Raw genomic sequence first — 57,366 nt, 5'->3', positions numbered from 1 at the left:
TGATGCGGATATTGGGGTAGTGAAAGAGATTTATCTCAAGTATATCAAAAGCCGAGATTATTCTTTAATTAAGGCATTGGCCAATAAACTAGAGTCTGAATTGAGTATAGACAAAGGTCAATTGGCGTTAAATAACCAAGAATTTGTAGAATTAGTCTTGAAAGACTACAGTCATTTTACAAGTAAAGAGTAATATATTTTATTAAATGTTTAGTTTTTTTGAGATTTTAGATTTGCTCGGAACATTGGCATTCGCTATTTCCGGAGCATTGGCGGGGCGTGAGCGTAAGCTAGATTTGTTTGGTATGATTATTTTGGCCTTTGCCACAGCAGTAGGTGGAGGAACTATACGCGATATGATGATTGGCATTACGCCCGTATTCTGGTTGACAGACCTCAGTTATTTTTACGTTACCTTTTTTGGGGTTTTTCTATCGTTGGTGTTTTATAAGCGCTTTACGATTTTACGCTATTCTCTTTTCTTGTTTGATACCATCGGAATTGCCGTTTTTACGCTAATTGGTATTGCCAAAGGGATGTCTGTAGGCTTGCACCCTGTATTTTGTATTGCATTGGGTACAATTACCGCCTGTTTTGGAGGGGTAATTCGCGATATTTTAGCAAACCAAATTCCTATTATTTTCCAAAAGGAAATTTATGCCACAGCGTGTATCTTTGGAGGATGTGTATACTATTTGTTAGACCATTACCAAGTGAATAAAGAAATAATCTACCTGACCACTGCCGGAAGTATTATCATACTGCGTTTGTTGGCTGTGCGCTATAAATGGAGTTTGCCTTTTGCAAATCGATTGACAGACCGATAACTGATAACTGTTAACAGTTAACAGTTAACAGTTAACAGTTATCGGTTATCAACCGTTAACCCATAACTGATAACCCATAACCGATAACCCATAACCCATAACTGATAACCATTTATTCTTGTAAGGTGTTTTTTTCATGTGTTTCGAAGTGATCCGGACTTAAGATGACAATTCCCTTTTGTAAAAGCAGGTTGTTGGGATATGAAATTTGCTCTCCGTCTTTTGTCACTAATAAGAGATAAAAGGCTTTAATGTCTAGAATCCTTCCTTCCGTTGGAAAATCTTTATCTTGAATGCGAATAATATCGCCAATGCGGAATGGGAAAGAAAAGAAAAGTAAAATTCCTGCTGTGATATTGCTCAATAGGGACCATTGGGCAAACATAGCAACGCCAATTACCGTGAATACAGAGGTTAAAGTTAGCAATACATTGTCTTTTTCAACTCCCCAAATCGTGAAGATGATAACAAACAACAAAATGAGTATAAGTAAGTTGAATAGGCGAATAACTACGGCCTCTCGACCTTCTTTCATTTCTGATTTTTTCGAAAAAGAGTGAATAATACTCGTGATAATTTTTCTTGAAATCAGATAAATAAGAATGGCGATTACTGTGATTATAGCTTTAAATAAATATCCTTCTGACATATTTTATGCTTTAATAAACTGTATTAATTCTTCCATGAGTTCTGTTGTTGGTAACCCGACAATATTGGTATAAGAACCCTGGATACGCGCAACTCCCACGAGGCCAATCCACTCTTGAATTCCATAAGCTCCAGCTTTGTCATAAGGTTTATAGTGGTCAATGTAATAGTCAATCTGCTCTAGCGTCAATGGCTTGAAATGAACTTCTGTTACTACGTGAAAAACACGTGTTTTCGCAGTCGTTTTTAAACAGATGGACGTAATTACTTCGTGCATCTTTCCGGATAGACGTTGTAACATGGCGATAGCTTCTTGTTTGTTCTCTGGTTTACCTAAGGATAAACCTTCACTCCATACAGTAGTATCACTGGTAATCAGAATTTCTCTGTCACTTTTCAAGGTAATGGCATCTGCCTTTAATTGCGCAATATAATCGGTGATGGCGGCAGCTTGAAGTTCTGCTGGATAATCTTCCTCGATATCCGAAGCGCGAACGACAAATGTTAAGCCTAAATCTTGCAAAAATTGTTTGCGCCTTGGGGAGTTAGATCCCAGAACAATGGCGTAATCGTTTAGTATTTGATAGGGCATAAGGCAGATTAATCGTATTTAGCATCAAAGTGTTGAAACCATTTTTGTTGGGTTTTCATCACTTGTTCGATTACTTCACGTACAGCGCCTTCACCGCCATTTTTGTGTGAGATATAGCGCGAAATACGCTTAATTTCAGGAGAGGCATCTTGTGGGGCTGTAGGTAGTGCAACTTGTTGCATCACGTGGTAATCAGGTATATCGTCTCCCATATATAAAATTTCAGCTGCTTGGAGATTGTGATCAGCACAGTACTTTTTGAAGATTTCCACTTTGTTGGAAACACCTAAAAAGATGTCTTTTACGCCTAAATTGTTTAATCTTGTTTTTACACCTTCGTTACTTCCGCCAGAGATGATACATACGCGATAACCATTTTCTAGGGCAGCTTTAATCGCATACCCGTCTTTGATACTCATGATTCTCAATAAATCGCCATTGTTGGTAACGTGAACTTTTCCGTCTGTTAAAACGCCATCTACATCCAATATGAATGTAGTAATATCGTTCATGATTTCTTTAAAGTGTTTAGACATTATCTATTTTGTATTGATTTTGTAATAAGTTGATAGATTTCTTTTTTTGTAGGATCAGTCAACATCGCTAGGTGCTGATTGATGGTGTTTTCATCTCCTCTAGATGCAGGACCCGTTTGGGCCTCAATAGGAGATAAATGCATAATCTTATCTGCTGTTTCTAAGAGTAAGGGTTTTAAAATTTCAAACGGCACTTGATACTCTTTGCAGATCGCTTCTCCAATGGTAAACATGTGATTGGAAAAGTTATTGACAAATACGGCAGCTAAGTGAATCGCCTTGCGTTGCTCTGATGAGATTTTGTATACGCGCTCTGAAAAACTAACAGCTATATTTTCAAGTAATTGAAAATCATCTGTTTGGTTAGCTTCAATGCAGAAGGGAATAGAAGAGAAGTCCAAGTCCTTGTCTTTAGAGAAGGATTGGAGCATATACATTACGCCTTTGCGCTGTTGCTGTAGGGCAGACATGGGAATGGTACCCGAGGTGTGAACAACGAATTGGTTGGGAATTTCAATGGATCTAGAAACCTCTTCAATGGCGATATCGCTAACAGCAATGACAAATATATCCGCAGGTTTTAATTGCTTTATATCACTTACAATTCGATCTTCAGGTACTAAATCAGTAACTGAATTCATATTTCTTGCGTATATTTGTTGTAGCTCCAACTGATCACTTTCTAGGATATTTCCTATCAGGTGGTGTGCAACTTTTCCCGAACCTAAAATTGTTATTGTAACCATAAGGTAAAGATAGAGATTTTAGCGGTAAAGCAGGGGAGAATTAAAAGAAATAATTGTATGAGTAAAGATATAGAACACCTTAAAGATATTCAATTGTTGGTCAATACTTTTTACGGTAGGGTTCAACAAGATGATTTAATCGGGCCCCTATTTAATGAGCGCTTAGCAGGTAAATGGGAGTATCACCTCGAGAAGATGTACGCATTTTGGCAAACCGTTTTGTTAGAAGAACACACGTATTCAGGAAGACCTTTTCCACCACATGCTAAATTACCCGTCAATCAAGAGCATTTCGATCGCTGGAAACAGATTTTTAATCGCACAGTGGATGAGTTATTTGAAGGTAAAATAGCAGAAGAGGCCAAATGGCGCGCAGATCGTATGGCTGCGATGTTCTTGAGTAAGATTGAGTATTTTAATGGAGAAAAGTGAAAATTGGAAAGAGGAAAGAAGAGAGAGGAGAGAGGTGGGACTTTCTGAATAGCCAAATTGTTCTCCAATCGGAAGAATTAACAAAAAGGCGAAGAAACAAAAAAGCAACCCACAGTTCTTTGTTCTTTCGCTCTTTGTGAAGTTGTAAATTTTCTGCAAAAGACAAACCTCACAAAAATAAAAAGCCAATCCAGCAAAGGATTAGCTTTTCTTATATCTGATCATTTTTATGCCAACCATCAACCATCAATAATCAACCATCAATAATCAACCATCAATAATCAACCATCAATAATCAACAATCAACCATCAACAATCAATAATCAACCATCAACAATCAACCATCAATCATCAATAATCAACCATCAACCGTCAACAATCAACCATCAACAATCAACGATCAACCATCAATAATCAACGATCAACTGTCAACTGTCAACCGTCAACCGTCAACCATCTTACTTTTTCTTCCCGTTGTTAAACTTGATGTTTCCTAGTGGATTTTTAGGTTTATCCGTTTTAGCGAAGGGCTTTTTACCTGAAGGGCTTGCAGCTTTAGGTTTGTTTTTAAATGGCTTAGCCTCAGTAGGTTGTTCTATTTTTACTTTTTTTACAAGATTCTCTTTATTCTTCTGTAAAACCTCCATTGGGTTTTTAGGATCTTCTTTCGTTCCTCTAAGATAAATAACCAAACCGTTTAGGAAGTTTCTCAAAATTTGATCTCCGCACTCCATGTATTTTGGGTGATCAGCAGTTCTAAAGAAATTACCTAGTTCTCCTTTAGAAATTCTAAAATCTACTAATTCAAGAATTTCTACTATTTGTTCGTCTCTCAGTTGTAAAGCAACTCTCAGTTTCTTTAAAATATCGTTATTAGTCATGAGCGATAGTTATAATTTATCTTTTAATATTTGAATTTCATCTCGTAATTGGGCAGCCAGCATAAAATTGAGGTCCATCGCTGCTTTTTCCATTTCCTTGCGTTTGCTGTTGATTCGCTTTTGAAGCTCTTCTTTAGAATAGTATTTCGCTTGGTTTTCAGCCACTTTTTTTACCTGTTCGGTCATCAACTCGTCATAGGTTGGTTTAATCAGGTCGTTGCTTATTTTTTTATTCAATCCCGTAGGGGTAATATTATGCTGGGTGTTATAGGCAATTTGTTTTTCGCGTCTATAGTTTGTTTCGTCTATGGTTTTTTGCATGCTGGCTGTAATCTTGTCCGCGTACATAATTGCCTTTCCGTTGACGTTTCTAGCGGCTCTACCAACAGTTTGAGTTAGAGAACGATGGCTGCGCAAGAAACCTTCTTTGTCGGCATCTAGAATCGATACAAGGGAAACTTCGGGTAAATCCAATCCTTCGCGAAGCAAGTTTACTCCAATAAGAACATCAAATAACCCTTTTCGCAAATCCTGCATGATTTCGATGCGCTCGATGGTATCTACATCCGAATGGACATAGCGACAGCGTACGCCCATTTTGGTAAAATATTTGGCTAACTCCTCCGCCATGCGTTTGGTTAGTGTGGTAACAAGTGTTCGTTCGTCTTTATCTACGCGTTGCTGAATCTCTTCAATTAAGTCGTCGATTTGATTTTCTGTTGGACGTACTTCGATAATAGGGTCTAATAGTCCGGTAGGGCGAATCAATTGCTCTACAATAACGCCTTCGCTCTTTTGAAGTTCATAATCGGCCGGTGTTGCTGAAACGTAAATAACTTGGTTTTGCATGGCTTCAAACTCCTCAAACTTCAATGGACGGTTATCCATGGCAGCGGGTAATCGAAAACCGTATTCTACTAAATTCTCTTTTCTTGATCGGTCGCCTCCATACATAGCGTGAACTTGAGAAATCGTCACGTGACTTTCATCGACAACCATCAAGTAGTCATCAGGAAAGTAATCCAATAGACAGAAAGGACGTGTTCCTGGCTCACGACCATCTAAATAGCGGGAGTAATTCTCAATTCCCGAACAATATCCCAGCTCTTTCATCATTTCTAAGTCGAAATTCGTGCGTTCTTCTAAGCGCTTAGCTTCTAGGTGTTTGCCGATTTCTTTGAAATAGGTGGTTTGCTTTTCAAGATCTTGTTGTATTTCCCAAATGGCGTTGTTTAATACATCTGGTGAAGTAACGAACATATTGGCGGGGTAAATATTTAAACGGGTGAACTTCTCAATGACTTGAGCCGTGGTCACATCAAATACTTCGATGGCCTCAATCTCATCGCCAAAAAAGTGGATGCGATACGGATGATCTGCATAACTTGGAAAAACTTCAATTGTATCTCCTTTAATTCTGAAATAACCAGCCGTAAAATCTGCCTCCGTACGCGCGTATAAACTTTGTACTAGGCGGTGAAGTAATTGGGTGCGACTAATTTCTTGGTCTAGTTCAATGGAAATGACGTTTTTTTGAAATTCAACAGGGTTTCCAATACCATACAGACAAGAAACAGAAGCTACAACCAATACATCTCGACGTCCCGATAAGAGGGTAGAGGTGGTGCTTAAACGCAGTTTTTCTAGTTCTTCATTAATCGATAGGTCTTTCTCTATATATTGCCCTGTAACAGGGATAAAAGCTTCAGGTTGATAGTAATCATAGTAAGAGACAAAATACTCTACGGCGTTATTGGGAAAGAAACTTTTAAATTCAGAATACAATTGCGCGGCCAATGTTTTATTGTGTGCTAAAACTAAGGTTGGTTTTTGTACTTCTTTAATTACGTTGGCAATGCTAAATGTCTTACCCGATCCCGTAACCCCCACTAAAGTTTGATATTTCTGATCTTCCAAAATACTTTGCGTCAATTGGCTAATCGCGTCTGGTTGATCTCCAGTTGGACTATAATCAGATTGTAAATCAAATTTCATAACTACTTATTTAAATGCAAAGGTACGCATTAAAACAAAAAAAGCACAAGCTATACGCTTGTGCTTTTTATTATAATTTACAAGGGAAATTAGTTTACTTTGAAAACTACTTTTCTTGCGATGTTTTTAGCTTGTGATCCGTCGATACCATTTCCTTTAGCAGAAACTTTACCTGCAGGAACTCCAGCTTTAACCAATAAATCTTTAACTGCGTTAGCACGTCTTGTAGATAATTTTTGGTTGTAATCTTTGTTTCCTGTTGAATCAGCATATCCATTAACCTCTAAAGAAGCTGAAGGATTGTTTTTCATGTAAGCAACGATGAAGTTTACACCTTCAATAGTAGTAGGTTGTACTTTATCGAAATCGAAATTAACAGCTACGTACCCTTTGTTGATTAATTCTTTAACCATTGCAGCGTCGTCAGCATTCATTTCTGATGTATTTCCGTATTTTTCTTGGAAATAATCTTCGATGTTGTCAGCGATACCGTTGTTGTTTTTGTCAATGTTTCTTCCTCTAGAATCAACTAAAGCTCCAGCTGGTGTATTAGGCTCTAAGTCTAAGTAATCAGCTACTCCGTCGTTATCTGTGTCAACTAACATAGCTTCGATTTGATCTAATCTGTTCGCTAAAGAGTTGATGTCTTTTTTAGTTTGAGATTCCTCAGAATACCAGTCAGCGTGTTGACCGTGTTTACCTAAATAGATAGAGATACCCATTGAAGCGTTAAACATTGTTCCTTGGAAAACAGCGCGATCTGTAGTGTTTAGACCGTCCCAAGTTCTGTCGTGTTGTGTATTTTGAATCACAGTGAAGTCAGCATTTAAAGCTACTCTACGGTGTAATTTCACTTGTCCTGTTAAACCAGCCATGATGTGTCCCATGTTGTCTGTTCCAGAAAAGTTATCTCCGTTTAACCAAGAGTATCCCCCACCTGCGTGAAATTGTAAGCCTAATGTGTTTGTCCAGTTTTCAAAGTTTAAAACTCTACCTAAGTTTACAACTCCTTCTAAACTTGTTCTGTAGAAATTACTTTGAACATTTAAATTACTGTTTGTCCAGTTATCGATTTTGTCATAACCAAAAGAAGCTTTAACTCCAATTTTGTTGTTGATGCTATATCTAACACCACCATCTAAATGTAAGTTTTCAAATGTTTTAGCAGTGTATCCTTTGCTCAATGTTCCTACTGGCTTAGCAATACCTGCGTTTAAATCAACTGACCACTTATTGTATGGCTTGTCTTGAGCATTAGCACAGATACCTACCGTAAGTGCTAACAAAGATAATGTGATTTTTTTCATAATTTAATTTTTACTTTCACTTGTCCGCTATCGTAATAGCTACTATTGTTTCGTTTACGTTGCAAATATACTATAAAGTTTTTTAATATGCATTTTTTATAAGGAAAATACAATTTTTTAGAGAAAAACGAAATTATATAAAAGCAATAAGCCTTCTTTTTACGTTATATTATTGTTGTGTTTCGAACAATGTATTGCAAAAAGCTTAAGTTTTAGGCATTTTTTTCGTTAATTTGCTTTTTTATTTTTTTCTCCACCACAAATGTGCCAAATGGGATTATTGAGGCAATACACGCTAAAAATAAGGTTTTGTTTGACCATTTTAACTCATTCTTTATTAAAACAGCGAAAACGATGTATGCAATGAATAAGATACCGTGAGCCATCCCTACTTTTTGTACCATATACGGGCTGTCCCATATATATTTTAGAGGCATGGCGATAAATATAAGCACAAGAAGAGATACTCCTTCTAAAAAAGCTATAATCCTAAATAGATTAACCATAATTTTGAGTCTTTAATTTGAATGGGCTAAAATAGAGCTAATGCCGATTAATTCAAATATTTAGGACGGGATTAATGCTAAATAAATCATAAAAAAAGGCCTGGTAAAAACCAGGCCTTTTTTTATGCTAACAACTTAGCGTTATATTCTTTTAAATCAGCAATGTTATGCTTATTTGTTGGATCTTTGAAAAGAGACAATAAGTATTGCAAGCTTTCGATATCGTTTTCTGTTGGTACAAGTACATCGTCCGCTGATTCACCTTCTTCGATTGGCTCGTCATTTGGAATCGCAATGAAAAAACCGCTGTTATTTTCAATGTGTTCATACGTAAGTCTAATCGCTTTTACTAAAGTAGGAACCTCTTCTAGTAAAGCGTATTCTCTTAATTTCTTAAGGTTTGGAACTATTTGATCCACTACAAGACCGTTAGTAACTAAATCAGATTGGATTAACTTAATTAGTTTAATTGCGTTTGCGTTTTCCACAGTATTAAATTTTGGGTATTATTAATTTGTAGGACAAAAATAAGCTTTTTAATAGTTTAGCAAATAAAAAAGTGGATTTAATTTCAAAAGAGGATCTTCTTTTTTATTTCTTTTTTGTCTAATAGCTCCAGTTTGTTGGGGTAAGACTCTATATTGCAGCTGGTTTGTGTGCTAACGCTCGCGTGTTTTTTAGGTGGGTATTTTTTGCTTTTACTGAGTCATATCGCTTGTGAATCTATCATTTTGCCCTCTTTCCTTTTGTATTTTGAATAATTGACGCTAAAAACAAAGAGGATGCCTTGTTAAAAGCATCCTCCTGAAATCTAAAAAGCGGTCTTATTTAGGTTAATCGTCATCTATACCAAGCAAGTTACCTTCTTGGTCAAATAAAAGTTCTATTTCTTGTTTTCCCTTTTTCAATTCTACTTCATATCCAGTTCTTTTTTTCTCTATTCCTGTGTGTTTAAAAGCACTGTAATGTTGTTGGATGTAGGTCGTGATTGTTGCTGGAAATAGGGCTGTAGGAATCTCTTTTCCTTGCTTGGATTCGATAGCCATCCAATCTCCTGCTTGGTTAAACTCGAGCTGAAACCCATCGGTTGTATACACTTTATATTCTGTTTCTTTTGCATCCACTTCTTTCTTAATCAGCACAAATTCAGAAGAAGAAAAATGTTCGTTTAAAAGTGATTGAACGCTAGGAGGTAAGTCCACATAAGAAATTAATTCATCGTCATCAGCTGTATCGCTGTCAATTCCAACAAATACTTGATCTTTGTTGAAGATTAGTTCTAATTCATTGTTTAACTTCACTTCATATCCTTTGCGCTCTCGATCAATTTCAATGATGTAATTGGCTTTATAGTGTTCGGTGGTATAAGCGTAGATTAACGGCACTTCTTGAACTAGAAAATCTGTTGGAATCGCAGAGCGATCTTCTGTTTCAATTTCTGTCCAATTTCCGTCTTGATCAAAATCAATCTCCACCCGATTGTTGAGCGTAATTTTGTAATAAGAACCGTAGTAATTGGGTTTCGTTACTTTATTAGCACCCACTACCGAAGCGTTCGGAAACGTATTGGCAATAAACTGTTGCGTTGTTGTAGGCAGTTGTTCTAACGTTACTTGTTCGATTTGTACCGGATTGTTGTCATCACTACTGCAAGCTGTAAAAGTAAAACTCAGTGTAGTGAAAAGGGCTATAGCAATTATTTTCTTGTTCATCTTTTGTTGTATTAGTTGTCAATGCGTTTAAATACTCCCGATTTAGAGAATTCTAATTCAAGTCCATTGTCTAATTTTACTTCAAATAGTCGAGTTTCCTTATCTATTTTGACAATGTGAGCTTCAGGATAGTTTGTTTTTACATAGGTTACAATCGGTGCTAAGATAAATGTTGTTGGAAGAGGAGCCTTATTGCCGTCCACTTCGTCCCATTCTCCTTTTTTGTCGAATTCTATTTCGACCTGATCCGCAAAGGTTACTTTATAGGATACAGTGAGTAAATCAACATCTTTTTCTACCAGTTGAATCGTTTTACCATTAAAATGTGTATCCATAAAAGCTAGTGCCTTTTTAGGTAATTCACTTTTTGTTATAATCACATCTTTTGCTTGTATAGGTTCGCTCATTAGTAAAGCAAATACACTGAGAATTCCCAAAAATAACGTGTTTAATTTTTTCATAGCAGTTTCTGTTTTTCAATTTATAAGACAAATGTATGTTGCGAATCTGGAATGAATTGGGAATGAATTGCGATTACACTAAAAGGACAAAAAAAACATCACTGTTCAATGGAGGGCTTATCTTGTATAGGGCTGAAAAACAGCGTGGTGTATTAATTAATTAGTAAGATTTAGGGGGGAGTCTAGTTGCCTTTAATTATTTGTTGTATCTTGTTCCGTACTACATCATTTGAAATTTATAGGTGTAGAGGAAGGTATAATACTTCTAGCAAAAGAGAAAGAAATTAAAAAAAGAGCAAGATGAATAAAGGAATTGGATTAATTTTAGGCTTATTTATGTTTGTTGGGTGTAATAATACACCAAAGAAAACAACTACTAGTATTGTAGAGGAAACGACGCAAGAAACCCAACTTATAGGAGGAGATAAAGATAATCAGGGCTGTTTAAGTAGTGCTGGTGAAACATGGAGTACCTTAAGACAAACGTGTTTGAGGTTGTTTGATGAGGGAATACGACTAAATCCTGTTACAACTGAAGACAGTGCTGTGATTAGTGCTTTTGTCTTGCTGAGTGAAGATCAAGCAAAACTTGAATTATTTTTGCCTGAAGCAGATGCTAAAAGCATTATTTTGGAAAAAAAAGGAGAAAATATATATGAAGACCGTACGTATAAGTTTGATGTAAACGAAGGTGTACTCTATATCGATGGACACAAACAATACGCAAAGTAAAACCGAGTTAGCGATAACTTTTTGTAACCAATTTTATGTAATGTTAAGTATGAACACCTCAGAGAAATGTTTTTTGAGGTGTTTTTTTGTGTTTTTGTTTTTTTGTTTTTTTGTGTTTTCGTAAGATCATCGATTAAGGGAGATTTGTTTAATGAGTTAGGAAGGGTTCAGTGGTTTAACCGATTAAGCGAATTTTGGATAAAAAAAATGTCTCCTTAAATCAGATAATCAACTGTTAACCGATAACTGTTAACCGTTAACTGTTTAGGAAGGTTCGGTGGTTTAACCGATTAAGCAAATAAACCAATTAAGCGAATTTTGGATGAAAGAAAATATCTCCTTAAATCAGATAATCAACTGTTAACCGATAACTGTTAACCGATAACTGAAAAACTACCAACGAATGCTAAAACAGTGCATTCCGTTGTATTCGTAGTGCATAGATAGGGGAGGTGTAACTTTGATAATCGTTTGGACTAGTGCTAATCCCAATCCTGTAGACTCTTCATTGGTGGTACTTCTATAAAATCGGTTGTAGATTAATTTTTCGTCCAAAGGTGTTTTCCATATACTTGTATTGCTGATTGAAAAGGAATTGGTCTGGAATTCAATGACAATTTTGCCTTGAGGAATATTGTGGGTAATTGCATTTTTGAGCAAGTTTTGCACTAGGGTTATGGCCAAGCCTTTGTCCATGAGAACACTACGAGAAGGAGCTAACTCCTGTAGAACAATTTCGATATTTTTATAGGTTAGTATATCTTCCCAATCCTCTACGAGATCTTTTGCGATTTGATTAAAATACACTTCTTGGTATTGCACAAATTGTTTGTTTTCAATCTTAGCGAGCATTAAAAGTGATTTGTTCAGCTTAATTAAGCGCGTTAAACTTTGGTGAATGGATTGAATTTGATTGATTTGATGTTCGCTTAAGTCTTCTGCTTCTACTAGTAATTCGAGTTTATTATTGATGATGGCTAATGGGGTTTGCGATTCGTGCGCGGCATTAGAGACAAAGGTTTTTTGTTGTTCGACCATGTCTTCAATGCGTTCAATCATCTTGTTTATTTCGCGTTGTAAATCTGCAAATTCCTTAATAGGGGTTTGTGTTTCAGCGGTAATTATTTTTTGGCCTAGGGTATAGGTTTTTAGGTTGTGTAATAAACGATAGAAGGGGCTCCAAACGGCGCGTTTCAGCAGGAAGTGGTTAATGATATAAATACTCGCTAACAAGGCGAGATACAAGATAAATACGGCTAAGCCAAAATCGCGTAATAAGTCATCTGCTTCAATAGTAGAGGTTCGAATTTCAAGCAGATAGGGGTCTCCCTTTTGATCGATAAAGGTAGTGGTTAACATGCGAACAGGTTCGTCATTGTCGTCGGCATCCATATAGATCATTGCTGTACTGAAGACGTTTTTTTTAGCGTATTCACCTGGTTCTAAAGGGGTAATGCGGAATCCATTCGTGCCAAACGGCAAAAAGCTCTCTACCTGCGGGTTGCTATAGGCTTTTTTGATGATTTCAGTCTTGCTGTTCTTTAAGCCATCGTCAATATTATCATAGACTTCATCTGTCATAAATGCATAAAAAAGACCAACCCAAGCGGTTAAAACCACGATGATTCCAACAGACAAATAGCCCAACATATAATGGTGTAATTTCATCTTATTCCTGTACAAGTTTATATCCCATGCCATAAACGGATTGTATATTGACCTCCGCTTGGTGTGTTTTCATTTTTTTTCGAAGGTTTTTGACTTGTGAATATACAAAATCATAGCTATCGGCCTCATCCATATTATCCCCCCATATTTGTTCCACCAAAGAAGATTTGGTCACCAATCGATTGGCGTTTACAATGAAGTAGTACAACAATTCAAATTCTTTGTGGTTTAAGGTTATGGAACTGCCATTTACCAGAACGGTGCGTTCATCTGTGAATATTTCCACGTTGTTCCACTTAATACTCTGAAAACCATGTTGATTTTTTCTCCTTAAGACGGATTTAATACGCGCGAGTAATTCAGATAGATGAAAGGGCTTTGTCAGGTAGTCATCCGCACCTAGTTCTAGTCCCAGAACTTTGTCGTCAATGGAGTCTTTGGCCGAAATAATAATGACCGAGTCCTCTTTTTCCATTCGCTTGATTTCCCGTAGTAAATCTATGCCATTACCATCGGGAAGCATGATATCCAAGAGGATACAATCGTAGTCATACCCCACTAGCTTTTCTATTCCCTGTTTGTAGTTTTCTGCCATTTCAACTATATAGTGCTCTTTTGCTAAAGACTCCTTCATAATGGAACGCAGCTCTTTTTCATCTTCTATAAGGAGGATTTTCATAGTCTTTTTATAGTTAAAGGTAGTCTTTTTTATTGGTTAACTGTTATCGGTTATGGGTTATCAGTTATCGGTTATCGGTTGAAATTATCTGAAGAGCCAAATTGTTCTTTAATCGAGAATTTTCAACCTTATTTTCTTTTGCTTTTTAGTAAGGTGCTTTTTCGCAAAATTCTTTCAACTAAAGAACAAATGCTTATTTAGGGACGTTCAAAACGCCTCATCCTCTCACCATCTTAACCTACTATCCAATTTCCTACTTCTCTTTCTTATTTCAGTAATCGGTTATGGGTTATCAGTAATCGGTTGAAATTATCTGAAGAGCCAAATTGTTTTTCAAGAGAAGAGTTGACAAAAAAGCACAAATACAAAAACACAAAAAAGCTATCGGTTGTTTGCCTTCATTTTTTCGTATCTTCATTTTCTAATTTACATTTGCCTACATGTACAATCCTGACGATATTCAAAATAAAATCCTTGATCTAGCCTCTAACGACAGTAGAATACGCGCTGTATTGCTCAATGGATCAAGGGCGAATTCACATATCAAAGCAGATATTCATCAAGATTTTGATCTTTTATTGGTGGTGAATGCCCTGGATTCTTTTTTAGAAGATCGTTCCTGGTTGTTAACATTGGGAACTCCATTAGTGCAACAGTTGCCAGATGAAATGGAATTAGGGAAAGACGATTCCATTGAAAAAGTGTCTTTTACCTTCCTTACTATTTTTAGGGAGGGGTTTCGTTTAGATATCACGCTCTTTCCCAAAGAAAAAATAGAAACTCATTTTACATCGGATAGTTTGACTGTTGTTTGGCTCGATAAAGATTATTTGTTTCAGGATATTGCACCAACTTCAGATAAAGACTATCATGTTCAAAGGCCTACACAACGTCAATTTAATGAGGTTAGCAATGAATTTTGGTGGTGCATTACCAATGTGGCAAAGGGCTTGAAACGAGGTGAAGTAACCTATGCGAAAGAGATGTTGGAAACAGTCGTTCGTCCTGTTTTTATGGAGATGATTGCTTGGAGTATTGGTGCTCAGCATCACTTTTCCGTTTCCGTAGGGAAATCAGGTAAATTTATGCAGCAATATTTAACAGAGCCTCAATATCAGAGGCTGTTGCAAACGTATAGTGATTCGTCGATTATCCGCAATTGGCAAGCGTTGTTTGTCATGATGGATTACTTTCTGGAACTCCAACAAGAAGTAGCGCATGCTCTGAATCTCCACCACAATAAAGAAGAGGCAAGGGGTGTTCGTCATTTCGTGGACACCCTCTATGCTTTGGAGGAGTGATGAACCGTTATCGGTTATCGGTTGAAATCATCTGAAGAGTCAAATTGTTCTTTAATCGAGAATTTTAACAGTTAACTGCTAACTGTAAACCGCTAACTATCCCCCCCTCCCTTACCTTTCTTTTTTGTTGTATTTTTGTTGTGGATTTACCTCGTTAATTCCTTGTGATGTAAGGCAACGAGTCATAATAATTTTAAAAATCAAAGAATATGGAGCATATAATAGAAACTCCGCGATTGTTTATTCGAGAACTACTACCTACGGATGTAGCGGGAATGTTCGATTTGGACTCCAATCCAGAAGTACATCAATATTTGGGCAAACACCCCGTGCAGAGTAGAGAAGAGGTAGTTGGTGTCCTTGATTTTATTCGCCAACAATATAAGGATAATGGCATTGGACGTTGGGCGATGGTAGATAAAAAAACAGGTGATTTTATTGGATGGACGGGATTTAAATTTGTTACAGATCTGACGAATAACCACGTCAATTATCACGATTTAGGCTATCGTTTGCGCCAGAAGTATTGGGGCATGGGCATTGCTACCGAAGCAGCGATGGCTTGTTTGGATTACGGATTCAATCAGTTGGGCTTTGAGGAGGTATTTGCCATGGCAGATTGCGACAATGACGGTTCAAATAAGATTTTGACCAAACTGGGATTTACGCGTATAGAAACCTTTGATTTAGACGGTGAACCTCATCATTGGTATCGATTGGATCAAGCATCCTTTGAAAGGATAAAATAAATAGAAAAGAGCGATAATCCCATTACCGCTCTTTTTTTGTCATTATCCCTGAAATTAGTTGTAAATTTAGTAGTATTTATATTCAATACTGCTTTACTATGATCGATCCAAGTATTTTACTTCGTTATCAAGGTTTTATCAAAGAATTTGACAAGAATGAAACCATTTTTTCTCAAGGAGAAGAGCCGCGATACTACTACCAAATTGTACAGGGAAAGGTCAAAATGAACAATTACAATGAAGATGGTAAGGAATTCATCCAAGGGCTGTTTGCTGATGGAGAAAGTTTTGGTGAACCACCGTTATTTTGTTCGGTGAATTATCCTGCCAATGCAGTTACGCTCCAACCTACACGTATGTTGTTGATTAGCAAAACTGACTTCTATTGGTTGTTAGAAAATGAAAAGACGAGCTGTTTTGACATGCTTAAAGCCCTTTCTTCTCGTTTGTACTATAAGTCGATTATGGCACCTGAGATCTCTTCTAATGATTCAGAAAAGCGCATTTTAACGCTACTCAATTACATAAAAGACCAAAGCAACGGCAATCAAAAGGAATATCAGGTTGACTTGACTAGACAACAAATTGCAGATATGACTGGTCTGCGCGTGGAAACCGTCATTCGAACCATCAAAGAGATTGAAGTGAAACAACAAATTCGAATCAAAAAAGGGAAATTGTTTTTTTAGGTTATGTATGGGGTACGGGGTACGGTTTACAGTTTACAGTTTACAGTTTACGGTTTACAGTTTACGGTTTACAGTTTACGGTTTACGGTTTACGGTTTACGGTTTACAGTTTACGGTTTACAGTTTACGGTTTACAGTTTACGGTTTACGGTTTACAGCCTCACCACCTCACTACCTCACCACCTCATCCTCTTATTTTCTCATCCTCTCACCACCTCATCATCTCACCACCTCATCATCTCACCATCTCATCACCTCATCACCTCATCACCTCATCCTCTCATCACCTCATCACCTCATCATCTCACCACCTCATCATCTCACCACCTCATCACCTCATCACCTCATCCGCTCATCACCTCATCACCTCATCCTCTCACCACCTCATCACCTCATCATCTCACCACCTTATCATCTCACCACCTTATCATCTCACCACCTCATCATCTCACCACCTTATCATCTCACCACCTCATCACCTCATCACCTCACCACCTCATCCTCTCACCACCTCATCCTCTTATCACCTCATCCGCTCATCACCTCATCCTCTTATTTTCTCATCCTCTCATCCTCTCATCATCTCACCACCTCATCCTCTCACCACCTCATCCTCTCACCACCTCACCACCTCATCACCTCACCACCTCACCACCTCATCCTCTCACCACCTCATCACCTCACCACCTCATCATCTCACCACCTCATCATCTCACCACCTCACCATCTCACCACCTCATCACCTCACCACCTCATCATCTCATCACCTCATCCTCTCACCACCAACAACGAACAACCAACCTCCCCTTTAAAAGTTTTTCTTTTTCCCCGTTACATAAATCAATAGAATAGGAAGTAGGGTCCAAAGGGACAAGAGTAAAAATGAAATAAGACTCCCAGCACTGCTACCGAAGAATTTTTTAAATACGGCCCCTGTATAGCCCAATAAGGCAGAGATATCGAGTTTGAGTAGAATCAGAATACGCGATAAGTCAATGGGATTGAGGATGGTTCCAATTAGCGCAATATTCTCTAAAGGATAATCGCCAAAAACCATTAAGATACTCAAGAAAATACCATCGTAGATTACCGCTAAAAACAACCACAAGAGGATGGCTAGGCCAAATCCTTTGATTTTGTTTTCATTTCTCAACCCTAGGTTATACGCCAGTGCACTAAAGATAAAAGTCAAGAAAGCACCTATGCCTAAAAGGGAGAGAAACTCAAAGATGATATCCGATTCAAACAGACCATAACAGATAAAGGGAATACCCAAACCGATTAATAAACTCATCGATAAAGATAAGGCAACACCGAGGTATTGTCCAATAAAGATAGCGGAGCGCTTTACAGGTAATGCTAATAGAAGTTCTGTAAATTCCTTGGAATCATAGTAGTACATGATGCCAAAAATCGTACTGATGAGCGGCACGAGCACAATAATGATATTCATTAAAGTAATAATGGCCTTGCCAATATCGTGATTCAAAAATAACAAGACGAAGCCCAAGAGCAAGTAGAAGCCTAAATAGAAGTAGCTCCATCTACTGCGCATTAAGTCATAACAACTATATTTTAGAATTTTAAGCATATTAATCGATTAAAAGATTAGCAATAGCATGTTCAAAAGTATCTTGCTGAGTAGATTCTTTTAGCTGTTCAATCGTACCTTTGAAGTATATTTTCCCTTCGAGAATAAAAATAATTTGATCGGATATTTCTTCAACGAAACTCATAATATGAGAAGTAACTAGAATCGTTTTTCCCTTTTGTTTTTCCTTGAGGATGAGCTGCTTCAAGGTAATCATAGCTGCTGGATCCAATCCTGTTGTAGGTTCATCGAGAATCAGAATAGGATTGTCAAACATAAACGTCAACAAGAGGTTTACCTTTTGTTTAGTTCCTCCTGATAACTTATTGAGTTTTTTGTTTAGAAAAGGCGTGAGTTTAAAAAGCTCAACCAAGGGTTGGTGGTCTTTTTCTTTATCCTCCCTTAAATCTTTGATCATCTGAATAAGTTCGATGACGGTAATGTTGTTTGGAAAATTGGCAATTTGAGGCAAATAGTCGATGTCTTTTCTATATTTCCATTGATTTTCTATATTTTGGCCTTTAATTTCAATCGTTCCTTGATCGGGATAAACCATCGATAGAATACATTTGTTCAAGGTTGTTTTACCACTTCCATTCGGACCCAAAATAGCCAATACCCCTTGGTCAATAGTGAGGTCAACCCCTTGAAGTACTTGGTTATCTGCAAATCTCTTATGTAAATTAGTTATTGTTATCATGTTGAATTTGTTTGATGAAAGGTTGGTTGTCTACTAAATTATCTGGCGTAAATACAGGAGATACTTTCTCTGAGAAATCGATGATATCCACAAATAGACTACGGAGAAAAATAATCGACTCAGGCGTTTTGTTGACAATGTAGGAGAAGAGCTTAATCGGGCGATAGGGAACATCGCCAATTCCATCCTTATCTAAGTCATAGCCCGTGTAATTACTCCAGTAATTCGAATCAAAATTATTCTGGTTGAGCTGTCCCTGATAGAGTAAGTCAAAAGAGTTATTTAAAAAATTATTGTGATTCACGAGGTTCTGATAATTCGCCCCTCTTGAGTTTAATGCCCATCCATTGCTGATAAAATCATTGTGGGTATATTGTATGCGATTCGATCCTTCAATGTTAATAGCCGTCGTATTATTTTTAAATACATTGTAGCTTATTTCCGTGTCATTGACCTCTTTGAGCAGTACACCATAGGCGGCAGATCCCCAGTTGTCACTAAATACATTGTGACTCATCTTCATGGATTTAGAAAACATAATTGCTACACCAGCTCCATTGTTGGTATAAGAACAATTCGTAACCACATCATGGTTAGAAAACATAAAGTGTAGTCCATAACGAACATTGTTTTTACTGATGTTGTTGTGTATGGTACAAAAATTAGAAAACTCTAAGTAAATTCCATCTCGAACTCGTTCTACATAATTGTTTTTAATTTCGATGTTGTTGCAATACCAGAGTTGAATTCCATTCCCTGAATTAAACTCACTCTTAGCTTTGCCGTAAATTTTGTTGGATAATACTTTGCCCTCTTTTGATTTTTCAAGATAAATACCAAAGAATAAATCTTTGATGGTATTATTTTCAATGATAAAGTGTTTGCTTTCTCGTACGCGAATGGCTGCATAGTCTTTGATGTAACTCGTTCCAACATTGATAATCGTAAAATCTTTGATGGTTACATAATCCGCTTGAATGACAAAGATTTCTCCTTTGTTTTCGCCATCTACAATCGCATTTTTGCTGAGTAGTGTAAGGGGTTTCGTAATGTGGATATCCGTTTCTTTGTAGGTACCAGCTTCTACGAGAATCAGATCATAGTCCTCCGCCAGGGCAATCGCCTTTTTAATGGTGTTTACCGTCCCTTTCGGATGAACAGTAATGGTTTTAGCACTTGTTCCCCATCCATGTACAAGTAAAATAATACTGCATATAATTTTAAGTGTGTTTTTCATAAAAGTAAAGGGATTAGAGGGCTTGTAAGAATTAATGATGAGACAATTGTTGACGAAGTGCAGCGAATGTATAGTGTTCGCCGGTATATTCTTCAATTAGCTTGGCGGTTTGTTCCTTGGTTTTAGTAGCAGATAAAAAGGCACCCATCGGACTCGGAATATTTTTAGAGATGATGAAATGAGCTTGCTCTGCTGGAATCAACACCCCAGGGTTGAGTAAATCGGCAACCAAAAGATGCTGATATACGGTAAGGGGTTGATTTTGTTGTTCGATATAATGCAACATACATTCGATGGCATCGAACTTATAATTTTTGCCTTTGGTGGTGACCAATTGAGCGGCGTGTTTAGTATCGACAATTCCCATTTTACAAAAGTCACAATCATCCGTGCCATAGTCAATGGGTTGTACTTTTACGGTACAAGAAACAAAAAGTACAAGAAGGAGAAAATAAGCGAATGGTTTCATATTATTGTTTTTTAGATTTAGTTCCCAGCACAAAAGCTAGGAAGGTCAGCAACAATCCCAATCCCATCAGGTAAGCCCCAAGATGAGGATAAGAATAAGCATCAAAATTTAGAATTTTGCGATGCCCAAATAGGGGAGGCTCATAGGTTAAGGGATTTCCTTGGGCATCTACCATTTTCATGATGGCGTGGGGATCTAAATCACTGCCATAATCGATGAGCCAAAGGTTAAAATCATACATACCTGCAATTCCTAAAAGAGCCATTACAATAAGCCAAACCAAAAAGAAAGAGGGTTTTACTTTATTGAAGTATCCTCCAATACCCAGGGCAATACCGAGGATAGCCATGGAAGCCACGACAAGAGGGAAAACGGTAAATTCCCACATTTGCTCAGGTTTGGGGATGGTTTTCATTCCAATATAATGATTCAAACCATCAATGTTTTGAAGGTCAAATTCTCCTACACCTTTAATCCCATCAATATAAATATTCATTCCCAAGGGAATTGGATATTGTGGAGCTCCAAGTTCAATGTTCCATAGCGGAAAATAGAATAGGGATAAGAGTAAACCAGCCCCCACTATCATTAAAATAGAGGATTTTTTCATGTTTTTCTTTTTAAAAAGGACAGGGTTTTACGCCTGTCCTTTTGTGAATTAAAATTAAAAAGCGGCTTTGTATAACTTGTTATTCATCATCTAAAGACCACGAAAGCGGAAGTGTTGAATCTGCAGGAGATACGCGCACATAACCTTGCATTTCTTGATGCAGAGCCGAACAGAAATCCGTACAGTAAAAAGGCCAAACCCCAACTTGTTTTGGTTCCCATACAAAAGTTTCTGTTTTTCCAGGAGTAACTAAGAGTTCAGCTGTATTGGCACCTAACATGCTGATTCCGTGGGGTACGTCAAAATCTTGCTCTAAGTTGGTCACGTGGAAATACACTTTATCGCCCACTTTAATTCCCTCAATATTATCTGGGGTAAAGTGACTGCGAATCATCGTCATGTAAATGTGTACCTCTTTTCCGTTTCGCGTTACTTTTGTTTCGGCAGGTGATTTAGCTGCGTAGGGGTGTTTATTTTCATCTAGCTTATAAATCTGTCGGGCCTTATCCTTGATCTTGTCCGCTTTAATGGCGGCCGCATAATGCGGTTCTCCAATGGTCGGGAAGTCAAGTAATAACTCCATCTTATCCCCTGAAATATCATAGAGCTGAGCCGAGTGGTTCAAGTCTGGACCTACAGGCAAATAGCGGTCTTTGGTAATTTTGTTCATGGCAACCAAGTATTTTCCATCTGGTTTTCTTGAGTTTCCTCCAGGAATCATCAAGTGTCCAACAGAATAGAAGGTTGGTTTACGGTCAATGATTTCCCAAGTGCCCAATTTCCATTTTACTACTTCCGAAGATATAAAGAAGGTGGTATAGGCATTCCCCTTGCCATCAAATTCAGTGTGTAACGGACCTAATCCCGGTTGTTCTACTACACCAGCTAATACATCCTCGAATTTTAAAATCGGAAGACCATAAGCCTCTCCATCAAATTTCTTTTTCTCGATGGCATCCAACATTTTTGTAAAAGAGTGTACCGTTAGGTTGGCCGAAAGTTTACCATTTCCAATGATGTATTCTCCTGATGGATCAACATCACAGCCATGGGGTGATTTTGGCGTAGGTAATAAATACACTAAATCAGGAAACTCACTCGCATCTAAAATAAGCACTTCCTCTTTCATGGTGTGCGTGGCCATATGCGTGGCATTGTCAAACTTATTATGTGCATATTTCGCGGGCATTTTTTTTCCTTTTCCCGCTTTGATATACTCTTCTGCTTTTTTCCAGTTGACTGCCGCAATAAAATCTTTGTCGTTTTGAGAGGCATTCACTTCTAGTAAACTATGTGCTTCTTCGGTATTATAGGTGGTGAAGAAGAACCATCCGTGAGATTTACCACGCCCAGGGTGTGATAAGTCATAGTTGAAACCAGGCATTTGAATCTGGAAGGCCAAATCCATTTCTCCTGATTGTTGATCTACTTTAATGAAGGATAAACTTCCTTTAAAGTTTCCTTTGTACTCTTTAATTGGAATATCGCGTTGTGGAATAGGAACCGAAAAACGGGTTCCAGCCACTACATATTCAGTATTTTCTGTTACGAAAGACGAGCTGTGATTTCCCGCACTATTTGGGATTTCAATGATCTCGGCTGTGCTAAAATCTTCCAAATCGATACGCGCAATACGCGGTGTATTATTTCCATTGATGAAAATCCATCGACCGTCTAATTCTCCATTGGTTTGAGAAATATCCGGGTGGTGGGAATCATCCCAAGGAATAAAACCATGAGAAGTCATCAACATGGGTTTTGTTTCTTCACTATAGCCGTAGCCTTTTTCTGGATCTTGAGAGAATACGGGAATCACTTTGAATAATCGCCCTGATGGCAATCCATATACAGATAATTGGCCGCTAAATCCCCCTGAAAAGAAACCATAATATTCGTCGTATTCTCCAGGTGCTACATACACTTTCTCCGCTGCATTGGAGGAAAGCGCTCCTTTATTATTTTGCTTGGACTTGTTGCAACTGATGAAGGTAAGTCCAACCAGACAACTCACTAAACTGAGTGTGATATACTTTTTCATACTTGATGGTATTAAGGTTACAGTGTTCTAAAATATTCCAGTACGGCACGAGCCTCTTCCTCTGTAAGATTTTGGTTCGCCATCGGTGCACCATTAAATTCCTTAAGTAAATCTTGTGCTAATGGATCATTTTCAATCATATTTTCGGGATTTAAAATCATGTTCATTACCCATTCTGGCGTACGACGTTCTAAAATGCCTTTTGGCGCTGGTCCAATAAACTTCTTGTCTGTTTTATGACAAGCCGTACACATGGTTTTGAATACTTCTTGGCCTTTTGCTGCCATGGCTTGATCAATATCACCTAGTAACAAGGTTTTGATTGGCCCTTTGCCTTTATTTACTAAATCAATTCGTTCAGAAGCAGGTGCATTGGCCGCATTTGCTGAACTCGATGGGCTAGGAGTTGCCGTTTCTACTTTTCGCTCATTCGTTGTTACACTTTCTTCTGACCTAGGTTTTGCCGATTTTTCACCACATGATACGAGTGTTAAACAACCTGCAAGTAGCATAAATGATAGGACTTTTGATTTCATCTTGATATAGTTTAGATATTATTTTAACCCAAAGTTACCGCCTTCTTACACCTGCTTTTTATGATTCAAATCACAAAGGAGTAAATAAAAGATGAATTGGTCTTTTTTTTGTTGAGGGTGTGGTGGTGTGCGTTTTGTTTTTTCGCAAGTTGTTTTTTCGCAAGTTGCTTTTTTGCAAGTTGCTTCTTCGCTTTTTTGTGTAATTCTTTCGATTAGCGAACAAATGCCTACTCAGAAAATCTCAACAACAATCAACAAACAACCGATAACTATTTCGCAAGTTGCTTTTTTGCTTCTTCGCTTTTTTGTGTAATTCTTTCGATTAAAGAACAAATGCCTACTCAGAAAATCTCAACAACAAACAACAATCAACAAACAACAATCAACAAACAACAATCAACCGATAACTATTTCGCTTTTTTGCCAGATTATCGTTTAAAGAATAGATGTATCCTTAAATTAGAAAATCTCATCCTCTCATCCTCTCATCGTTTCATCGTCTATCTCACCTATTTTATATTGGTTTTGGAGCTCGATGAATATATCTCACCTATTTTATATTGGTTTTGGAGTTCGATGAATCTTCACTACGTTACGATTTTCACTACGTTACGATTTTCACTACGTTTCGATTTTCACTACGCTCCGATTTCTTCTTTTCAATCTGGTCTATTCCTTTTTGTAAAATCTGCACCATACCTATAGTACAAGGGAGCTTTACCTTTGCGGGTAAATGAGGAAGAAATCCAGAAAAGGAAGAAGAGAGCTGCTGGTAGATAGGGATTTGTACCTCGTATTGGAGCATCCTTCTTTCAGGGGGGACTTGTCTTTGAAATAAACTGTAATACATACTTAGCATGAAAACTGTCTTTTTTACGACCTGTTTTGTTCCGCTTACCTCGTTGTCATTTGTACCAGCGATTGCGGTTGAAACACAATCGATGCAACCTTTCTCTTTTGCGTTTAACGCCAATAGTACCGCGCTTTTGTTCCTGTTGCTTATGGGAATTGGCTTGGTGCTTGCCTGCGTATTTTTATATGTAGAAGCCAAAAGTCTACTGCAGACGTATCAAAAGAGTAAAATTCAAGTGATAAAGCGAGAGAATCAGTCTCTCACGCAATTAAAACCCAGTCAGATGAAGCAATTACTGTTGGTTTTGCGTTCTAAAAAACACACCTTAGTGTTGCTCGTTGGGTTGTTTTTTCAATCTTCTGCTTGGGCACAAACTTCTATGAAACTCGAGGATCGTCCCTTGTTGAAAGAACCTGGTATTTTAATTACGATCGGACTGTTGATGATTCCCATTCTGTTGGGAATATGGATGATGGTGGTTCAAGTGCGTCATCTCATCCTGAGTCAGAAGGAAAAAATGACCAAGCGCGATATTGATCATTTGGTGCATTATTTTGAGAATTTATCCGAAGAGGATTTGGAAGTTTTTATGCAGCGAAAGGAGGCTTTAGATTATACTTTTTCCAAGGGAGAACACGCAGGGAAGGAGGGACCAGAAGATAAGAGAGGATTAATTGCGATTCGGGAAAAGGGGGGATTGCCTGTGGTGTCTGCCAAAAAGAAAAATAGTACAAATGCAACGATTGACCCTCAATTGACTCGTATTGTGCTTTGGTTTTTGGGAACGGCTTCTTTTTGGTTGTTAATTGGAACCACCATAGGGGAATATTTGGGAATTAAGTTTGTCGCTCCAGATATCGATCAAACGAGTTGGTTGAGTTTTGGCCGACTCCGACCTGTACATACGAATGCGGTGTTTTGGGGATGGTCTTCATTGGGGATGCTTGGTTTGGGATACTATATCGTGCCACGTGTGAGTAATACAACCTTAGCTAGTTATAAAGGGGCATGGTATTCGTTAATTTTGATTAACGCCTCGGTTTTGCTTGGATCAATTAGTTTGATGGCTGGCATAAACAACGGAGGTGGAGAGTATAGAGAGTACATCTGGCCCATTATGTTGCTTTTTGCTTTGGGACTGGGGTTTACCTTAAGTAACTACCTTAAAACAATAGCACAGCGAAAAACGGAAGAGATTTATATTTCCAATTGGTACATTGTTGCAGCGGTTATTTTTATCACTGTGGTAGCTGTGGTTGGCTATTTGCCTTTTTGGCAAGATGGTTTGGGAGAAACGATTGTTCAGGGCTACTATATGCATCAAGCCGTAGGCATGTGGTTTATGTTGTTTACCCTGGGAATTGTCTATTATTTTGTGCCTCAACAGCTCAACAAACCCATTTACTCGTATAGCTTGGGTATTCTTGCTTTTTGGACGCAGATTTTGTTTTATACGCTCATCGGAACGCATCATTTTGTGTTTAGCGCTATTCCGTGGTGGTTGCAAACGGTTGCGATTGTTGCCAGTGTGGGTATGGTGATTCCCGTAGTAGCTGGAACCACGAACTTTGTGATGACCTTTAAAGGGGCTTGGCACAAGGTAAAGGATAGCTACACCGTTCCCTTTTTTGTCGTGGGAATTATCTTCTACTTTACGGGTTCGCTACAAGGTACGGCTGAGTCTTTTCGCTTTACCAACCTCCTTTGGCATTTTACTGATTTTACCGTGGCGCATTCGCATCTGACGATGTATGGTATCATTGCCTTTTTACTTTGGGGGGGAATTTATGCGCTCGTTCCTCAATTAACAGGAAAAGAAGCCCCTCAAATTACGGTAGGAGCACATTTTTGGTTGGCTTTAATTGGGTTGTTGTTTTACTCGATTCCCCTCATGTATGGCGGAACGCTGCGCGGAATACTCTGGATGGGAGATGCTCCTTTTATTGAAAGCGTCAAACTCATGATGCCGTATTGGCTGTGGCGTGCGATTGGTGGAACGCTGATGTGGGTTTCTCATTTGTTTTTTGCTTTTAACTTCTATCGCATGACGAGAGCAGAACAACTGAAAGATGTGGCTCTTGCCGATGTTGCCCTTGAGCAATTACAACAACAAATCAAGTCGAATACAAATTCTTAATGATTCAATTATGGAGATCTTCAATAATCACAAAAAACTATACCTCGTTGCCAGTGCGTTATTTATCGTTTTGACTTTATTTGTCGCTATACTACCTGCACTAGACAATCAAGCGAAAATACAGCCTTTGCCGGATGCCATTCCCCTAAGTGAAGCGGCAGTGCGGGGTAAACAGGTCTTTATTGCCAACGGATGTGTCGCTTGCCACAGTCAGCAAGTCCGCAATGTGGAGATGGATCGCAAATGGGGAGAACGTCCGTCGATGGCTGCGGATTATGCCACCAATAAGCGAATGGATGTGTGGATCAATACGGCTACGTTAATGGGGACAGAGCGCACCGGACCAGATTTAACAGATATAGGCACACGTCAGCCTAGTTTAGATTGGCATCTGGTGCATTTGTTTAATCCGCGTATTGTAGTGAAAGAATCTATTATGCCAGCGTATCCTTTTTTGTTTGATTATAAGCAAAATCCAACAGACACCGATGTTGTTGTGGCTGTTCCAGAAGGGGTTGTCTCTTCCGCAAAAGGAAAAGTAGTTGCTACACAAGAAGCTTTGGATTTAGTGGCTTATCTGCAAGAATTAAAACAAGCCAAACTACCAGAAGCCACCGTAGCCCCCGAATTCTTGTATCCACTCAAACAGGAGGCTATAACGGGGGGTACGGAACAAGTAGACGAAACAGAAGCCGATGGAAAAAACCTTTACGCAAACAATTGTGCCGCTTGTCACCAGGCAAATGGAGAGGGATTAGCGGGGGCTTTTCCCCCGCTGAAAAATAGTCCCATTGTCATGAGTGAAAATATACAACTCTTTGTCGATATCATCATGAATGGCTACGATGCTCGAGGGGAATATGGGGTGATGCCTGCTGTTGGAACCAATTTAAATTGGACGGCAAAAGAAGTAACCGCAATTGTCAATTACGAGCGAAATAATTGGGGGAATCAAGCGCCCAAAGTAAGCGTAGAGGAAGTACAACAAATCCTGAATTATATTAATGAAATGAAAGCAAAATGAGGAAAGTAAATCAACGAATAGTAGCTTTGATTGTGGTGGGTATTGCCACGACTACAGCGTATGCCTGTCCTGTTTGCGAACGCAATCAACCCAAGCTTTTAAAAGGAGTGGTACATGGAGCAGGACCCGATAGTCAATGGGATTATCTCATTATTGGAATCGTCGCCATTATCGTGGCATTGACGTTGTTCTTTTCCGTGAAATGGTTGGTGAAACCAGGAGAAAAGCAGAGAAATCACATCAAGAGAACTGTTTTAAATGAAGCCTACTATGGAACAAAAAAATAAAGTTTTCCTCTTTATTGATGAGGAAGAAAAACCCTTAGCCCTATTGGAAACTCCAGTTTCGTTTGAACTCGATACCCAACGACTAAGCGATGGAGCGCATGTGTTAAAAATTGTCAGTCAAGATGGGGAAGGAAAACAAGGGATTCGCTTTATCCCCTTTACCGTAAAAAATGGCCCATCCATTGAGGTGGAGGGAATCAAAGAACAAGCCGTTGTGGATGGCGTGGTTGATATTATGATTAATGCCTATGGCAAAGCAGATCCTAAGACATTTTTAATCACGGGAAGTGAAACTCCTCAGAGTATTCCGTATTGGGTATGGATTACGATTATTGTGGTGATCGCCTGGGGTATGTATTATGGGGTGAGGTGGCTTTGATGGGGTGATGAGTTGGTGAGAGGGTTTAACCCATCGAACCGATTAAAGATAAGCCTATCTGTCACTCGCACGCACAGTACTCACGCACAGTAATCACCTCGACGAAAGGAGAAATCGGAGGTTCATCGAACTCCAAAACAAAATAGAAACTCGGTGAGATAGGTCGCATCCTACGAGTTCTTGAGTAACGGATGCGATTTATCTCACCAATTTACGCTATGTTTCTCTTCTCTCTTCTTTCCAATTCACAACTTCACAAAGAGCAAAAAAAAGCCCATAAAATGAGGGTTTAGGAGAGGATTTATTAGCTCTTCGTTATGGGTTTGTTATATCTTTCTTTAGGGTTTGTTTGGTAAAAGGCCCTCAAACCAAGCAAACACAAAGGAAACCCAAAACAAACCCAAAAGGAACTCTAAACTTATTCTTGTAAGTGCATTGATTAATAGTGTGTTGTGTTTTTTGTACTGGACAAAAGTGGAAGTTTTTACCCATTTTAGGACAAAAGTGGACAAATACGGAAGGGGGTATTGTACGTGTGTTTTTTTTTAGTATTGCAACGAGAACATTAGTGAAGGTAGCTACGACACATAATCTCAAAAATTAGTATTCATCAAGTAAACGGTACAATTATGGGAAAAATGGACAAGGGATTAACAGGTGGTTTACAGTGAACAGTTGACGGTGAGCGGCTGATTGGTTAGATGGGAGTTGGGTTAATTGGTTTAACCCTTCTAAACATCCTAACCCTTCTAACCCCTACATAAAAGAATAACCCGTGCGATTCTTCGTAACCGCAGAGCATGACGAGTGTGGGTAGTGAACGGGCCTAAACCCGCGTCACTCAACGCCGTCATGTCATTTCGACGAAGGAGAAATCGCATCTGTTATTCAACACCCGTCAATCAACAATCAACGCTCGTCACTCAACGCCGTCTTTCAACGCCTTGTAGGATGCGACCCTTCGTTGCCTCAGGGCGACATGACGAGTGTGGGTAGTGAACGGGATACCGGATGGTTATTAGGGTAATTGACAGATGCATTTTTTGAGTGATGATCCGTTTTTCAATTGAAATAAATCCTACTTTTATAGGAACAGTTGGTTTTGTAAAACCAAGAGTAGGAGATAGAAGATGTAAATCAGGATATGTTACAATCAATTCCTTACTTTTATAGAGTACTATGAGGATAAGGAAGATAAACCGGAGATTTATTGGTGGCTATTGAAGTATTATAACTGTTTAACTTGTCCAAATTGCAAGGAATGTTATGATTTACCTGATATGTCAGGATACAATGAATATGGATTTATTTTTACTTTTTGTAAATTAACGGTTCCGCCTCTTCCACAAGAGCCAGATCCGCAACCTGAGCCCGAACCTGAATTTCCAGAAGAGGAACTAGGCCCTGGTAAAAAAGATGACGAATGGAAAAATAATAATCCTCCTTTTGAAATTATTAACATAGAAGATCCTTTCTTGGAACACGGTCCTGTTTGGTGGTATCATAGCGACCATTTATCTCATTAACGATTCTATTTGTTTTGGTATTCGATGAACTTTGTTTAGGAAGTACTTCGTATATTACAGATGTTTTAGGAACACCCGTACAATACATTGAGTATTTACCATTTGGTGAGGTAATGGTGGAACAGAGTAATAATAACCTTTTAGAGAATGTGTATAAGTTTAATGCGAAGGAATTGGATGCACAAACAGGCTATTACTATTACGGAGCACGTTATTACGATCCGGGAGCGAGTATATTTTTGAGTGTGGACCCGTTGGCTGAACAAGCACCTGGCTGGACACCATACCGTTACGGTTTTAATAACCCACTTCGATATACTGACCCAGATGGACGTTGGGAATGGGATGCAACAGGGAATCTTATGGCACAAAAAGGAGATAATTCTTATTCAATGGCTAAGTTTTTAGGAACAAGCCAGAAGAACGCAATGACAATACTAAACAGAGGTGGAGTTACAGCGAATGATAAAGGTGTTTTGAATTTAAAAGAAGGACAATCTTTTGCTAAAAACAGTTTATGGGTAGGAACAAAATCAGGAAGTGGCGCTGTAGTAAATAATACTAAAGAGGCAACTAATCATTATTTTTCTGGGAAAGGGGCATCTGCAGATGTAGGCGACCAATCCACAAGAGAATTATTATCATCGAGTAAATTCCAAGAGAAGCATACTAAAATAACAAGTACAGTTGTTGATCCGGAGGGGTATTTTTCAGTTGATTTAACAAAATCTACCTTCCATATAGGTAGAACAAATGTAGATTATAGTGTAGGTGGGAATGAAACATCAAGTTCTGTAAATTATACGTTGTTTTCAAGAGATGGATTTTGGGACCCTGATTTTATAGATGAAAAGGTTTTAGGAGGTTGGTTGAATATTGATAAATTCAAACCAGATGGGAAAGGACCTAATTTGGAAAGATTAGGAGGAACACCTTATGATTATAAAACAAGAGAAAGAACGTACTTTTTTAAACCTGTTAAAGACAATAAGTAATTTACTGTGTTATGAAGAAAATAATAGTATTTGTGGTATCGTTTATTGTATTTGTTTTATTCTATTTAAGCTATGATATCAAAGGGTATAATTATGGATTGGGATGCAATTTTTGTAATAAAAATATGCCTTATGGATTAATACCTAAAATCAATTCTGATTATCCACGGGAGTTTGTTTTACTTGACGAAGAAGACTTTGAATTAACAGGTAAAGGTTTTAGACATAGGCAAAGTAGTTTTAAAATAAACAAATTTTTAGGCTATGGTTATAACGATATATCTGTATTGTTAAAATGTACTGATAGTCTGAATAATGTGAAATATTTGAAGTCTTATGAAACAGGTTACAAAAGTAACAAGGGAAATTCTACTATATCATTTAAAGATATTGAGAACAGCGAGTACAATCAAATTAGAGATAATTATCTATGGATTGAGATTGATGAAGAGAAAGCAAATAAAATAAAGTTTTTGAAGTTTATATTTATAATAGGAACATTACTCTCACTATTTTTTGCCGTTAGGAATTTATTTAGATTATTAAGAATAAACAAAGCCACTCATTGAGAGTGGCTTTGTTTATTTTAGAAACGCTTGTAATTTACTTTTAGCAAGATAGGCATCGAGTAAAGAAAAGACACATTCTTTGTCTTTTTCTGTGAGCTGGTCAATCTCTTGAAATCTTTTCAACATAGTAGGGTCTTTCAAAAACTGGGCTTCTTTTGCTTCGCCAATCAAGTACCCAACGGTAGTTCCGAGTTCATCGGCTAACCTTTTAACAACGTCAATAGAAGGCTTCATCTCGTCACGTTCATAACGTCCGATAACGGTATGCATACTGCCAATCAATTTAGCCAAATCCTGTTGGGAAAGGTTTTTGGCTTCCCTTAATCTTTTACTGAAAGTAACTATAATTAAAACGTATAAGGTTAATAAATACCTTTATTTCAAAGGATACTGTAAATATATAAAACGTTTACGGTTAATGAATTTTTTTTAAAAAAGTTTTTGAGTATAGAAATAAGCGAAATCAAACAACAGCTGACAATGTCGAACGTATTGCATTATTATGGATTGAAAACGGATAAGCAAAGCAGAATAAACTGTCCGTTCCACGCGGACAAAACCCCCGAGTATCCAAGTGTATTATAAAACGCAAACGGCATATTACTTTAGCGGAAACTGTAAAACCCACGGTAAAAGTATGGATGTAATTGATTTTATTTTGCGTAAAGAAAACTCAACTAAAGTGATTAATAAAGCCAAAGAAATTATTGATTAAACAGCACCCAACCCGATCGCGCGGATTTAACTTCGTTCCCTTAGGCTAAAGCCTTGGGTGCAGTCCGTGCGCATCAATTATAAAAAAATAAAACCCCAACGGATCAAAGGGGTTTGTTTTTGTAGTTAACAGTTTATTGTTAACGGTTTGACAGCGTGAACAAAGTCAACTGTTTGTAAAAGAAAATCTAGTGTAAGGACAATTTGTTTGTAGCTTTAAAGCATTATCTTTAGAAGAGGTTTTGTTGTTGTAAAAGGCGATGTAGAACCGTTCACTGTAAACGGTCAACGGTCAACTAAATTGTACGTTATTACGATCCAGGAGCAAGTATCTTTTTGAGTGTGGACCCGTTGGCGGAAGAGTTCCCAGGATGGAATCCGTACCATTATGTACACAATAACCCGATTAATTTAGTGGATCCTACGGGGATGGCGGCAGAAACAGATTATACGCTGAATAAAAGAACAGGAGATGTAAAACAAGTAGGAGAAACCAACGATAAGTCTGATAGAATTTTACAAACTAATAGTAGAGGAGAAGTCAAAACAAACCGTGATGGAAGTCCTAAAGTAGCTATTGATAATATTGATAAAGGAATTTTGTCTGATGGAATGAATTTTCGAACTGAAGGGAATGTTGTTAAAGTCGGTGGAAAAACTGAGGCTACTAAAGAGGGAGTTGAAAGATTTGCTTGGCAATTGTCTGATTATGTACGCAAAGAGATAAAAGGAGCTTATTTTTCAAATGATGGAACAGAAAATATCACTCATATAACTTTAGGAAAATATGAAGGTAATACATATACAAAAAGTATTTCATCTGGTGCAGAAACAATAAGAGGTCTTGTTAGTGATATTAAAGAATTTAACAGTTATAAAGTAAAGGGCTTCTTTCATACTCATCCAAATGAATCAACTAGATTTGAACCTTCTAAAGCTGACATAAATTCAAGAGATAATGGGCTTAGACAAAATAGAAATTTAAAATATTATATATTGACACATCCAAATGGATATGGAAGTAGCAGTCCACATATTATTGATTATACAAGCTCAAACTATTAATTATGAAAAAATATTTGTTTGTAATAGTATTTATTGGTTTAACTAGTTGTAATTCTTATAAATCTCAATTTAAAGATAAAGGAAATTATGAAGATGCCATTTTTAATGGTATAATTGATTTTTCAAATACAGAATTGTTCTCTAAAGGAAAAGTTTTTTTTGTGAATTATAATTTTGAAAAAACAGATTATTATTCTTTTTCAATTATGGAAAATTCAGATAAACTGTTGTATTCTAAAAATAAAATATTTAATGATAACCATCTACCAAATAGGTATACTGTATATAAAAGTAAATTATTTTTTTGGTGGGATGATAGTTATGGTAGTGATGAAAGAATTTTAGAAGAATTGATTTTAAATAATAAGATTCAATATGAAGAGGAGTCTTCTTTTATAGAATTTGAAACGGATGATAGAAAAAAGGCCGTAAATTATTTTTTTTGTAAAAAAAACTTAAAAAAATTTAAAAGGATTATTACAAATAAAGGTATAATTGAAACTCCCAAAATAAAGTGTGGATAGCAGTATCTTTATGAAAAATAGAACACCACCCCAACCTTCCAATCAGATCAAAGGGGTGGTGTTATTTAGGGGGGATTGTTTAGCAGAAAAAGAAACACCCCACCACTGTTACACTATTAAAAAAGGCATCGACTATCCAACAACAATGGTAAGTATGTTTCAAAACATAAAGTACAGCCGAAGATGACAAAAAAGCAACAGTGAATTTTAGTTGACAGTTTACCGTTAACGGTTTACGGAAGATTATTCGATTAAAAGAGAAGTAAAACTGTAAGCTGTAAACCGTCCACCGTAAACTAAAAAGTAGTTGGGTTTTAGACAACTATTTATTATAAAAGAGAATAGAAACTGTTCACTGTAAACCGTTTACTATCAACTATATTTATCGTCAGTGGAGTAGTAAAGAGGAACGCAGTGAAAATCGAAACGTAGTGAAGATTCATCGAACACTAAAACAAATATAAAATAAGTGAGATATATTCATCGAACACTAAAATAAAATATAAACCTAATGAGATAAATATAAACCTGGTGAGATAGATTGCATTTGTTACTCAACGCCGTCTTTCAACGCCTTGTAGGATGCGACCCTTCGTTGCTTCAGGGCGACATGATGAGCGTGGGTAGTGAACGGGATACCGGATGGTTATTAGGGTAATTGACAGATGCATTTTTGAGTGATGATCCGTTTTTCAATTGAAATAAATCCTACTTTTATAGGAACAGTTGGTTTTGTAAAACCAAGAGTAGGAGATAGAAGATGTAAATCAGGATATGTTACAATCAATTCCTTACTTTTATAGAGTACTATGAGGATAAGGAAGATAAACCGGAGATTTATTGGTGGCTATTGAAGTATTATAACTGTTTAACTTGTCCAAATTGCAAGGAATGTTATGATTTACCTGATATGTCAGGATACAATGAATATGGATTTATTTTTACTTTTTGTAAATTAACGGTTCCGCCTCTTCCACAAGAGCCAGATCCGCAACCTGAGCCCGAACCTGAATTTCCAGAAGAGGAACTAGGCCCTGGTAAAAAAGATGACGAATGGAAAAATAATAATCCTCCTTTTGAAATTATTAACATAGAAGATCCTTTCTTGGAACATGGCCCTGTTTGGTGGTATCATAGCGACCATTTATCTCATTAACGATTCTATTTGTTTTGGTATTCGATGAACTTTGTTTAGGCAGTACGTCGTATATTACCGACGTTTTTGGAAAACCATGCCAATACATTGAGTATTTACCGTTTGGAGAGGTAATGGTGGAACAGAGCACCAACAACATATTGGAGAATGTATATAAGTTTAATGCTAAAGAATTGGATTCGCAGACAGGTTACTACTATTATGGAGCACGTTATTACGATCCGGGAGCGGGTATATTTTTGAGTGTGGACCCGTTGGCGGAGAAGATGCCTGATTATAACCCTTATATTTATACATTAAATAACCCAATTAACTTAACTGACCCGACAGGGATGATACCTGAAAAAGGAGATAGACATTATTTTGGAAGTGACGGAAAAACATACTTAGGAACAGATGGGAAAAATGATAATAAAGCGTATACCTTAAAAGGTGGTTTAAAGCCAAATTTGAATAATAAGTCAGTTAATTGGGGAGGAAGGTTAGATGCCAAACATGCTGAAGCATTAAGAAGTAATTCTTCCGAAGGAGTTTTTGATACCAGTAAAGTAGATAGTGCACCGACATCCACAATAAAACGTACTGGAAATGGAGGATTTGACCCAAGTAGAGTAGATGGAGCTGTAATAAATGCGCTTAAATACGATTTACCACAAGGATTACAAGATACAGGAGATGCTGTTAGTTTAGTGGGATATGGAATGACTATAACAGGTATCGGTGGTGGTATTGGTATACCAGTGGCTGGTATCGGAGGTGCTATGTCTGGAGTTGGGAGCGCTATAGAGATTGGAGTTGAGTTTTTTAGTGGAGATTATAAAAAGGCTGGTACAGGTGCTAGTTTTATGGCTGCTGAAAAATTAATTAATGCTGGATTAAATAGAGTATTACCTGGAGCAGGGAAAAAAATTGGAGAAGAAGGTTTTGAATTAGGGAGTGAGATTTTAAAACAAGGAGCTGGTTTAAAGTTGAATTTAATTCAAAAAGAAATTGATAAAGATTAAATTATTATAGATTATGCAAGATTATTTATATAGTATTCTATTTTTGGGAGGTGGCATTTTGACTTTATATATTACATTTAAAGATAGAAAAAATGTAAAGAAGAATTTAGATATAACGTATGTATCCCATTTAAAAGGATATATAGGAGGTGGGATACTTATCTTAATAGGACTAGCTATGTTTTTAAAAAACTTTCTTTAGTAAAAAATAATAAGCTTAAAAAAACTGTTTTATAGTATTTAATAAGCAAATAATAACCCACCCCAACCTTCTAAAACGGATTGTTGGGGTTTGTTTTTAGTTAACAGTTTACTGTTAACAGTTAACGGAAGATTACTCAATAGAAAGAGAATTAAAACTGTACACAGTAAGCTGTTTACCGTCAATCCAATAGCTTGCCGTTACTAGTTGACCGTATAACGATACGTAAAAAGAGAATCATAACACAAGGGCCATCCACCCAGCTTGTCCTGCTGACGAAGGAAGCATCGCATCCGTCAAGCAGGTCTGACAAACCTCACTGCTTCGCACAAATAAAACCAGCCTCCCAATATTTTCAGTACTTTGGTTTTCAATCTAAATAAATTATGACAAAAAATAGTATATTTTTAGTATTAGTTTTACTAACCTTTGCATGTAGTAAAACTATACAGACTTCAAAAGAGAAAGAGGTAAAAGATAGTTTAAGAACATTTAATATTATTAATATGCCTTTAAATTATGATGGAATTAATGGAATCGATAAGGTTGAAGGATATGTATCTGATGCAAATATAGCGGTTCAGATAGCAGAGTTAATTCTTTTTAATATTTATAAGAAGGAATTAATTATTAAGCAACGTCCATATAATGTTTTTTTTAAAAATAATTCTGTTTGGTGCATAGAAGGGAGTTTATCAGATGATATGGAAGGAGGAGTTTTTTATATTGAGATACGTAAAAGTGATGGAGCTATTTTGAAGGTATTACATACTAAATAACAAACACCACCCCAACCTTCCAATCGGATCAAAGGGGTTTTGTATTTAGCGGGGGATTGTTTAGCAGAAAAAGAAACACCCTACCACCGTTACACTATTAAAAAAGGCATCGACTATCCAACAACAATGGTAAGTATGTTTCAAAACATAAAGTACAGCCGAAGATGACAAAAAAGCAACAGTGAATTTTAGTTGACAGTTTACCGTTAACGGTTTACGGAAGATTATTCGATTAAAAGAGAAGTAAAACTGTAAGCTGTAAACCGTCCACCGTAAACTAAAAAGTAGTTGGGTTTTAGACAACTATTTATTATAAAAGAGAATAGAAACTGTTCACTGTAAACCGTTTACTATCAACTATATTTATCGTCAGTGGAGTAGTAAAGAGGAACGCAGTGAAAATCGAAACGTAGTGAAGATTCATCGAACACTAAAATAAAATACAAACCTAATGAGATAAATATAAACCTGGTGAGATAGATTGCATTTGTTACTCAACGCCGTCTTTCAACGCCTTGTAGGATGCGACCCTTCGTTGCTTCAGGGCGACATGATGAGCGTGGGTAGTGAACGGGATACCGGATGGTTATTAGGGTAATTGACAGATGCATTTTTGAGTGATGATCCGTTTTTCAATTGAAATAAATCCTACTTTTATAGGAACAGTTGGTTTTGTAAAACCAAGAGTAGGAGATAGAAGATGTAAATCAGGATATGTTACAATCAATTCCTTACTTTTATAGAGTACTATGAGGATAAGGAAGATAAACTGGAGATTTATTGGTGGCTATTGAAGTATTATAACTGTTTAACTTGTCCAAATTGCAAGGAATGTTATGATTTACCTGATATGTCAGGATACAATGAATATGGATTTATTTTTACTTTTTGTAAATTAACGGTTCCGCCTCTTCCACAAGAGCCAGATCCGCAACCTGAGCCCGAACCTGAATTTCCAGAAGAGGAACTAGGCCCTGGTAAAAAAGATGACGAATGGAAAAATAATAATCCTCCTTTTGAAATTATTAACATAGAAGATCCTTTCTTGGAACATGGCCCTGTTTGGTGGTATCATAGCGACCATTTATCTCATTAACGATTCTATTTGTTTTGGTATTCGATGAACTTTGTTTAGGAAGTACATCGTATATTACCGATGTTTTTGGAAAACCATGCCAATACATTGAGTATTTACCGTTTGGAGAGGTAATGGTAGAGCAGAGCACCAATAACATTTTGGAGAATGTGTATAAGTTTAATGCGAAAGAATTAGACCAAAGTACAGGTTACTATTATTACGGAGCGCGTTACTATGATCCGGGAGCGAGTATATTTTTGAGTGTGGACCCGTTGGCTGAGAAGTACCCTAATATTAACCCCTATGTGTATGTGGCTAATAACCCAATTAATGCAATTGACCCTGATGGGAGAGATATCATTCATTTAAATGGTAAGGGGAGTATTACTAAGGTTGTTAATGATGGTAAGTCTCATATTACCATTATGGATGGAGGAAAAGTCAGATCATTATCAGATTATTCGATTGGTAAAAGTTGGTTTGGTTTAAATAATAGAAATAGGCAATCTGTAGCTAATATTGTTGGTTACTATGCTAATCAAATTGGAGTTGAAGGGGTTGGTGCCACTAATGAAGTTGGTGGGATAGCGCATTATAATTCAAATAATAATAAAATTTGGGTTGCTCCTGTTGGAGATGATGGTACAGTAAGTAGTTTATTGAATGATAAAAACAATTTGATAAATACATTAGTTCATGAAAGAGAACATAGAATTGATAATGCTAACGGAATAAATAGTTCATTTGAAAGCCATGTGAATGTTTACATTAAACAAATGGGGGATAAATCTTTTAGTGAAACTACTGAAGATTTTCAACAAGGTATGATTTCTTCAATGACTTCTTATTTAGGAGCTATTAGAAGCCGTAGTAAACGTAGTGAATTGATTAATAAGTTTAATAATAGTAATGGAGGAGGATATAAATTAGAAGACTTTAAATCAGGATATGGTTATGGAATAGAAAAAAATGGTGAGAAAAAGTATTTTGATGTTAAGACTAAAAAGGAACCTAATTAATGTTTTTAATATGAAGTATATAATATTGTTTAGTTTGTTGTTGGTATTGACTAATTGTAATAATCAAAAAAATGATTTTTTTGATATATTAGTAAGTGATGCTAATGATACAAAAATTTGGAATTATTATGTGTTAGAGAATAAAAAAGAATTTCATTATTTGGGATATAAGTATAAGTTTGAAAAAGATAAGTATGAGATTTATAGAGGAGGCGTAAATGAGGTTGGAACTAATTTTGCTAAGGACTTTGTAATAGATAATTTAGATAATGATTGGTATTTTGATTCCAAATCGTTAGTATTAAATTTTGGACTAAATTCTTTTATAATAGAAAGATATACTACTGATACTATTTTTATGAAAGGCAATGGTTTTGAAGGTGAATGTTTAATGATTAAAATGAATGTTTTAAAATAATTGAAGTACTATAAAAATATGATTTTTTTAGATGTACAAAATTAAACAAACCACACCCCAACCTTCCAAAGCGAATCGTTGGGGTTTTGTTTTTAGTTAACAGTTTACTGTTAACGGTTGACAGAAAATTATTCAATAAAAAGAGAATTAAAACTGTACACAGTAAACCGTTCACCGTAAACCAAATAAAACACCCCACCACCGTTACACTATTAAAAAAGGCATCGACTATCCAACAACAATGGTAAGTATGTTTCAAAACATAAAGTACAGCCGAAGATGACAAAAAAGCAACAGTGAATTTTAGTTGACAGTTTACCGTTAACGGTTTACGGAAGATTATTCGATTAAAAGAGAAGTAAAACTGTAAGCTGTAAACCGTCCACCGTAAACTAAAAAGTAGTTGGGTTTTAGACAACTATTTATTATAAAAGAGAATAGAAACTGTTCACTGTAAACCGTTTACTATCAACTATATTTATCGTCAGTGGAGTAGTAAAGAGGAACGCAGTGAAAATCGAAACGTAGTGAAGATTCATCGAACACTAAAATAAAATACAAACCTAATGAGATAAATATTAACCTGGTGAGATAGATTGCATTTGTTACTCAACGCCGTCTTTCAACGCCTTGTAGGATGCGACCCTTCGTTGCCTCAGGGTGACATGATGAGCGTGGGTAGTGAACGGGATACCGGATGGTTATTAGGGTAATTGACAGATGCATTTTTTGAGTGATGATCCGTTTTTCAATTGAAATAAATCCTACTTTTATAGGAACAGTTGGTTTTGTAAGTCATGATTGCAAGAATTTACCTTCAAGACGTTCGGCTGAAGTCTTAGGTTTAATATGAGTTTGAAGTGGAAATAGTATTTATGAGGTTTAGAAAGGTACGGATTGCACCCGAGGCTTTAGCCGAACTGAACGAAGTTAAATTCGCGCTATCGGGATCTTCAACTTCAAATAAGATAAGAAATACGAAGAATAGAAGTAACAGTAATCAAATTTCAAAAGGATTGTACCATGATGAAAGAAATTAAAAAAAATATTTTATTTGCTCTTATAGTAATCAGTTTGGTTGGTTGTAAGAAAATAAATACAATTGATAAAGCATTAGCTGAGGGGAAAGAGTATGGGACTATATATTTTGTTAGAGGTATGGTAGATACTGATCTCCCCGTTAGTTGTAATAATTATTTGAGTAGTTTGGATTTTTTGATTTCTTATTTTAAAATAGATGATAAGGTGTTTATAGATCTGTTGTTAAAGGATTGGCAAACAGATGATATTGTGAAATCGAATAATGATTTAGATATAAGGTATCGAATTGAATTTAAAGATAAGGTTATTTGTATTGATAACTTTGGAAACTACTCTGTTGATAGTAAGTTTATTGGTAAACTAAGTAATTTTCAACTACTTTTAGATTACATTGAAGAGCATAGAGAAAATAGTATAAAACTGAAAGAAGATTTTCCTTTTGAGGATGTTAAATAAAATCCACCCCAACCTTCCAAAACGGATTAAAGGGGTTTGTTTTTGTAGTTAACAGTTTACTGTTAACGTTGACAGCGTGAATAAAGTCAACTGTTTGTAAAAGAAAATCTAGTGTAAGGACAATTTGTTTGTAGCTTTAAAGCATTATCTTTAGAAGAGGTTTTGTTGTTGTAAAAGGCGATGTAGAACCGTTCACTGTAAACGGTCAACGGTCAACTAAATTGCACGATATTACGATCCAGGAGCGAATATATTTTTGAGTGTGGATCCGTTGGCGGAAGATTTCCCAGGATGGAATCCGTACCATTATGTACACAATAACCCGATTAATTTAGTGGATCCTACGGGGATGAGTGCAGAAAATTCAGGGGAAGGAGATCCTGTGAAACAACCATCATTATTGGAGTCTACGTTTGAAGGTATAAGTAGTACTTTAGATGAAATTGTTATTAGTGCGAAGAAAAGTGGTTTCTCAAGTGAGAAGATTTCATCGGATTGGGAAAAAAACAAAGAGAAATCGGGGTTTAATCATTTTAAGAATTGGTTTAAGGATAAAGATTTATCGGCTGCTACTGGAGTTGCAAATAATGTAGGAACTTTAGCTGCTGCAGGAATAGGGAATTCTTCTTTGAGAGTTGCTATAGGAACGGCAAGACCAGATATTCCTGTTAATTTTTTAGGTAATAATTATTATGGAAATGGTAAGTGGTATATAAAAGGTTCATATATAGGAAAGTTTCTGGGTAGATTCACGTTTGGTCTAGGTATTGCATTAGATACATACGGTTTGAATGAATATAAACAGAATCCTAATTCACCAAGTGCAGTTTCTCCTGTAAAAATGGGAGTTAATACTACGATGGGGGCATTAGGTTTTACAGGTTTTGGAACACCAGCATCTCTCATATATAATGGTATGGAAGTTTTACACCCAAATGGAGCATCAGGAGCATTAGAAGATTATGGAGAAGCACAAGCTACATATAGAAAAGGAAATAGAGGAGCTGTATTTAAACCAGAGTTATAGATGAGAGGATATTATTATTTATTTTATAAATTATTTATTTTTTGGGAAAAGATTTCTTTTCCCAAATTTTGGAGTGCTTTTAAAGCAGAAGTTTCAATTATGGCTTTAGAAATCTGGTTGGTAATGTCTGTGGTGAATTATTATACGGTTTTTATTGATAGACACTTTTATTTGAATAAAATAGTGTTTATGCTTATAGTAGTATGTATTGTGATCGTTAACTTGAAATTTTTTACGTATTCAAGTGTGTGGAAGGATTACAATGTAAGATTTGAGCGATTATCTAAAAATCAAAATCTTATAGGAGGTATAATTGTATGGTGTATAATCTGTATGATAATATTAAATTTTATATACTCATTTTACTTGTTGTATCAATTAGATTAATTATCTGAGAAATGTCAATCTCGATCGCGCGGAGTGTACTGTGAATAGACAATAGTTTGAAACCTTGTTCAATGCTTTATAGGAGATGATAGTAGGTTTATCATAATCGTTGTACAAGCGAGGGTTTCAAACCACCTCTCGGTGCTTTGAAAGTAATAGAAAGGTATTGAACGGCAAGAGGAAAAGGCTATCAAGAATAGTGAGGTACGAATAAGAGAGATGAACGCAAGTGAACCTGATCGCGCGGACTTAACTTCAAGCCCTTCGGTTAAAGCCTAGGGTGCAATCCGTGTGCATAAATTATAAAGAAGAAAAACTCGTTAGTCTTTCGATTAACGGGTTTTGTCTTTTATAGCGCATTCCCAAACACTCGTCACTCAATGCCTTCTTTCAATGCCTTGTAGGATGTGACCCTTCGTTGCCTCAGGGTGATTACTGTGTGTGCTCAACACTCGTCAATCACTCCCCGTCAATCACACTCCGTCATGTCATTTCGACGAAGGAGAAATCGCATCTGTTATTCAACACCCGTCAATCAACAATCAACGCTCGTCACTCAATGCCGTCTTTCAAAGCCTTGTAGGATGCGACCCTTCGTTGCCTCAGGGTGACATGATGAGCGTGGGTAGTGAACGGGATACCGGATGGTTATTAGGGTAATTGACAGATGCATTTTTTGAGTGATGATCCGTTTTTCAATTGAAATAAATCCTACTTTTATAGGAACAGTTGGTTTTGTAAAACCAGGGTTAGTTTCGCGCGAGGAAAAGAAGAAGTAGAGGTGGTTGTGTGTGGACCCGTTCCGTTGGCGACATGGGCACAATAACCCGATGAATTTGATTGACCCAACGGGGATGAGTGAAGAGGATTCAACAGGGAAAGATGATTGGTTTGTTCAGAGAGAAACAGGTGCAGTTGTTTTTGTACCTAACCAATCAACTTTAACGCAGGAAACTGCAGATGGTATTGGAGTTGGTGATGCTACTAAATTTGATAGATTAGGCGCAGATGATATGTTTGGAGATAATTATCCACGAGCTTCAAGTATTCAAAAGACAGCCAATAAATATGGTGCAGCACCAATTGAAAACCCTGAGAGTTTTATGAGTAGTGTAGGATATGCAAAAGCTGAAAGTGTTAGAATAATGGAAACAGAATACACAACTGGGGGAAGGATGGGAGCAGAAAATTTTAAAAATATAACTCCTGGATTGAAGGAGATAGGAGAAAGTAAACTTACCTATGCAAATAAAACTGATTTGAATCTGAAGAATATAATACGTGAAACAAGTAATTCTGGGCCGTCTTCTAGTACTAAAAGTATAACATATGATTTAATAAAGCCATATGGACAGAGTAACAAAGTAACAGCGGAATATTATTCTAATAAAAGTAGAGACTATGGACAAGGAGCTACATTTTTAGAAAATGCGATTAAAGTAATTAGAGCAGCATTAAAAAAATAATCATTATGAAAAACAGTATTATATTATTTATTTTCTTTTTTGTTTTTGTAGGATGCAAAAAAGAGCTTTCTTTTAATGAAGAATCAGTGAAAAGAATGAATAAAAGTTACTTAGAATATAAAAATGAGTACGATTCATTGATGGTGGATCATTTTCCAATAGCACTTAAACGTTTTGAAAATTCTTTGAGTTCCAACACTGACGTTAGAAAGAATAATATTGGACTTTATTTATATCAATATAATATACCGAAAACAGAAATCGACTCAATTGTGAGTTATTTATCAGAAAGAGGTTATAGAGATAAATATAATTCTAAAGAAGATTGTTTGTTTAAGGTGAATCCTTTTGAAACAATTGAGTCACTTGAAAGTTACGATAAACCAAAACTAAAAGAAGGTATTGAAATTGAAAAAAAATGTTACAGCAATAAATTGCCTATTCCTAATTTTGTTGATTTTCAACAGGATAGTAAGATAGATATTTGGAAAGATGATGAATTTGATATCTATGTATTTGAAGCAGAGAAAGGGATTTTTTATAAAGGATTAGAAATAGCTTCTGAGCAGATGCCAAAAGAATGGGGAAATGGTTATTCAAAAGGAATGGCAATAAGTCAACAACACAAAATTGTAATATATTGGATGGTTATTTGGTAATGGAGAAACCCGATTGCCCAGATTCAGCTAAAGCCTCGGGAACGATCCAGTCGCATAAATTATAAAGAAGAAAAACTCGTTAGTCTTTCGATTAGCGGGTTTTGTCTTTTATAGCGTATTCCCAAACACTCGTCACTCAACGCCGTCTTTCAACGCCTTGTAGGATGCGACCCTTCGTTGCCTCAGGGTGATTACTGTGTGTGGGTACTGTGTGTGGGTACTGTGTGTGCTCAACACTCGTCAATCAACACTCCGTCAATCACTCCCCGTCATGTCATTTCGACGAAGGAGAAATCGCATCTGTTATTCAACACCCGTCAATCAACAATCAACGCTCGTCAACCATTGCTCGTCTTTCAACGCCTTGTAGGATGCGACCCTTCGTTGCCTCAGGGTGACATGACGAGTGTGGGTAGTGAACGGGATACCGGATGGTTATTAGGGTAATTGACAGATGCATTTTTTCAGTGATGATCCGTTTTTCAATTGAAATAAATCCTACTTTTATAGGAACAGTTGATCTTGTAAAACCAAGGTTGAGTTCGTGAGAGGAAAAGAAGAAGTAGAGGTGGTTGTGTGTGAACCCGTTCCGTTGGCGACATGGGCACAATAACCCGATGAATTTGATTGATCCAACGGGGATGAGTACTGATCCAACAGAGCATGGTAATTTTTAAAATGGAGATGTTCATAACGATAATAGTACTGGAAGCTGGACATTTAACAAAGGAATGTGGCATGATAACTCGGGAGGAGAAAATAATTTTATTCCAGAGATTGTAAATGAAAAACTAAAAGAATAATTAAAATGGGAAATTATTTTTTGTCAATTCTTTTGATAATAGGAGGATTATTATTTTTTATCATGACGCTAATAGATGAGAAAAATAGAGATAAGGCTTTGACAACAAGTTATGTAATGCACTTAAAAGGATATTTAGGAGGAATTGGTCTTTTTTTGATGGGAATAATAATGTTATATAGATGTTTTTTTAATTAAAAACTTAGCTTGATTAAAAAACATGGATTAAAATCTAATTGTAAGTGCTTTAAGTCTTGGTTACCCTAATCGCGCAGACTTAACTTCGTTCCATGTTTCTTTGTCGTAAGATACATCTAGTGAAATAACGAGCGTTGAGTGACGGATGCGATGCTTCCTTCGTCAGCATGACCTACTGGGTGTGGACCTGTTGGCGGAGAAAATGCTAGCTATATAGAAGATAGTATGGCTTTGGGTGGAGATGGGATGAATAAAGTTATTCCTGGTCCTAAAAATGATTTAGGGAAATAAATTCTTAGGCAAGGAGCCTCTTTAAAGCTTAAGATAATTGAAAACGAAGTTTAAAAAGGAAATTAATGGAATTAGTTTATTCTATCCTATGTATTTTAGGAAGTAGTTGGTATTTAGCTTATTTATTTATAAAAAAAACAAAGATTATGATTTTTTGGATAAGTCAATGGAAATACGTGGATATTTAGGAGGAATTGGTCTTTTTTTGATGGGAATAATAATGTTATATAGATGTTTTTTTAATTAAAAACTTAGCTTGATTAAAAAACATGGATTAAAATCTAATTGTAAGTGCTTTAAGTCTTGGTTATCCTAATCGCGCAGACTTAACTTCGTTCCATGTTTCTTTTTCGTAAGATACATCTAGTGAAATAACGAGCGTTGAGTGACGGATGCGATGCTTCCTTCGTCAGCATGACCTACTGGGTGTGGACCTGTTGGTGGAGAAAATGCCATTTAAAAGGATATAGGAGGGGAGTACTTATCTTAATAGGATTAGCTATACTTTTAAAGAACTTTATTTAGTAAGAAATAATAAGCTTAAAAAACTGTTTTGTAGTATTTAATAAGCAAATAAAAAAGGATGCTCAACTTCCTAGCAGATTAAAAGGATTTTATCAGAACGGTTCAAATTTTCTTCATGCGGTGTCATATAGCATAAACCCCGTTTGAAGGGTATTTAAACGGGGTTCTTCAAGTAACCTGTTCACCCTAAGCTTCCGAACCACCAATATAACTACTCTTCTATCGGTTCTTTCAGTTGTTGAAAAGTATTAACCGCTTCTAGGATGTTGTGAATATCTGTGGAAGTGAGCAGTAATTCATCTTCGTTGTCTGTACAATGTTGTACATAGTAGTAAAACAGTTCGTTGATGCTTTGGGCATAGGCTGAGAAATTGGCATTTTGCTCATAAAGAGCTTGTAAAATCGCTAAGTTGTGAAGATCTATAGCCGATTGACTTTGTAGTAATAGAAGATTACTCATAATTGAAAGATTTTAATATAAACACGTACAGATTAGGTGTCCTAACGTTTACACATCATTTGTTTACGCTTGCGGTCGTTTCCAATACCGCCACTCTGCCATACGAGTAAAATTTTTTATCCTCTTTTGATGTTGTGTAGTTTAATAGAAACTGTAAAATAAAGTGTTTTTATGCTGAATAACAAATGTAAGTGATTGAAAATCTGTGTTTTATTTGGTTTGTAAACGAGATTTATAGTTTGTGTTTGTTTTATTTAGGGTTTATAGTGAACCATTTACGGTGTGAATTAGGCTACGTACAGAAGAAAATAAAATACAAAAAGAGTATCTTTAGCAAGCCCCCAATTCATATAGTTAGATAAAAATTCACCTGTGTATACCAGAATTTTTTTGTTGATTATTTTTATACTATGCCAGCGTATAGATGCACAGCATAAAAAAAGCTACATTTTTTTTGAAGCTGATCCGGCAATAGAAGTTAAATTCTTTGCTAAAAAGAACAGGAAAAGTAAGGAAGTTGAACCAATAGAACGAAATCTCTTTATGTTCAACAATCAAAACCCTTGCTGGGTAGAGTTTGATACTAAATTAATCGCAATAGACTTGAGAAGGTATAAAAAGGATGCTTTTTTTAATGTGAAGTTAGAGGTAAATAAAGAGTCAACGGGTATTGTTTATAAATACAAAAGAGGAGATGTCATTCGCATAGACGATAGGTGTAAGAGTGAACAATGTAATGTTTTAACCATTGAGTTTCCTCAAATAATATCCCTGGAAAACGGATATCACACGATAAGTAATGATGTTTTTACAAAGTATATTTTGGACTAAATTGGGTAATGCGATAGGACTTAACTTAAATACGTATAATGAAGAGTATTAAATTACTGAGTTCTCTCATAATTATGGTTGGATTACTATATTTTATCATTGATCAAAGTAGAAGTTTTTATAAATTGGAAGATGGTAAAGAAATAACTGTATGGAAAAGAATTGGAGGTAAATGCTATGTTGTTCCATATAACTATTTTGGGATAAGTAAACCAGTAGATTGTTATATAGAGACTGTTAATACAGAGGGTTTTACCTTGTTGTGGTATCGCGGAAAATTAATTGCTGATATTGATTCTACTGCAATGATAATTAGTGAGAAAGGTTGTGGATTGGAAGATTATAATGATAATAAGATGCGAAATGATTCACTTTTTTTATGGAATGATGGAGGAAGTTTTAAACTTAGATCAGATATAAACTATTTAAGTGTTTATATTTTGGATGGATCTATTTATTATAATAAATAAGGCGCGACAGGAAAAAGTATTGTAGAAGCATTGATACAAGCTATGCTAGTATCATTTAATATCAATAGAAAGAGCAATCCTATTTTACATAGAAAGATAATGAGTAAACGTGTTGTATTTAAATTGAGTAAAAAAGATATTAGTTGTCTTATTTTGCTCTTGTTTGTGTTAATTACCGTAGGGATTTTATTTATATCATATCCTTCTATTTTTACTTCTTCTGTTGTTCGAAGTGAGCTTTTTATTCGAATAGCAGGAATCCTGATTAGTTTTTTTTCAATCCCTCTTTTTATTGGATACGTGCTGCTTTTATTTGAGGAGGATGGACTAATTGTGTCGAATGAAGGCCTGATTAATAACACGAATTTGATAAATATAGGTCAAATAGCATGGAAAGATATTACATCAATAAAGACTAAAAAAATTAAAAAACACACTTTGCTTTTAATTTTCGTAAAGGATGAAAGTAAATATTTGAAGAATAAAGGTTTATTGAAAAAAATCAATGCTTTAGGATATAAAAGTTCGTATGGAACGTCTATTGTTATAGAAACAAAGCATGTACTTTGTACGCTTGAAGAATTGAAGTTGACGCTGCGTCAACATGTTAGCGTTGAGTAGCTTCCTTTCGATGTAGTGAAGCAATAAACCCTAACGAAAGAAAGTCAGGGTTAGGTTGTTGTAAAAAGACGATTAAAACAGTCAACTGTAAACCGCTAGGTCATTTGCCCCTAGCGGTTTTTTTAATGCGCTATTTTAGATCAGCAATAGAAGCTCCAAAGTTGATGTGCAATACATTGCCATTGGATAAAACTAAAGCAGGTACAGATTGCACTCCTGCGCGTTCTGCTTCCTGTACTTTTGCAGGTTCTTCTCCCAAGTGAATAATTTCGATGGGATAATCAGCAATTAAGTTAAGAAGGTCTTGTTCAGCACTGACGCAAACAGGACAACCCGCATGGTAAAAAGTTAGTTGTTTCATTGTATATCATTTTATAAGTAAATATTGTAGGGTAAAAGTAGTTGGACTGTTGCGGTTTTGAATGGTACAGGATCAGAATATCTGGATGGTCCAGGTTTTTTTGTGAGGTTTATCTCATTGGTTAATATTTATCTCATTAGGTTTATGTTTTATCTAACCGAGTTTATATTTTGTTTTGGAGTTCGATGAATATATCTCACTTATTCTATATTTGTTTTAGTGTTCGATGAATCTTCACTACGTTACGATTTTCACTGCGTTACGATTTTCACTACGCTACGATTTGTGCTTTGTAGAGCATTTACAACTTCACAAAGAGCAAAAGTATGACGTGAGCGCGGGATGCGACCCCTCCTAGCGTCGGGGTGACATACTGTGGGGAAGCAGTGAGGTTTGTTATTTGTCAGATTCTATGCCTCACAAATAACAAAAACCTGGACCACCTCTAAAATCACAATTCTGTATCATGTTAGTCCTCCAGAGAGGCTGTATGTTTGTACTAGATTAGTTAACGGTTAACGGTTAACAGTTAACGGTGAACGGTTAACAGTTAACGGTGAACGGTTAACAGTTAACGGTGAACGGTGAACGGTGAACGGTTGATAGTTGATGGTTGATGGTTGATAGTTGATAGTTGATGGTTGATGGTTGATAGTTGATAGTTGATGGTTGATGGTTGATGGTTGATGGTTGATAGTTGATGGTTGATAGTTGATGGTTGATAGTTGATGGTTGATGGTTGATAATTTTTCTGATTGAAGGATATATTTTCTTTCATCGAAAATTAGACGAAAAGGCAACTTGCGAAAAAGCAAATCGAAACGAAGTGGAGATTCATCGAATACCAAAATAAAATACCAATTCGATGAGATAAAAAAGCAAATTTAACAGTTAATTTTTCTGATTGAAGGATATATTTTCTTTAATCGATAATCTGGCGAAAAGGCAACTGGCGAAAAAGCAAATCGAAACGAAGTGGAGATTCATCGAATACCAAAATAAAATACCAATTCGATGAGATAAAAAAGCAAATTTAACGGTTTACAGTGAACCGTAAACGGTCCACTGTAAACTAAAAATCGGTTCCCTGGCTGAGTGGTAGGCCTGGTTACGCAATAACCAGTAGGTTGGTTCGAATCCAACGGGAACCTCTAATTAGTTAACCGTTAACGGTGAACAGTTAACAGTTATCAGTTAACAGTTATCAGTTAACAGTTATCAGTTAACGGTTAATTTTTCTGATTGAAGGATATATTTTCATTCATCGAAAATTAGACGAAAAAGCAACTGGCGAAAAAACGAAAAAGCAAATTTAACAGTTAACGGTTAATTTTTCTGATTGAAGGGTATATTTTCATTCATCGAAAATTAGACGAAAAAGCAACTTGCGAAAAAACAAATCGAAACGAAGTGGAGATTCATCGAATACCAAAATAAAATACCAATTCGATGAGATAAAAAAGCAAATCTAAAGGTTGTCAGTGAACCGTAAACGGTCCACTGTAAACTAAAAATCGGTTCCCTGGCTGAGTGGTAGGCCTGGTTACGCAATAACCAGTAGGTTGGTTCGAATCCAACGGGAACCTCTAATTAGTTAACGGTTATCAGTTAACAGTTAACGGTGAACAGTTAACGGTTAATTTTTCTGATTGAAGGGTATATTTTCATTCATCGAAAATTAGACGAAAAAGCAACTTGCGAAAAAACGAAAAAGCAAATTTAACAGTTGACGGTTAATTTTTCTGATTGAAGGGTATATTTTCATTCATCGAAAATTAGACGAAAAAACAACTTGCGAAAAAGCAAATCGAAACGAAGTGGAGATTCATCGAATACCAAAATAAAATACCAATTCGATGAGATAAAAAAGCAAATTTAACGGTTAATTTTTCTGATTTAAGGAAATTTTCTTTCATCGAAAATTAGACGAAAAGGCAACTGGCGAAAAAGCAAATCGAAACGAAGTGGAGATTCATCGAATACCAAAATAAAATACCAATTCGATGAGATAAAAAAGCAAATTTAACAGTTGACGGTTAATTTTTCTGATTGAAGGGTATATTTTCATTCATCGAAAATTAGACGAAAAAACAACTTGCGAAAAAGCAAAAAAGCAAAAAGCAAAAAGCAAAAAAGTAAAAAACCTTCTTGTCATCTGCTGTATTCCATCAGCAAGCTGTCATTTTTTTAGTTGATCGCAGCAGATACAAAGAAGGGCAATCATTTAAAAACAACGATCCCATGAAATTACATCGAGAAGGAAAAGGTCCTATTGCCGTTGCAAGTTGCGTTTTTTTATTGTGCAATGGATTAGCTTTTGTTTTAATTAGCAATAGCCTGTGGTATATACAAGGGTTTGTACTCGTATTGACTACCGTTTTATTGGGGTTAGTTTTCTTTTTCTTTCGCATACCCAAACGAGTGTTGAACATAGATGACGCTTGTATCCAAGCGCCTTGTGATGGTACCGTAGTGGTCATTGAAGAGGTAGAGCCTGATGAGTATTTTACCGAAAAACGCCTGCAGATATCCGTGTTTATGAGTGTGCTCAATGTACATGTCAATTTGAATCCCATTGCAGGTGAAGTGGTGTATAGCTGTTATCACAAAGGGAAAAATTTAGTGGCTTGGCATCCCAAATCCTCTACTGAAAATGAGAGACACAGCGTGGTTTATCAGCATGCAAATGGAAAAGAAGTATTGGCCAAGCAAATTGCAGGAGCTTTAGCTAACCGCATAGTAAACTATTTAACATGTGGAGAAGTAGCCAATCAAACAGAAGAAATGGGGTTTATAAAGTTTGGATCGCGTGTAGATTTGCTCTTGCCTTTGGATTGTGTCGTAAAGGTACAGCTTGGAGATAAAGTACAAGGTGGCATCACAACATTGGCTCAATGGCCATGAGATTACGGTAGCTGTTCTTGTAGACATTCCCCAAGTAGACGTACTCCTTTTTCCAACTCTTCCATGGAAAGCGTACCAAAACTCAAGCGCAATCCATCCGCAGCAGTAGGCGTACGATAATAGTCGTTCGGATTAACCAATTGCACGCCTTTTGTAGCTAAACGCTCAATTAAAAGTGCATAATCTACGGCGTAGTTGGGTTTTATCCAAAAGGCTAACCCACCATCTGGAATGGTAAAGGTTACATTATCAGTTAAGTACTGCTGAATCAAGGCCTGAGTGAAATCTCTTTTCTCCTTATATAAACTTGTCGCTTTTTTAATATGTTTCTTTATCAGGCCGTCTTCAATTAATTGGAGGACGGCTTGTTCCATGATGCGATCTCCTTGAATATCAATAATTTTTCTCAGCTGGCTAATCTTGTCAATTAAGCTGTTGTGACTGGTAACCAAGAAACCCACGCGAAGTGCTGGTGCAACAACTTTGCTCAGCGTGCCAATATACACGTAGTTTTCGAGTTCTGCATAGCTGCACAAAGGCAATACAGGACGGTAGGTATAATGGAATTCGTTGTCATAATCATCTTCAATGACGGTAATATTGTATTCATTAGCGAGCTGAACAAGTGCTAAGCGTCGCTGTAAACTAAGTGTTACCGTGGTTGGAAATTGATGGTGGGGCGTAAGGTAAACCGCTTTAATGGATGGGTTCTGTTGGAGCTGTTGTCTCATCGTGGCTACGCAGATTCCCTCCGCATCTACTGGAATGGGAATTAGCGTGGCACCAGCATGTTCAAAGGCATGCCAAGCCGATTGATAGCCTGGGTTTTCCACTAATATAGCATCCCCTTTTTGAAGCAAACATTGGGCTACCAAATAGATCGCCATTTGCCCCCCACGCGTAATGCAGACGCAATCCTCTTTGACATGCATCCCCCTTTGGTGGTTGAGCATATGGGCAATGTGTTGAATGAATCGCTTATCTCCTAAAGCATCGCCATAGCCCATCATTTGCCATTTTGCATTGCGATTGAAAATTTGCCGATAGGCACGTGCTAACTCTTTGACAGGTACAATTTTACTATCGGGATATCCATTGTCAAAAACAAGAGGTAAGGGTGGTTGTACCTCTGCTATTGTACCGCCTATCATGGGAGATTGACGCCTGATTGGTTTGGATTGAGGAATGGCTTGGGCAATGAAAATACCTTTTCGCTCGACGGATTCTAACCACTCTTCATCCAATAGAACACTCAATGCCTTGACAAGGGTATTGCGATTGACCTTTAGCATTTCCGCCAAAGTACGTGTACTGGGTAAAATATCTCCCTTTTGCAATCTCCCTTGTTGAATAGCCATAATTATAGCATCTGCTATTTGCAAGTAGAGTGATTGATCAGAAGAAGGATCTAAGCGAATTTCTAATTTCCAAAGCCTTTTCATATGGACTATTTATTGGGGTTTATAAATTAGTTATAGGTAGTCCAAATATAAGCAATATTACCCGCTAAAATCGGTTTGTACGAAATAAAAGAATCCGCTCGATGAACAGGAAACTATTGCATGGTATGCGCTAGTTCAATTAGTTTGATGCAAGTTTTGTAGTTGCGCGTCGTTGCAATAAGGTCCAGTTTTTGTTCAAAAAGGGCATTGGTTATTTTAGTGCGGCCATAGCCTTGAGTAGCGACTAAATAAGCAGCGGAATCCGAAAAAGCCAAACGTTCTTCGGGTGTTACTTTTTCGAGAATTTGAGCGTTGTTTGGAGTCGTTGGTATTGAATCAAAAAAGCTAATGTACAGTTGTGCTTGTTCTTCGGCTTGTGTAAAGGGGCATTGGTTGACGATCGATTCAAATGTTGTTGCAGATAGGGTAAGTACTGGTACAACTAGGCCTAGTTCTGCTTTGATGGCATGTTGTATGCGATTGGAAAGGTGTTTCTCATCTAGCTCCTCGGACTGAAAGAGGAGATTTCCACTTTGAATATAGGTTTGGACTTGAGTGAAGTTTAAATTCGAGGCGAGCTGTTTCAAAACCTCCATTTTAATTGTGTTTTTACCACTTACATTAATGCCTCGAAGTAGAGAAATAAAGGTTTGCATAGGATGGGTTTAAAAAGGATATAATTAACGCGAGCATTATCGCATACAAAGATAACGTATCTGTGTAGTAGTTGGATACCTCGTTTTTTGTTTGTTGCGAAAGAAAATCGAATGAAAGGTGTCATTCATCAAAATAAGTAGACCAGTGGTCAAAGAGATGCGGTTTCTTGAGGAATTAGGAATTGCTTTGCACCAAAATCAAAAGAATGAAGATACGTTTAGTTTTAGTTTGTTGTGCTTTCCTACTGGGGATGGTAACCATGTGGTCTCAAGAAAAAATAAGAGGAGAATTTAAGGTGGATTATGTGCCTTTTTCCAACTATGTAAGGCCAATAGATAGTGTAAAAACACCTTCAAAGACCGATTTTAGAAGGGTAGAGGTCAACGTGGAGATTCCGTTATCCTTAACGATGGATAAGCGAAATAAACCCCGTATTTGGTCTATTGTTGCTCAAGGAGCTTATGCACAAATGGAACATAAGTTGTATGAAGAAGAGCTGTTTCCGACTGAATTGTTGAATGCGCAGGTGGGGTTGAAACACTTTCGTTCGATTAGTGATTCCTGGTCGATGTTAGTTATGGCCACCGTTGGGGTATACACGGATATGGAGGTAATCAATAGCGAAGCTATTTTGGCCCAAGGAGGTGTTTTTTTTATTAAGCATTTCAATGATAAAGTAGCTTTAGGGGTTGGACCTGTGCTGACCAATAGTTTTGGAGTTCCCATGGTATTACCAGGAATTTATTTTAATTGGGAGACCCAGGGTGATTTTTACGTGCATGTAGCCTTCCCACAAGGGGTGGAATTGGGATATAAAGTCAACGAAATGACAGACGTAAAACTAGCAGCCGATTTGCAAGGGATGACCGCCGTAATTAAAAAAGACGACAAGAATATGTTGTTGGGGTTTCAACAAATTGTTGCGGGACTCCGACCGGAGTTTAAATTGAATGAGCACCTGACTTTATCTCTAACGGCAGGTAGTTCGCTTGTGCGTTCTTTTTCGTATAATGAGCGCAAAATCAAAAATATATTCAAAGAGAAAAAAGAGGCTGATCCGCGATTTACCAGTACGTTTTATGGCGCTGTTAAATTGCGCTGGGCCCTGTAGGGGCGAATGGCTATTCGCCCCTTAACGAGAGAATTGAAGTAAATAGCAAAAGAGGCACATGTGCCTCTTTTGCTATTTACTCAATAAGTTTTTATAGATAATATCATTCAATAGTGCTTCTTTGCGCAATCGGGCAATGGGCAGCTGTACCCCGTGAATCAGTACTTTATTTCCTGAGATAGAACTCATGTGATTCACGTTAATTAAGTAGGATTTGTGTATTCGAAAGAAGTGATCCTTAGGCAGAAGATCCTCAATAGCAATCATGGTTTGATGGATGATGTAATTTTTATCTGCCGTGTGAATCTTCACGTAATTCTGCATTCCCTCAATGTAGCGAATGGAGGTCCACTGTATTTTGACAAAACTATCCTCGTGTTTGATGTACATCGAACCATCAGATAGACCTATTTCTTCTTTATTTTGATGTTTGAGATCATGCCATTCTTTAGCTTTTAGGGCCGCTTGGAAGAAGCGTTTAAAAGTAATGGGTTTGAGTAGGTAATCCACAATCTGCAAGCGATAGCCCTCTAGGGCGTGTTCGGAATAGGCCGTGGTAAAAATAACCATAGGCGGTTGGTTGATGGATTCTAAAAAATCAATTCCCGAGAGATAGGGCATATTAATATCCAAGAAGAGCAGATCATAGTTGTCTTTACGCATTAACTCTTGTGCCTCAAGGGCAGAACCACAAGAAGCTTGTGCGATTAAGAAATCCACTTGTGCGATGAAATCCACGATGGCTCTTCGCGCTAAAGGTTCATCGTCTATGACGAGACATTTGAGTGGAAGGGGCGTTTTAGCTGTGGTTAATTGCATGGTGTAAATCGATTTGGAGTACTACAGTAAAGGTATCTTCTTTTTGTGTCATTTGAAAGGAATGCGCGTTGGGATACTGCATGTTCAATCGCTCGGTAATGTTGAGTAAGCCAATGCCTCCTTGTTGTTTTTCTCTTTTGTAGGTGTCGTTATACGAATTTTCAATGGCTAAGGTCAGTTTTCCCTTTTCCTCTTGGCATTGAATGTGTACATACCCCTGTTGATGGGGTAATCGAGAAACGTGTTTAAAGGCGTTCTCAACGAGCGGTACTAAAAGTAAAGGGGCAATTCGCAGTTGTTTGGTTTCAATTTTCCAAGTACATACTACCTCTAGTTCTTCTTGCCAGCGAATTTCTTCTATGGCTACTAAATCTTGTAAGTATTGAATTTCCTGGTAGAGGAAAACGAATTTCTGATTGCATTCATACAGTTGATAGCGCAAGATATCCGAGAACTTAAGCAATACCGTTGAGGCTAATTCAACGTTGGATTGCATGAGGATGTGAATGTGATTGAGTACGTTAAACATCAAATGAGGGTTGATCTGATCTTGTAACAATTTAATTTGAGCTTCTAAATGTTCTTGTTTTAGCTTGGCGTTTAGTTGTTCAATCTTATGGTGTTCCTCATAGAATCGAATTCCACAAGTTGTAGTGACAATTGCCATGGCTGAAGGAATGGAATTGAACAATTTAGAGATAAACAATTCTTTCCAGGTTTGTACATCAGATCGAACCAATACTTGTTCATCTCCAATAAAATAAGGAAATAGAGTAAAGCAGAGCGAGACTAAAATATTGAGCACCATAACGCCAAGAAAGAATTGAAGGAGAAAGTGTTTCATTCGTCCTTCTTTTAAGGCTTTAGGCAACACAATATCACTGAGATAATGAGAAATACCAATAAAAGAGGCCATCACAAAAGCCGTGTACAACATCCAATAGTAAAAGGGATGGTCGCTGAGGTACACATAGGGCCATAGCGAAAAGGTTAGGATAGACCAGAAAACAATAAAGAACAGCCGCTTATGTTTGTGAATAGGAGTAGTCATAGATGTGTTTTGTATACTGCAAAGGTAAAGAAATGACATTCATTGGATTGCTTGTGTACTTTTTTGACCACTGGTTGCTGTAATTTGACGATTGGAAGTAATGGAATAGGATTTATAAAAAAAAGCATAGAGGAAATAGTTCTTCTATGCTTTTTTGTGCTTGAATTTACAAGAAGTAATAGCTCAATCCCAATTGTACCTGGTTGGATTTCGATTCGCTGTACAAAAGATCGGCTTGAACAAAAAGGCGATCAAAGTGATACTGTGTGGTAATTCCGCCCGAAAATCCCAAAGCAGAGGATTTACTTAGGTTGTTTAAATTTCCTGCTATATTCGCGTGATTGGAACTTACTTTTACCCCTAATTGAAAAGAGCTTTGTGCATTGATACTGTTTACTGCTAGGAGCATACCTAAG

61 protein-coding genes and 2 tRNA genes (2 of these 63 running past the window's edge) are annotated in these 57,366 nt (G+C 36.8%); 34 read left to right on the top strand and 29 right to left on the bottom strand.

Annotated elements, in window-relative coordinates; translation table 11 throughout:
• Positions 1–193, top strand: the end of a protein-coding gene (locus tag FBR08_RS16005; RefSeq protein WP_158963881.1) for an RDD family protein. The gene continues 551 nt to the left of window position 1, outside the view; 193 of the gene's 744 nt are visible here — the last part of the coding sequence; its start codon lies beyond the left edge, outside the window; the stop codon is at positions 191–193.
• Positions 194–206: 13 nt separating this feature from the next.
• A complete protein-coding gene (locus tag FBR08_RS16000; RefSeq protein WP_158963879.1) occupies positions 207–827 on the top strand; it encodes a trimeric intracellular cation channel family protein in 621 nt (206 codons plus the stop codon).
• 112 nt (positions 828–939) lie between these two features.
• On the opposite strand, the gene FBR08_RS15995 is transcribed toward FBR08_RS16000, so the two are convergent.
• Genes FBR08_RS15995 through FBR08_RS15980 form a run of 4 tightly spaced genes read right to left on the bottom strand, consistent with a single transcriptional unit; the run spans position 940 to position 3,349 of the window.
• A complete protein-coding gene (locus FBR08_RS15995) occupies positions 940–1,476 on the bottom strand; it encodes a mechanosensitive ion channel family protein (protein ID WP_158963877.1) in 537 nt (178 codons plus the stop codon).
• Between the two features lie 3 nt (positions 1,477–1,479).
• Positions 1,480–2,067 carry a Maf family nucleotide pyrophosphatase gene (locus FBR08_RS15990; protein WP_158963875.1) on the bottom strand — a complete coding sequence of 196 codons (588 nt, stop codon included), beginning with the start codon at positions 2,065–2,067 and terminating at the stop codon, positions 1,480–1,482.
• 8 nt (positions 2,068–2,075) lie between these two features.
• A complete protein-coding gene (locus FBR08_RS15985; RefSeq protein ID WP_158963873.1) occupies positions 2,076–2,603 on the bottom strand; it encodes a KdsC family phosphatase in 528 nt (175 codons plus the stop codon).
• A complete protein-coding gene (locus FBR08_RS15980; RefSeq protein WP_158963871.1) occupies positions 2,603–3,349 on the bottom strand; it encodes a Rossmann-like and DUF2520 domain-containing protein in 747 nt (248 codons plus the stop codon). The genes FBR08_RS15985 and FBR08_RS15980 overlap by 1 nt, the downstream gene beginning before the upstream one ends.
• Positions 3,350–3,406: 57 nt before the next feature.
• On the opposite strand from FBR08_RS15980, the gene FBR08_RS15975 reads away from it, so the two are divergent.
• Positions 3,407–3,781 (top strand): group III truncated hemoglobin, encoded by a 375-nt coding sequence (locus FBR08_RS15975; protein WP_158963869.1) that lies wholly within the window; start codon positions 3,407–3,409, stop codon positions 3,779–3,781.
• A gap of 458 nt (positions 3,782–4,239) precedes the next feature.
• Here the strand turns inward: FBR08_RS15975 and FBR08_RS15970 are convergent, their stop codons facing one another.
• From FBR08_RS15970 to FBR08_RS15940, 7 genes are all read right to left on the bottom strand, one after another.
• The gene (locus FBR08_RS15970; RefSeq protein ID WP_158963867.1) at positions 4,240–4,662 is read right to left on the bottom strand and encodes a DUF1456 family protein; all 423 of its coding nucleotides are present in this window, start codon (positions 4,660–4,662) and stop codon (positions 4,240–4,242) included.
• A 9-nt stretch (positions 4,663–4,671) separates the two neighbouring features.
• Positions 4,672–6,657 carry an excinuclease ABC subunit UvrB gene (uvrB, locus tag FBR08_RS15965; protein WP_158963865.1) on the bottom strand — a complete coding sequence of 662 codons (1,986 nt, stop codon included), beginning with the start codon at positions 6,655–6,657 and terminating at the stop codon, positions 4,672–4,674.
• Between the two features lie 89 nt (positions 6,658–6,746).
• Positions 6,747–7,964, bottom strand: a complete 1,218-nt coding sequence (locus FBR08_RS15960) for an OmpA family protein (protein ID WP_158963863.1) — start codon at positions 7,962–7,964, stop codon at positions 6,747–6,749.
• Positions 7,965–8,176: 212 nt separating this feature from the next.
• Entirely contained in the window at positions 8,177–8,470 is a 294-nt protein-coding gene (locus FBR08_RS15955; protein WP_158963861.1) for a DUF3817 domain-containing protein, read from the bottom strand.
• A gap of 122 nt (positions 8,471–8,592) precedes the next feature.
• Positions 8,593–8,958, bottom strand: coding sequence for a hypothetical protein (locus FBR08_RS15950; protein WP_158963859.1), 366 nt, complete (start codon positions 8,956–8,958; stop codon positions 8,593–8,595).
• A 345-nt stretch (positions 8,959–9,303) separates the two neighbouring features.
• Positions 9,304–10,182, bottom strand: a complete 879-nt coding sequence (locus FBR08_RS15945; protein WP_158963857.1) for a PepSY-like domain-containing protein — start codon at positions 10,180–10,182, stop codon at positions 9,304–9,306.
• Between the two features lie 11 nt (positions 10,183–10,193).
• Positions 10,194–10,643, bottom strand: coding sequence for a PepSY-like domain-containing protein (locus tag FBR08_RS15940; RefSeq protein WP_158963855.1), 450 nt, complete (start codon positions 10,641–10,643; stop codon positions 10,194–10,196).
• A 300-nt stretch (positions 10,644–10,943) separates the two neighbouring features.
• Here FBR08_RS15940 and FBR08_RS15935 point away from each other — a divergent pair, with 300 nt between their 5' ends.
• Positions 10,944–11,375 (top strand): hypothetical protein, encoded by a 432-nt coding sequence (locus FBR08_RS15935; protein ID WP_158963854.1) that lies wholly within the window; start codon positions 10,944–10,946, stop codon positions 11,373–11,375.
• 393 nt (positions 11,376–11,768) lie between these two features.
• Here the strand turns inward: FBR08_RS15935 and porY are convergent, their stop codons facing one another.
• Positions 11,769–13,043 (bottom strand): HAMP domain-containing sensor histidine kinase, encoded by a 1,275-nt coding sequence (porY, locus tag FBR08_RS15930; protein WP_158963852.1) that lies wholly within the window; start codon positions 13,041–13,043, stop codon positions 11,769–11,771.
• 1 nt (position 13,044) lies between these two features.
• Entirely contained in the window at positions 13,045–13,722 is a 678-nt protein-coding gene (locus FBR08_RS15925; protein ID WP_158963850.1) for a response regulator transcription factor, read from the bottom strand.
• Between the two features lie 440 nt (positions 13,723–14,162).
• On the opposite strand from FBR08_RS15925, the gene FBR08_RS15920 reads away from it, so the two are divergent.
• The 3 genes from FBR08_RS15920 (at position 14,163) to FBR08_RS15910 (ending at position 16,461) form a co-directional block, all read left to right on the top strand.
• Complete coding sequence (locus tag FBR08_RS15920; RefSeq protein ID WP_158963848.1) at positions 14,163–15,023, top strand: aminoglycoside 6-adenylyltransferase; 861 nt, start codon at positions 14,163–14,165, stop codon at positions 15,021–15,023.
• 209 nt (positions 15,024–15,232) lie between these two features.
• The gene (locus FBR08_RS15915) at positions 15,233–15,772 is read left to right on the top strand and encodes a GNAT family N-acetyltransferase (protein ID WP_158963846.1); all 540 of its coding nucleotides are present in this window, start codon (positions 15,233–15,235) and stop codon (positions 15,770–15,772) included.
• A gap of 98 nt (positions 15,773–15,870) precedes the next feature.
• Positions 15,871–16,461 carry a Crp/Fnr family transcriptional regulator gene (locus FBR08_RS15910; protein ID WP_158963844.1) on the top strand — a complete coding sequence of 197 codons (591 nt, stop codon included), beginning with the start codon at positions 15,871–15,873 and terminating at the stop codon, positions 16,459–16,461.
• Positions 16,462–17,269: 808 nt separating this feature from the next.
• Here the strand turns inward: FBR08_RS15910 and FBR08_RS15905 are convergent.
• The 7 genes from FBR08_RS15905 to FBR08_RS15875 form a co-directional block, all read right to left on the bottom strand.
• Entirely contained in the window at positions 17,270–18,052 is a 783-nt protein-coding gene (locus FBR08_RS15905) for an ABC-2 transporter permease (protein ID WP_158963842.1), read from the bottom strand.
• A 1-nt stretch (position 18,053) separates the two neighbouring features.
• A complete protein-coding gene (locus FBR08_RS15900) occupies positions 18,054–18,752 on the bottom strand; it encodes an ABC transporter ATP-binding protein (protein ID WP_158963840.1) in 699 nt (232 codons plus the stop codon).
• The gene (gene nosD / locus FBR08_RS15895) at positions 18,736–19,989 is read right to left on the bottom strand and encodes a nitrous oxide reductase family maturation protein NosD (protein WP_158963838.1); all 1,254 of its coding nucleotides are present in this window, start codon (positions 19,987–19,989) and stop codon (positions 18,736–18,738) included. Before nosD ends, FBR08_RS15900 begins: the two co-directional genes overlap by 17 nt.
• A gap of 31 nt (positions 19,990–20,020) precedes the next feature.
• Complete coding sequence (locus FBR08_RS15890; protein ID WP_158963836.1) at positions 20,021–20,458, bottom strand: nitrous oxide reductase accessory protein NosL; 438 nt, start codon at positions 20,456–20,458, stop codon at positions 20,021–20,023.
• Position 20,459: 1 nt separating this feature from the next.
• Positions 20,460–21,068 carry a hypothetical protein gene (locus FBR08_RS15885; protein ID WP_158963834.1) on the bottom strand — a complete coding sequence of 203 codons (609 nt, stop codon included), beginning with the start codon at positions 21,066–21,068 and terminating at the stop codon, positions 20,460–20,462.
• A 79-nt stretch (positions 21,069–21,147) separates the two neighbouring features.
• Complete coding sequence (gene nosZ, locus FBR08_RS15880; RefSeq protein ID WP_158963832.1) at positions 21,148–23,106, bottom strand: Sec-dependent nitrous-oxide reductase; 1,959 nt, start codon at positions 23,104–23,106, stop codon at positions 21,148–21,150.
• A 17-nt stretch (positions 23,107–23,123) separates the two neighbouring features.
• A complete protein-coding gene (locus tag FBR08_RS15875; protein WP_158963830.1) occupies positions 23,124–23,642 on the bottom strand; it encodes a c-type cytochrome in 519 nt (172 codons plus the stop codon).
• An 857-nt stretch (positions 23,643–24,499) separates the two neighbouring features.
• Here FBR08_RS15875 and FBR08_RS15870 point away from each other — a divergent pair.
• The 7 genes from FBR08_RS15870 (at position 24,500) to FBR08_RS15840 (ending at position 31,412) form a co-directional block, all read left to right on the top strand.
• Positions 24,500–26,632, top strand: a complete 2,133-nt coding sequence (locus FBR08_RS15870; protein WP_158963828.1) for a cbb3-type cytochrome c oxidase subunit I — start codon at positions 24,500–24,502, stop codon at positions 26,630–26,632.
• A 10-nt stretch (positions 26,633–26,642) separates the two neighbouring features.
• The gene (locus FBR08_RS15865; protein WP_158963826.1) at positions 26,643–27,656 is read left to right on the top strand and encodes a cbb3-type cytochrome c oxidase subunit II; all 1,014 of its coding nucleotides are present in this window, start codon (positions 26,643–26,645) and stop codon (positions 27,654–27,656) included.
• Positions 27,653–27,943, top strand: a complete 291-nt coding sequence (locus tag FBR08_RS15860) for a hypothetical protein (protein WP_158963824.1) — start codon at positions 27,653–27,655, stop codon at positions 27,941–27,943. Before FBR08_RS15865 ends, FBR08_RS15860 begins: the two co-directional genes overlap by 4 nt.
• Entirely contained in the window at positions 27,927–28,322 is a 396-nt protein-coding gene (locus tag FBR08_RS15855; RefSeq protein ID WP_158963822.1) for a cytochrome C, read from the top strand. Before FBR08_RS15860 ends, FBR08_RS15855 begins: the two co-directional genes overlap by 17 nt.
• A 1,280-nt stretch (positions 28,323–29,602) precedes the next feature.
• On the top strand, positions 29,603–29,848 hold the full coding sequence (locus FBR08_RS15850; RefSeq protein ID WP_158963814.1) for a hypothetical protein: 246 nt from the start codon (positions 29,603–29,605) through the stop codon (positions 29,846–29,848).
• A gap of 14 nt (positions 29,849–29,862) precedes the next feature.
• Positions 29,863–30,843: an RHS repeat domain-containing protein gene (locus FBR08_RS15845; protein WP_233266147.1), complete on the top strand. Its 981-nt coding sequence runs from the start codon at positions 29,863–29,865 to the stop codon at positions 30,841–30,843.
• Positions 30,844–30,854: 11 nt separating this feature from the next.
• A complete protein-coding gene (locus FBR08_RS15840; protein WP_158963820.1) occupies positions 30,855–31,412 on the top strand; it encodes a hypothetical protein in 558 nt (185 codons plus the stop codon).
• A 12-nt stretch (positions 31,413–31,424) separates the two neighbouring features.
• Here the strand turns inward: FBR08_RS15840 and FBR08_RS15835 are convergent, their stop codons facing one another.
• Positions 31,425–31,757: a helix-turn-helix domain-containing protein gene (locus FBR08_RS15835; protein ID WP_158964341.1), complete on the bottom strand. Its 333-nt coding sequence runs from the start codon at positions 31,755–31,757 to the stop codon at positions 31,425–31,427.
• A gap of 711 nt (positions 31,758–32,468) precedes the next feature.
• On the opposite strand from FBR08_RS15835, the gene FBR08_RS16990 reads away from it, so the two are divergent.
• The 13 genes from FBR08_RS16990 (at position 32,469) to FBR08_RS15765 (ending at position 45,407) form a co-directional block, all read left to right on the top strand.
• Positions 32,469–33,191 carry an RHS repeat-associated core domain-containing protein gene (locus FBR08_RS16990; RefSeq protein WP_233266333.1) on the top strand — a complete coding sequence of 241 codons (723 nt, stop codon included), beginning with the start codon at positions 32,469–32,471 and terminating at the stop codon, positions 33,189–33,191.
• Positions 33,192–33,193: 2 nt separating this feature from the next.
• Positions 33,194–33,715, top strand: coding sequence for a hypothetical protein (locus FBR08_RS15825; RefSeq protein ID WP_158963818.1), 522 nt, complete (start codon positions 33,194–33,196; stop codon positions 33,713–33,715).
• A gap of 910 nt (positions 33,716–34,625) precedes the next feature.
• A complete protein-coding gene (locus FBR08_RS15820; protein ID WP_158963814.1) occupies positions 34,626–34,871 on the top strand; it encodes a hypothetical protein in 246 nt (81 codons plus the stop codon).
• A gap of 14 nt (positions 34,872–34,885) precedes the next feature.
• On the top strand, positions 34,886–35,875 hold the full coding sequence (locus FBR08_RS15815; RefSeq protein ID WP_233266145.1) for an RHS repeat domain-containing protein: 990 nt from the start codon (positions 34,886–34,888) through the stop codon (positions 35,873–35,875).
• Between the two features lie 588 nt (positions 35,876–36,463).
• The gene (locus FBR08_RS15810) at positions 36,464–36,856 is read left to right on the top strand and encodes a YbbC/YhhH family protein (protein WP_158963816.1); all 393 of its coding nucleotides are present in this window, start codon (positions 36,464–36,466) and stop codon (positions 36,854–36,856) included.
• Between the two features lie 850 nt (positions 36,857–37,706).
• Positions 37,707–37,952, top strand: coding sequence for a hypothetical protein (locus FBR08_RS15805; RefSeq protein ID WP_158963814.1), 246 nt, complete (start codon positions 37,707–37,709; stop codon positions 37,950–37,952).
• A 14-nt stretch (positions 37,953–37,966) separates the two neighbouring features.
• Positions 37,967–38,953: an RHS repeat-associated core domain-containing protein gene (locus FBR08_RS15800; RefSeq protein WP_158963812.1), complete on the top strand. Its 987-nt coding sequence runs from the start codon at positions 37,967–37,969 to the stop codon at positions 38,951–38,953.
• Between the two features lie 10 nt (positions 38,954–38,963).
• A complete protein-coding gene (locus FBR08_RS15795) occupies positions 38,964–39,371 on the top strand; it encodes a hypothetical protein (RefSeq protein ID WP_158963810.1) in 408 nt (135 codons plus the stop codon).
• A 1,023-nt stretch (positions 39,372–40,394) separates the two neighbouring features.
• Positions 40,395–40,868, top strand: a complete 474-nt coding sequence (locus tag FBR08_RS15785; protein ID WP_233266144.1) for a hypothetical protein — start codon at positions 40,395–40,397, stop codon at positions 40,866–40,868.
• 220 nt (positions 40,869–41,088) lie between these two features.
• On the top strand, positions 41,089–41,895 hold the full coding sequence (locus tag FBR08_RS16985) for an RHS repeat-associated core domain-containing protein (protein ID WP_262885179.1): 807 nt from the start codon (positions 41,089–41,091) through the stop codon (positions 41,893–41,895).
• Positions 41,896–43,112: 1,217 nt separating this feature from the next.
• The gene (locus tag FBR08_RS15775; protein WP_158963806.1) at positions 43,113–43,748 is read left to right on the top strand and encodes a hypothetical protein; all 636 of its coding nucleotides are present in this window, start codon (positions 43,113–43,115) and stop codon (positions 43,746–43,748) included.
• A 5-nt stretch (positions 43,749–43,753) separates the two neighbouring features.
• Positions 43,754–44,407 (top strand): hypothetical protein, encoded by a 654-nt coding sequence (locus FBR08_RS15770; protein WP_158963804.1) that lies wholly within the window; start codon positions 43,754–43,756, stop codon positions 44,405–44,407.
• 808 nt (positions 44,408–45,215) lie between these two features.
• Positions 45,216–45,407: a hypothetical protein gene (locus tag FBR08_RS15765; RefSeq protein ID WP_158963802.1), complete on the top strand. Its 192-nt coding sequence runs from the start codon at positions 45,216–45,218 to the stop codon at positions 45,405–45,407.
• Between the two features lie 1,027 nt (positions 45,408–46,434).
• On the opposite strand, the gene FBR08_RS15760 is transcribed toward FBR08_RS15765, so the two are convergent.
• Positions 46,435–46,683 (bottom strand): hypothetical protein, encoded by a 249-nt coding sequence (locus FBR08_RS15760; RefSeq protein ID WP_158963800.1) that lies wholly within the window; start codon positions 46,681–46,683, stop codon positions 46,435–46,437.
• Between the two features lie 372 nt (positions 46,684–47,055).
• Between FBR08_RS15760 and FBR08_RS15755 the strand changes: the two genes are divergently transcribed.
• The 3 genes from FBR08_RS15755 (at position 47,056) to FBR08_RS15745 (ending at position 48,605) form a co-directional block, all read left to right on the top strand.
• Entirely contained in the window at positions 47,056–47,514 is a 459-nt protein-coding gene (locus FBR08_RS15755) for a hypothetical protein (protein ID WP_158963798.1), read from the top strand.
• 74 nt (positions 47,515–47,588) lie between these two features.
• On the top strand, positions 47,589–47,984 hold the full coding sequence (locus tag FBR08_RS15750; protein WP_233266142.1) for a hypothetical protein: 396 nt from the start codon (positions 47,589–47,591) through the stop codon (positions 47,982–47,984).
• A gap of 99 nt (positions 47,985–48,083) precedes the next feature.
• Complete coding sequence (locus FBR08_RS15745) at positions 48,084–48,605, top strand: STM3941 family protein (protein WP_158963794.1); 522 nt, start codon at positions 48,084–48,086, stop codon at positions 48,603–48,605.
• A 130-nt stretch (positions 48,606–48,735) separates the two neighbouring features.
• On the opposite strand, the gene FBR08_RS15740 is transcribed toward FBR08_RS15745, so the two are convergent.
• Both FBR08_RS15740 and FBR08_RS15735 read right to left on the bottom strand, forming a co-directional pair.
• Positions 48,736–48,966 carry a thioredoxin domain-containing protein gene (locus FBR08_RS15740; RefSeq protein ID WP_158963792.1) on the bottom strand — a complete coding sequence of 77 codons (231 nt, stop codon included), beginning with the start codon at positions 48,964–48,966 and terminating at the stop codon, positions 48,736–48,738.
• 571 nt (positions 48,967–49,537) lie between these two features.
• Positions 49,538–49,744 (bottom strand): restriction endonuclease, encoded by a 207-nt coding sequence (locus FBR08_RS15735; RefSeq protein ID WP_158963790.1) that lies wholly within the window; start codon positions 49,742–49,744, stop codon positions 49,538–49,540.
• A gap of 303 nt (positions 49,745–50,047) precedes the next feature.
• Between FBR08_RS15735 and FBR08_RS15730 the strand changes: the two genes are divergently transcribed.
• The 3 genes from FBR08_RS15730 (at position 50,048) to FBR08_RS15720 (ending at position 51,870) form a co-directional block, all read left to right on the top strand.
• Positions 50,048–50,117 (top strand) — tRNA-Ala (locus FBR08_RS15730).
• Between the two features lie 365 nt (positions 50,118–50,482).
• Positions 50,483–50,552 (top strand) — tRNA-Ala (locus tag FBR08_RS15725).
• Between the two features lie 655 nt (positions 50,553–51,207).
• Entirely contained in the window at positions 51,208–51,870 is a 663-nt protein-coding gene (locus FBR08_RS15720) for a phosphatidylserine decarboxylase family protein (RefSeq protein ID WP_158963789.1), read from the top strand.
• Between the two features lie 2 nt (positions 51,871–51,872).
• Here the strand turns inward: FBR08_RS15720 and pdxR are convergent, their stop codons facing one another.
• Both pdxR and FBR08_RS15710 read right to left on the bottom strand, forming a co-directional pair.
• Complete coding sequence (pdxR, locus tag FBR08_RS15715; RefSeq protein ID WP_158963788.1) at positions 51,873–53,312, bottom strand: MocR-like pyridoxine biosynthesis transcription factor PdxR; 1,440 nt, start codon at positions 53,310–53,312, stop codon at positions 51,873–51,875.
• Between the two features lie 113 nt (positions 53,313–53,425).
• Positions 53,426–53,968 carry a DUF1697 domain-containing protein gene (locus FBR08_RS15710; protein ID WP_158963787.1) on the bottom strand — a complete coding sequence of 181 codons (543 nt, stop codon included), beginning with the start codon at positions 53,966–53,968 and terminating at the stop codon, positions 53,426–53,428.
• Between the two features lie 206 nt (positions 53,969–54,174).
• Between FBR08_RS15710 and FBR08_RS15705 the strand changes: the two genes are divergently transcribed.
• Positions 54,175–55,080, top strand: coding sequence for a DUF6268 family outer membrane beta-barrel protein (locus tag FBR08_RS15705; protein WP_158963786.1), 906 nt, complete (start codon positions 54,175–54,177; stop codon positions 55,078–55,080).
• Positions 55,081–55,152: 72 nt separating this feature from the next.
• Here the strand turns inward: FBR08_RS15705 and FBR08_RS15700 are convergent, their stop codons facing one another.
• From FBR08_RS15700 to FBR08_RS15690, 3 genes are all read right to left on the bottom strand, one after another.
• Positions 55,153–55,899 (bottom strand): LytR/AlgR family response regulator transcription factor, encoded by a 747-nt coding sequence (locus FBR08_RS15700; protein WP_158963785.1) that lies wholly within the window; start codon positions 55,897–55,899, stop codon positions 55,153–55,155.
• Positions 55,880–56,950: a sensor histidine kinase gene (locus tag FBR08_RS15695; RefSeq protein WP_158963784.1), complete on the bottom strand. Its 1,071-nt coding sequence runs from the start codon at positions 56,948–56,950 to the stop codon at positions 55,880–55,882. The genes FBR08_RS15700 and FBR08_RS15695 overlap by 20 nt, the downstream gene beginning before the upstream one ends.
• Before the next feature lie 166 nt (positions 56,951–57,116).
• Positions 57,117–57,366 carry the 3' portion of a hypothetical protein gene (locus FBR08_RS15690; RefSeq protein ID WP_233266141.1) on the bottom strand. Its footprint extends 20 nt past the window's final position, so 250 of the gene's 270 nt are visible here — the last part of the coding sequence; its start codon lies beyond the right edge, outside the window — the gene reads right to left on this strand; it ends in the stop codon at positions 57,117–57,119.

This window comes from Myroides fluvii (genome assembly GCF_009792295.1).
Lineage (GTDB): Bacteria > Bacteroidota > Bacteroidia > Flavobacteriales > Flavobacteriaceae > Flavobacterium > Flavobacterium fluvii_A.
Note: the sequence above shows the minus strand (reverse complement) of the source record. Positions and strands in the feature narration are given on the sequence as shown.

What these genes read in the sequence shown, in the direction of transcription:
- FBR08_RS15900 (WP_158963840.1), bottom strand. Translation starts at nt 18,752, where the DNA reads ATGATAACAATAACTAATTTACATAAGAGATTTGCAGATAACCAAGTA.
- FBR08_RS15765 (WP_158963802.1), top strand. Translation starts at nt 45,216, where the DNA reads ATGGGAAATTATTTTTTGTCAATTCTTTTGATAATAGGAGGATTATTA.
- FBR08_RS15920 (WP_158963848.1), top strand. Translation starts at nt 14,163, where the DNA reads ATGTACAATCCTGACGATATTCAAAATAAAATCCTTGATCTAGCCTCT.
- FBR08_RS15700 (WP_158963785.1), bottom strand. Translation starts at nt 55,899, where the DNA reads ATGCAATTAACCACAGCTAAAACGCCCCTTCCACTCAAATGTCTCGTC.
- pdxR (WP_158963788.1), bottom strand. Translation starts at nt 53,312, where the DNA reads ATGAAAAGGCTTTGGAAATTAGAAATTCGCTTAGATCCTTCTTCTGAT.
- FBR08_RS15775 (WP_158963806.1), top strand. Translation starts at nt 43,113, where the DNA reads ATGAATTTGATTGACCCAACGGGGATGAGTGAAGAGGATTCAACAGGG.
- FBR08_RS15945 (WP_158963857.1), bottom strand. Translation starts at nt 10,182, where the DNA reads ATGAACAAGAAAATAATTGCTATAGCCCTTTTCACTACACTGAGTTTT.
- FBR08_RS15855 (WP_158963822.1), top strand. Translation starts at nt 27,927, where the DNA reads ATGGAACAAAAAAATAAAGTTTTCCTCTTTATTGATGAGGAAGAAAAA.
- FBR08_RS15980 (WP_158963871.1), bottom strand. Translation starts at nt 3,349, where the DNA reads ATGGTTACAATAACAATTTTAGGTTCGGGAAAAGTTGCACACCACCTG.
- FBR08_RS15875 (WP_158963830.1), bottom strand. Translation starts at nt 23,642, where the DNA reads ATGAAATCAAAAGTCCTATCATTTATGCTACTTGCAGGTTGTTTAACA.
- FBR08_RS15960 (WP_158963863.1), bottom strand. Translation starts at nt 7,964, where the DNA reads ATGAAAAAAATCACATTATCTTTGTTAGCACTTACGGTAGGTATCTGT.
- porY (WP_158963852.1), bottom strand. Translation starts at nt 13,043, where the DNA reads ATGAAATTACACCATTATATGTTGGGCTATTTGTCTGTTGGAATCATC.
- FBR08_RS15940 (WP_158963855.1), bottom strand. Translation starts at nt 10,643, where the DNA reads ATGAAAAAATTAAACACGTTATTTTTGGGAATTCTCAGTGTATTTGCT.
- FBR08_RS15745 (WP_158963794.1), top strand. Translation starts at nt 48,084, where the DNA reads ATGAGTAAACGTGTTGTATTTAAATTGAGTAAAAAAGATATTAGTTGT.
- FBR08_RS15910 (WP_158963844.1), top strand. Translation starts at nt 15,871, where the DNA reads ATGATCGATCCAAGTATTTTACTTCGTTATCAAGGTTTTATCAAAGAA.
- FBR08_RS15705 (WP_158963786.1), top strand. Translation starts at nt 54,175, where the DNA reads ATGAAGATACGTTTAGTTTTAGTTTGTTGTGCTTTCCTACTGGGGATG.
- FBR08_RS15990 (WP_158963875.1), bottom strand. Translation starts at nt 2,067, where the DNA reads ATGCCCTATCAAATACTAAACGATTACGCCATTGTTCTGGGATCTAAC.
- FBR08_RS15750 (WP_233266142.1), top strand. Translation starts at nt 47,589, where the DNA reads ATGGTTGGATTACTATATTTTATCATTGATCAAAGTAGAAGTTTTTAT.
- FBR08_RS15955 (WP_158963861.1), bottom strand. Translation starts at nt 8,470, where the DNA reads ATGGTTAATCTATTTAGGATTATAGCTTTTTTAGAAGGAGTATCTCTT.
- FBR08_RS15710 (WP_158963787.1), bottom strand. Translation starts at nt 53,968, where the DNA reads ATGCAAACCTTTATTTCTCTACTTCGAGGCATTAATGTAAGTGGTAAA.
- FBR08_RS15905 (WP_158963842.1), bottom strand. Translation starts at nt 18,052, where the DNA reads ATGCTTAAAATTCTAAAATATAGTTGTTATGACTTAATGCGCAGTAGA.
- FBR08_RS15785 (WP_233266144.1), top strand. Translation starts at nt 40,395, where the DNA reads ATGATGAAAGAAATTAAAAAAAATATTTTATTTGCTCTTATAGTAATC.
- FBR08_RS15825 (WP_158963818.1), top strand. Translation starts at nt 33,194, where the DNA reads ATGAAAAAATATTTGTTTGTAATAGTATTTATTGGTTTAACTAGTTGT.
- nosZ (WP_158963832.1), bottom strand. Translation starts at nt 23,106, where the DNA reads ATGAAAAAGTATATCACACTCAGTTTAGTGAGTTGTCTGGTTGGACTT.
- FBR08_RS15850 (WP_158963814.1), top strand. Translation starts at nt 29,603, where the DNA reads ATGTCAGGATACAATGAATATGGATTTATTTTTACTTTTTGTAAATTA.
- FBR08_RS15925 (WP_158963850.1), bottom strand. Translation starts at nt 13,722, where the DNA reads ATGAAAATCCTCCTTATAGAAGATGAAAAAGAGCTGCGTTCCATTATG.
- FBR08_RS15840 (WP_158963820.1), top strand. Translation starts at nt 30,855, where the DNA reads ATGAAGAAAATAATAGTATTTGTGGTATCGTTTATTGTATTTGTTTTA.
- FBR08_RS15695 (WP_158963784.1), bottom strand. Translation starts at nt 56,950, where the DNA reads ATGACTACTCCTATTCACAAACATAAGCGGCTGTTCTTTATTGTTTTC.
- FBR08_RS15890 (WP_158963836.1), bottom strand. Translation starts at nt 20,458, where the DNA reads ATGAAACCATTCGCTTATTTTCTCCTTCTTGTACTTTTTGTTTCTTGT.
- FBR08_RS15820 (WP_158963814.1), top strand. Translation starts at nt 34,626, where the DNA reads ATGTCAGGATACAATGAATATGGATTTATTTTTACTTTTTGTAAATTA.
- FBR08_RS15760 (WP_158963800.1), bottom strand. Translation starts at nt 46,683, where the DNA reads ATGAGTAATCTTCTATTACTACAAAGTCAATCGGCTATAGATCTTCAC.
- FBR08_RS15795 (WP_158963810.1), top strand. Translation starts at nt 38,964, where the DNA reads ATGAAGTATATAATATTGTTTAGTTTGTTGTTGGTATTGACTAATTGT.
- uvrB (WP_158963865.1), bottom strand. Translation starts at nt 6,657, where the DNA reads ATGAAATTTGATTTACAATCTGATTATAGTCCAACTGGAGATCAACCA.
- FBR08_RS16000 (WP_158963879.1), top strand. Translation starts at nt 207, where the DNA reads ATGTTTAGTTTTTTTGAGATTTTAGATTTGCTCGGAACATTGGCATTC.
- FBR08_RS15805 (WP_158963814.1), top strand. Translation starts at nt 37,707, where the DNA reads ATGTCAGGATACAATGAATATGGATTTATTTTTACTTTTTGTAAATTA.
- FBR08_RS15735 (WP_158963790.1), bottom strand. Translation starts at nt 49,744, where the DNA reads ATGAAAGAAAATATATCCTTCAATCAGAAAAATTATCAACCATCAACC.
- FBR08_RS15885 (WP_158963834.1), bottom strand. Translation starts at nt 21,068, where the DNA reads ATGAAAAAATCCTCTATTTTAATGATAGTGGGGGCTGGTTTACTCTTA.
- FBR08_RS15720 (WP_158963789.1), top strand. Translation starts at nt 51,208, where the DNA reads ATGAAATTACATCGAGAAGGAAAAGGTCCTATTGCCGTTGCAAGTTGC.
- FBR08_RS15970 (WP_158963867.1), bottom strand. Translation starts at nt 4,662, where the DNA reads ATGACTAATAACGATATTTTAAAGAAACTGAGAGTTGCTTTACAACTG.
- FBR08_RS15995 (WP_158963877.1), bottom strand. Translation starts at nt 1,476, where the DNA reads ATGTCAGAAGGATATTTATTTAAAGCTATAATCACAGTAATCGCCATT.
- FBR08_RS15870 (WP_158963828.1), top strand. Translation starts at nt 24,500, where the DNA reads ATGAAAACTGTCTTTTTTACGACCTGTTTTGTTCCGCTTACCTCGTTG.
- nosD (WP_158963838.1), bottom strand. Translation starts at nt 19,989, where the DNA reads ATGAAAAACACACTTAAAATTATATGCAGTATTATTTTACTTGTACAT.
- FBR08_RS15935 (WP_158963854.1), top strand. Translation starts at nt 10,944, where the DNA reads ATGAATAAAGGAATTGGATTAATTTTAGGCTTATTTATGTTTGTTGGG.
- FBR08_RS15810 (WP_158963816.1), top strand. Translation starts at nt 36,464, where the DNA reads ATGACAAAAAATAGTATATTTTTAGTATTAGTTTTACTAACCTTTGCA.
- FBR08_RS15985 (WP_158963873.1), bottom strand. Translation starts at nt 2,603, where the DNA reads ATGTCTAAACACTTTAAAGAAATCATGAACGATATTACTACATTCATA.
- FBR08_RS15740 (WP_158963792.1), bottom strand. Translation starts at nt 48,966, where the DNA reads ATGAAACAACTAACTTTTTACCATGCGGGTTGTCCTGTTTGCGTCAGT.
- FBR08_RS15770 (WP_158963804.1), top strand. Translation starts at nt 43,754, where the DNA reads ATGAAAAACAGTATTATATTATTTATTTTCTTTTTTGTTTTTGTAGGA.
- FBR08_RS15915 (WP_158963846.1), top strand. Translation starts at nt 15,233, where the DNA reads ATGGAGCATATAATAGAAACTCCGCGATTGTTTATTCGAGAACTACTA.
- FBR08_RS15860 (WP_158963824.1), top strand. Translation starts at nt 27,653, where the DNA reads ATGAGGAAAGTAAATCAACGAATAGTAGCTTTGATTGTGGTGGGTATT.
- FBR08_RS15975 (WP_158963869.1), top strand. Translation starts at nt 3,407, where the DNA reads ATGAGTAAAGATATAGAACACCTTAAAGATATTCAATTGTTGGTCAAT.
- FBR08_RS15865 (WP_158963826.1), top strand. Translation starts at nt 26,643, where the DNA reads ATGGAGATCTTCAATAATCACAAAAAACTATACCTCGTTGCCAGTGCG.